Source organism: Nannocystis sp. RBIL2 (genome assembly GCF_026626745.1).
GTDB lineage: Bacteria > Myxococcota_A > Polyangia > Nannocystales > Nannocystaceae > Nannocystis.
This window is the reverse complement of sequence record NZ_JAPNJW010000001.1, coordinates 4686725-4744395: the sequence shown is the minus strand read 5'-3', so window position 1 is coordinate 4744395 and position 57671 is coordinate 4686725. Positions and strand designations below refer to the sequence as shown.

General features: G+C 71.7%; 41 protein-coding genes (2 of these 41 running past the window's edge). 27 read left to right on the top strand and 14 right to left on the bottom strand.

The window, feature by feature from the left end:
* Positions 1-607 carry the 5' end (the start) of an endopeptidase La gene (gene lon / locus OV090_RS18645; RefSeq protein WP_267705125.1) on the bottom strand. Its footprint begins 1778 nt before the window's first position, so the window shows 607 of its 2385 coding nt (coding positions 1-607); the start codon lies at positions 605-607; its stop codon lies off the left edge, out of view.
* Between the two features lie 84 nt (positions 608-691).
* Complete coding sequence (locus tag OV090_RS18640) at positions 692-1324, bottom strand: TetR/AcrR family transcriptional regulator (protein WP_267705123.1); 633 nt, start codon at positions 1322-1324, stop codon at positions 692-694.
* A gap of 221 nt (positions 1325-1545) precedes the next feature.
* On the opposite strand from OV090_RS18640, the gene OV090_RS18635 reads away from it, so the two are divergent.
* From OV090_RS18635 to priA, 3 genes are all read left to right on the top strand, one after another.
* Positions 1546-1878 carry a hypothetical protein gene (locus OV090_RS18635; RefSeq protein WP_267705122.1) on the top strand — a complete coding sequence of 111 codons (333 nt, stop codon included), beginning with the start codon at positions 1546-1548 and terminating at the stop codon, positions 1876-1878.
* Between the two features lie 61 nt (positions 1879-1939).
* On the top strand, positions 1940-2542 hold the full coding sequence (locus OV090_RS50745; RefSeq protein ID WP_267705120.1) for a hypothetical protein: 603 nt from the start codon (positions 1940-1942) through the stop codon (positions 2540-2542).
* The gene (priA, locus tag OV090_RS18625) at positions 2539-5094 is read left to right on the top strand and encodes a primosomal protein N' (RefSeq protein WP_267705118.1); all 2556 of its coding nucleotides are present in this window, start codon (positions 2539-2541) and stop codon (positions 5092-5094) included. Before OV090_RS50745 ends, priA begins: the two co-directional genes overlap by 4 nt.
* 241 nt (positions 5095-5335) lie before the next feature.
* On the opposite strand, the gene OV090_RS18620 is transcribed toward priA, so the two are convergent.
* Positions 5336-6025 carry a dienelactone hydrolase family protein gene (locus OV090_RS18620; protein ID WP_267705116.1) on the bottom strand — a complete coding sequence of 230 codons (690 nt, stop codon included), beginning with the start codon at positions 6023-6025 and terminating at the stop codon, positions 5336-5338.
* Between the two features lie 97 nt (positions 6026-6122).
* On the bottom strand, positions 6123-6593 hold the full coding sequence (locus OV090_RS18615) for a DUF2147 domain-containing protein (RefSeq protein WP_267705114.1): 471 nt from the start codon (positions 6591-6593) through the stop codon (positions 6123-6125).
* Positions 6594-9458: 2865 nt separating this feature from the next.
* Here OV090_RS18615 and OV090_RS18610 point away from each other — a divergent pair.
* Together OV090_RS18610 and fmt are read left to right on the top strand one after the other, a co-directional pair.
* Positions 9459-10619 (top strand): hypothetical protein, encoded by a 1161-nt coding sequence (locus OV090_RS18610; protein WP_267705112.1) that lies wholly within the window; start codon positions 9459-9461, stop codon positions 10617-10619.
* Positions 10616-11587 (top strand): methionyl-tRNA formyltransferase, encoded by a 972-nt coding sequence (gene fmt, locus OV090_RS18605; RefSeq protein ID WP_267705110.1) that lies wholly within the window; start codon positions 10616-10618, stop codon positions 11585-11587. Before OV090_RS18610 ends, fmt begins: the two co-directional genes overlap by 4 nt.
* 246 nt (positions 11588-11833) lie before the next feature.
* Here the strand turns inward: fmt and OV090_RS18600 are convergent, their stop codons facing one another.
* Complete coding sequence (locus tag OV090_RS18600) at positions 11834-13732, bottom strand: hypothetical protein (RefSeq protein WP_267705109.1); 1899 nt, start codon at positions 13730-13732, stop codon at positions 11834-11836.
* A gap of 139 nt (positions 13733-13871) precedes the next feature.
* Between OV090_RS18600 and OV090_RS18595 the strand changes: the two genes are divergently transcribed.
* Together OV090_RS18595 and ppx are read left to right on the top strand one after the other, a co-directional pair.
* Positions 13872-14327, top strand: coding sequence for an amphi-Trp domain-containing protein (locus OV090_RS18595; protein ID WP_267705108.1), 456 nt, complete (start codon positions 13872-13874; stop codon positions 14325-14327).
* 282 nt (positions 14328-14609) lie between these two features.
* Positions 14610-16127 carry an exopolyphosphatase gene (gene ppx / locus OV090_RS18590; protein ID WP_267705107.1) on the top strand — a complete coding sequence of 506 codons (1518 nt, stop codon included), beginning with the start codon at positions 14610-14612 and terminating at the stop codon, positions 16125-16127.
* A gap of 59 nt (positions 16128-16186) precedes the next feature.
* On the opposite strand, the gene glpK is transcribed toward ppx, so the two are convergent.
* Complete coding sequence (gene glpK, locus OV090_RS18585; protein ID WP_267705106.1) at positions 16187-17671, bottom strand: glycerol kinase GlpK; 1485 nt, start codon at positions 17669-17671, stop codon at positions 16187-16189.
* 367 nt (positions 17672-18038) lie between these two features.
* On the opposite strand from glpK, the gene OV090_RS18580 reads away from it, so the two are divergent.
* The 15 genes from OV090_RS18580 to OV090_RS18510 all read left to right on the top strand — a co-directional run bounded on the left by OV090_RS18580 (position 18039) and on the right by OV090_RS18510 (position 35458).
* A complete protein-coding gene (locus OV090_RS18580; protein WP_267705105.1) occupies positions 18039-18494 on the top strand; it encodes a helix-turn-helix transcriptional regulator in 456 nt (151 codons plus the stop codon).
* 100 nt (positions 18495-18594) lie between these two features.
* On the top strand, positions 18595-19641 hold the full coding sequence (pilM, locus tag OV090_RS18575; protein ID WP_267705104.1) for a type IV pilus assembly protein PilM: 1047 nt from the start codon (positions 18595-18597) through the stop codon (positions 19639-19641).
* The gene (locus OV090_RS18570) at positions 19638-20192 is read left to right on the top strand and encodes a hypothetical protein (RefSeq protein WP_267705103.1); all 555 of its coding nucleotides are present in this window, start codon (positions 19638-19640) and stop codon (positions 20190-20192) included. The genes pilM and OV090_RS18570 overlap by 4 nt, the downstream gene beginning before the upstream one ends.
* A gap of 9 nt (positions 20193-20201) precedes the next feature.
* Positions 20202-20819, top strand: coding sequence for a type 4a pilus biogenesis protein PilO (gene pilO / locus OV090_RS18565; protein WP_267705102.1), 618 nt, complete (start codon positions 20202-20204; stop codon positions 20817-20819).
* 17 nt (positions 20820-20836) lie between these two features.
* Complete coding sequence (locus tag OV090_RS18560) at positions 20837-21403, top strand: shikimate kinase (RefSeq protein WP_267705101.1); 567 nt, start codon at positions 20837-20839, stop codon at positions 21401-21403.
* Positions 21404-21459: 56 nt separating this feature from the next.
* On the top strand, positions 21460-22578 hold the full coding sequence (locus tag OV090_RS18555; RefSeq protein WP_267705100.1) for a 3-dehydroquinate synthase family protein: 1119 nt from the start codon (positions 21460-21462) through the stop codon (positions 22576-22578).
* Between the two features lie 121 nt (positions 22579-22699).
* Positions 22700-23050, top strand: a complete 351-nt coding sequence (locus tag OV090_RS18550) for a roadblock/LC7 domain-containing protein (RefSeq protein ID WP_267705099.1) — start codon at positions 22700-22702, stop codon at positions 23048-23050.
* A 7-nt stretch (positions 23051-23057) separates the two neighbouring features.
* Positions 23058-23513, top strand: a complete 456-nt coding sequence (gene aroQ, locus OV090_RS18545; RefSeq protein WP_267705098.1) for a type II 3-dehydroquinate dehydratase — start codon at positions 23058-23060, stop codon at positions 23511-23513.
* A gap of 39 nt (positions 23514-23552) precedes the next feature.
* Positions 23553-24062, top strand: coding sequence for an acetyl-CoA carboxylase biotin carboxyl carrier protein (gene accB, locus OV090_RS18540; RefSeq protein WP_267705097.1), 510 nt, complete (start codon positions 23553-23555; stop codon positions 24060-24062).
* Positions 24062-25495, top strand: a complete 1434-nt coding sequence (accC, locus tag OV090_RS18535) for an acetyl-CoA carboxylase biotin carboxylase subunit (RefSeq protein WP_267705096.1) — start codon at positions 24062-24064, stop codon at positions 25493-25495. The genes accB and accC overlap by 1 nt, the downstream gene beginning before the upstream one ends.
* A gap of 29 nt (positions 25496-25524) precedes the next feature.
* Positions 25525-30207 carry a tetratricopeptide repeat protein gene (locus tag OV090_RS18530; protein WP_267705095.1) on the top strand — a complete coding sequence of 1561 codons (4683 nt, stop codon included), beginning with the start codon at positions 25525-25527 and terminating at the stop codon, positions 30205-30207.
* A 137-nt stretch (positions 30208-30344) separates the two neighbouring features.
* Positions 30345-31703, top strand: a complete 1359-nt coding sequence (tig, locus tag OV090_RS18525) for a trigger factor (RefSeq protein ID WP_267705094.1) — start codon at positions 30345-30347, stop codon at positions 31701-31703.
* Between the two features lie 192 nt (positions 31704-31895).
* Positions 31896-32540: an ATP-dependent Clp endopeptidase proteolytic subunit ClpP gene (gene clpP / locus OV090_RS18520; RefSeq protein WP_267705093.1), complete on the top strand. Its 645-nt coding sequence runs from the start codon at positions 31896-31898 to the stop codon at positions 32538-32540.
* Complete coding sequence (gene clpX, locus OV090_RS18515) at positions 32537-33799, top strand: ATP-dependent Clp protease ATP-binding subunit ClpX (protein WP_267705092.1); 1263 nt, start codon at positions 32537-32539, stop codon at positions 33797-33799. The genes clpP and clpX overlap by 4 nt, the downstream gene beginning before the upstream one ends.
* A 183-nt stretch (positions 33800-33982) precedes the next feature.
* Complete coding sequence (locus OV090_RS18510) at positions 33983-35458, top strand: two-component regulator propeller domain-containing protein (protein WP_267705091.1); 1476 nt, start codon at positions 33983-33985, stop codon at positions 35456-35458.
* Between the two features lie 180 nt (positions 35459-35638).
* On the opposite strand, the gene OV090_RS18505 is transcribed toward OV090_RS18510, so the two are convergent.
* The gene (locus OV090_RS18505) at positions 35639-38851 is read right to left on the bottom strand and encodes an MXAN_5808 family serine peptidase (RefSeq protein WP_267705090.1); all 3213 of its coding nucleotides are present in this window, start codon (positions 38849-38851) and stop codon (positions 35639-35641) included.
* 206 nt (positions 38852-39057) lie between these two features.
* Between OV090_RS18505 and OV090_RS18500 the strand changes: the two genes are divergently transcribed.
* The 3 genes from OV090_RS18500 (at position 39058) to OV090_RS18490 (ending at position 41896) form a co-directional block, all read left to right on the top strand.
* Entirely contained in the window at positions 39058-40194 is a 1137-nt protein-coding gene (locus OV090_RS18500; RefSeq protein WP_267705088.1) for an RNA polymerase factor sigma-32, read from the top strand.
* Positions 40191-41051: a 16S rRNA (cytidine(1402)-2'-O)-methyltransferase gene (gene rsmI / locus OV090_RS18495; RefSeq protein WP_267705086.1), complete on the top strand. Its 861-nt coding sequence runs from the start codon at positions 40191-40193 to the stop codon at positions 41049-41051. The genes OV090_RS18500 and rsmI overlap by 4 nt, the downstream gene beginning before the upstream one ends.
* 377 nt (positions 41052-41428) lie before the next feature.
* Positions 41429-41896: a hypothetical protein gene (locus OV090_RS18490; RefSeq protein ID WP_267705084.1), complete on the top strand. Its 468-nt coding sequence runs from the start codon at positions 41429-41431 to the stop codon at positions 41894-41896.
* Between the two features lie 88 nt (positions 41897-41984).
* On the opposite strand, the gene OV090_RS18485 is transcribed toward OV090_RS18490, so the two are convergent.
* The 4 genes from OV090_RS18485 to OV090_RS18470 form a co-directional block, all read right to left on the bottom strand.
* Positions 41985-43376, bottom strand: coding sequence for a hypothetical protein (locus OV090_RS18485; RefSeq protein ID WP_267705082.1), 1392 nt, complete (start codon positions 43374-43376; stop codon positions 41985-41987).
* 408 nt (positions 43377-43784) lie between these two features.
* Positions 43785-45224, bottom strand: a complete 1440-nt coding sequence (locus tag OV090_RS18480) for a sigma-54 dependent transcriptional regulator (RefSeq protein WP_267707128.1) — start codon at positions 45222-45224, stop codon at positions 43785-43787.
* Positions 45125-47452: a GAF domain-containing sensor histidine kinase gene (locus OV090_RS50740; RefSeq protein ID WP_267705080.1), complete on the bottom strand. Its 2328-nt coding sequence runs from the start codon at positions 47450-47452 to the stop codon at positions 45125-45127. The genes OV090_RS18480 and OV090_RS50740 overlap by 100 nt, the downstream gene beginning before the upstream one ends.
* A gap of 292 nt (positions 47453-47744) precedes the next feature.
* Entirely contained in the window at positions 47745-48521 is a 777-nt protein-coding gene (locus OV090_RS18470; protein ID WP_267705078.1) for an ADP-ribosylglycohydrolase family protein, read from the bottom strand.
* A 279-nt stretch (positions 48522-48800) separates the two neighbouring features.
* Between OV090_RS18470 and OV090_RS18465 the strand changes: the two genes are divergently transcribed.
* The gene (locus tag OV090_RS18465; RefSeq protein ID WP_267705076.1) at positions 48801-49985 is read left to right on the top strand and encodes a hypothetical protein; all 1185 of its coding nucleotides are present in this window, start codon (positions 48801-48803) and stop codon (positions 49983-49985) included.
* A gap of 9 nt (positions 49986-49994) precedes the next feature.
* Here the strand turns inward: OV090_RS18465 and OV090_RS18460 are convergent, their stop codons facing one another.
* Positions 49995-50948: an FHA domain-containing protein gene (locus tag OV090_RS18460; protein WP_267705074.1), complete on the bottom strand. Its 954-nt coding sequence runs from the start codon at positions 50946-50948 to the stop codon at positions 49995-49997.
* Positions 50949-50985: 37 nt separating this feature from the next.
* Complete coding sequence (locus tag OV090_RS18455; RefSeq protein ID WP_267705072.1) at positions 50986-55125, bottom strand: serine/threonine-protein kinase; 4140 nt, start codon at positions 55123-55125, stop codon at positions 50986-50988.
* A gap of 211 nt (positions 55126-55336) precedes the next feature.
* Between OV090_RS18455 and OV090_RS18450 the strand changes: the two genes are divergently transcribed.
* Entirely contained in the window at positions 55337-55486 is a 150-nt protein-coding gene (locus OV090_RS18450) for a hypothetical protein (RefSeq protein WP_267705070.1), read from the top strand.
* A 102-nt stretch (positions 55487-55588) separates the two neighbouring features.
* Here OV090_RS18450 and OV090_RS18445 read toward each other — a convergent pair whose 3' ends face one another.
* A protein-coding gene (locus OV090_RS18445) for an SUMF1/EgtB/PvdO family nonheme iron enzyme (RefSeq protein ID WP_267705068.1) crosses the window boundary here: on the bottom strand, positions 55589-57671 show its 3' portion. 1085 nt of this gene lie beyond the right edge of the window; only the last 2083 of its 3168 coding nucleotides appear in the window; its start codon lies off the right edge, out of view; its stop codon occupies positions 55589-55591.

Sequence of the window (57671 nt, the reverse complement as noted above, 5' to 3'; positions counted from 1 at the left end):
CGAGCAGGCGCGAGACCAGGCGCAGGCGCTCGCTCACGTCACGAGTGAGCAGGACCTGGACCTCCTTGTCGGTGTCGAGGCTCAGCGCCGCGGCGACGCGGTCGGCCAGCAAGCCGGAGTCGTCGCCGCGACCGAGCAGCTCGATCCACTGACCGAAGCTCGAAGACATGTCGGGCGCGATCTCCTGCAGCTTCTCGCGCATGCGCGAGCCGAGAGCGCCGGCGAGCAGCTTCGCCTCGGTGGGATCGGAATTCTCGTCGGCAAGCTGCTCGACCTCGGCGGTCCAGTAGGGCTTGCCGTGGAGGATCGTCTTCAGCGAGAAGCGACCGAGGCCCTCGAGTACGACCTGATAGTTACGCTCGCCCGTGCGCCGGATCTGGCGGACGCGGGCGTACGTGCCGACCGGCTGGAGGTCGGCGAGCTCGGGATCGACCATCCGCGCGTCGCGCTGCACGGCGATGCCGACGATCGCATCCTGCCCGACGGCCTCGATCATGGCGATCGAACGGGCGCGACCGACCGGGACGGTGATGACTGTGCCAGGGAAGAGGACGCCGTTGCGCAAGGGCAGCAGCGGGATCACAGACGGATACTCTGGGTGGCTCATCTCGGTTCCTTTCGCTCCCCGCGGCTAAGCCTGCAGGGGTACGTGATGACGGTTGAACCGAACTTAAAACCGTTCAACTCGCCGTCAACTGCGGGGCCGGGGATCGGCGCGGCAGAGCCCGTGGACGAGGAGTTGATGCAGAGCCGTGACCTCACGCTCGAGCTCGTCAGGTGCACGACCGAAGAGCAGCGGCGGCACGAACGCGACGAAGGCCTGCAGCAGCGCCGCCGCGGTGGCGGACGCATCCTTGATCGCGAACTCGCCAGCGTCTGCACCTGCTTGCAGCAGCTCGGCGATGATCTCGCGTTCGCGCCGGTGGTAGATCTCCTGCGCCTCGCGGATGGCCGGGCAAGCGTGACAGTGAACGAGTTCGGCGGCGTGCGCGCCGCGCTCGGCGAGGGCGAGGAAGGCACGCGTTCGCGCCACGAGCGCCGCTTGCAGACGGTGGGCGTAGAGCTTCTTGGGCGCGTTCGCGGCGCCGCGCATGGCGGCGAGCACCGCCTCGTGGCGGCGATGCGAGAGCTCGACCCAGATGGCGTCCTTGGCTTCGAACTCGAGATAGACCGAGCCGACGCTGACTCGAGCCTCACGGGCGATCTCGGCGACGGTGGTCTTGGCGTGACCGTAGTGGTGGAGCAGTCGCTCGGCGGCGTCGAGGATCTGCGCGCGCCTCGGGTTGCCGAGGTCTCCCGCGGGGTACGTCCCGGACTGAGCCATGACGAAACCACTACATCATTCATCGTTTGAAAACACAAACGTGCGCGCGGTCAGTTCCGCCCGGTGATCCGATCGAGGTCAAGCGGACGCATACGCCGGCGTTGCAGCGGCGGCTCGTGAATAGCACCCTGCACCCCCGGGTCTGAAGGCCCCCGAAATCGCACGAGGAACCCTCCATGTCGCTTCGCCCATGTCTGTCCCTGCTCGCCGGTATGTTAATTGTGTCCGCCCCCGCCACCACCTTCGCCGACTCGGCCGGCTCGATCGGCAACGTCGACTCCGTGACTGTCTACGAGAGCAGCAGCGATGACTACGCGATGGCCAACGGCGTGTTGTCGGTGCGCGAGAAGTCCGGAACCAAGCGCGACTACAAGTGGGGCGGGTCGCTGTGCCCGGGCCGTAACGTGAGCGCCGACTCGATCTCGATGCTGTTCGACGCGCTCCGCTCGCAGACTCAGGTGGAGATCGTGCCGTCCTACAAGGTCGGCAACGGCGCCACCCGCTGTCTCACCGGCTTCAAGCTGTCCTTCGACCGCCCCGAGGCGGGCGGCTGATCCGCTGAAACTTGCGCAGGTTCTTGGCGCGCGGACCCGGGCGCGCTAAAAGCCTCGCTCCGTGGACCTCGACGCCACCACCCCGCCGAGCCGCGCTCGCGTCGCGCTCGCCTGGCGGGTCGGTGTGCGGCCGAGGTCTTCGCGTCTCGTGCCGGCGCTGCTGTGCCTGGCGCTCGCAGCCGCGATCCCGCAACGACTCGATGCGTCGCTGACGGCGGCGCTGCGGGCGGCATGGTCAGGCGAGAGTATGCATGTCCTTTGGGACATGTGCTTTGCGACCTGGCCGATGGTCGTCGCCGGAGCGGTCCTGCTGGTGACTCTGGCGACGGCGGCGAGTGGTTCGTTCGGCTGGGTCGAGGGCGAGCGCTCGCGACTCGGCCGGGTCGGCGCGGTGCGACCAGGCGTCGGATCGGCGGTGGTCGCCGTGGTGGTGCTGATCGTGCTGGCGCTGGCGGTGCGCGGGGTGATCGCGGGGGCGGCGCGCGGGGTCGCCGCCGGGGAGGCGAGCCTCGTCACGCTGTGGGCGGAGTGGCTCCGGCGCGCGTTGTTGGCGGCGGGCTGCGTGACGCTGGTGGCCGCGGTGCTCGAGCTGGTGCTGATGCGCGGGGCGCTGCGGCGGGCGCTGTACCAGACGCGGCGCGAGGCGAAGGAGAGTTCGCGGTGAGCGAGCGGCTGGTGTCGGTGGCGCTGCCGGTGGCGCTCGACCGCGGCTTCACGTACGCGGTGCCGGCGTCGTGGCCGAGCGCGCCGGAGCCGGGGGCGCGCGTGCTGGTGCCGTTCGCCAACCGCGGGCTGGTGGGAGTGGTGCGCGCGGCCCCGCCTGAGCGGCTGAACGGAGCGCGGATCAAGCTGCTCGAGGAGGTGCTCGACCCACCGGGCGCGCCGTCGTTGACGCCGGAGCTGGCGCGGCTGTGCGAGTGGGTGGCGGACTACTATGTGGCGCCGGTCGGCGAGGTCTACCGGCTGGCGCTGCCGGGCCTGCTGACGGGGCATGATGTCCGAAGGGTCATGTTGTCCGAGGCCGGCGCGCAGGCGCTGACGGCCGCGCGCGAGGTGGTGCTGCAGCCGGTCGACGACGCGGGGCTGCCGACGGCGGCGGAGCAGCGGGTGCTGGCGGCGCTGGCGTCAGCGCCCGGGGGCGAGCTCGCGGTCGAGCGGCTGATCGACCTGCGCCCGCGCATCCCCGGGGTGCTGCGGCTGATCGGCGACCTCGCGGCCAAGGAGCTGTGCACGATCTCCTGGGACGAGGCCGGCGGCGAGGGGGCGCGCGTCGAGGCCCACTACCGCCGCACCGACTACCTCCGCGGAGCGGCCACCGCCGAGGAGACGCTGCGCGAGCACATCGGCCGCAGCAAGCAGCGGCGGGCGCTGCTCGACCTGCTCGAAGGGGCAGGTTCGTGGGTGCCGGCGGGCGAGCTGCGCGGGCCGTTCCCGGGCTACAAGAAGCTGCTCGAGCCATTGATCGCGGCCGGGCTGGTGGGGGTGGAGGAGCGGCTGCGGGCGCTCGATCCGTTCGCGGCGGAGACGATCGAGCCGTCGCTGCCGCAGGCGCCGACCGCTGACCAGGCGGCGGCGCTGGCGACGTTGCGCGGCGACCTCGCCGCGGGCAAGTTCGCGGCGTCGCTGCTGCACGGGGTGACGGGCAGCGGCAAGACGGAGGTGTACCTGCAGCTGATCGCGGACGCGCGGGCGCGCGGGGGCGGGGCGATCGTGCTGGTGCCGGAGATCGCACTGACCCCGCAGCTGTCGGATCGCTTCCGGGCGCGCTTCGGCGAGACGGTGGCGGTGCTGCACAGCGGGCTGACGCCGCGCCAGCGGCTCGACGCGTGGCAGCAGATCCGCATGGGCGCGCGGCCGATCGTGATCGGGGCCCGCTCGGCAGTGTTCGCGCCGGTGCCCGACCTCAAGGTGATCGTCGTCGACGAGGAGCACGACGGGTCGTTCAAGCAGGAGGAAGGGGTCCGTTACAGCGCGCGCGACGTTGCGCTGGTGCGGGCGCGCGACGCGTCGGCGGTGGCGCTGCTCGGCAGCGCGACGCCGGCGCTCGAGACGTACGAGTCGGCGCGCTCGGGGAAGCTCCGCTGGCTGCGGATGACGACGCGACCGACGACACGGCCGCTGCCCGACGTGGAGCTCGTCTCGCTGGCGATGCACCGACCCGACCCAGAGACGCTGCTGACGGGACGCCTGCGCACTGCGCTGGTGGAGACGGTCGCGGCGGGCGAGCAGGCGATCGTGTTCCTCAATCGCCGCGGCTTCGCGACCACGCTGCTGTGCGACCGCTGCGGGGCGCTGCATCACTGCCCCGACTGCAGCGCGCCGGCGATGACGTACCACCTCGGGCGCAACCGCTTGATGTGTCACTGGTGCGGGTACATCGAGGCGCCGCCGGAGCGCTGCGTGGAGTGCGGCGAGGGCGAGCTGCTCCACGGCAACGCGGGGACGGAGCGGATCGAGCTGGCGCTGGCGAAGGACGTGCCGGGGGCGCGAGTGCTGCGGCTCGATCGCGACACGAGCCGCGGCAAGGGGTTGCTGGAGACGCTGGCGCAGTTTCGCCGGCGCGAGGCCGACATCCTGGTAGGGACGCAGATGTTGTCGAAGGGGCACGACTTCCCGGGCGTGACGCTGGTGGGGATCCTCCAGGGCGATCACGGGCTCGGGCTGCCCGACATCCGCGCGTCGGAGCGGACGTTCCAGCTGCTGACGCAGGTCGCGGGCCGAGCTGGCCGCGGGGACAGGCCGGGACGCGTGCTGATCCAGGCCTATGGGATCAAGAACCCGGCGATCGCGTTCGCGGCCGAGCACGACTTCGAGGCGTTCGCGGCGTGGGAGCTCGACAAGCGTCGGGAGCTCCACAACCCGCCGTTCGGTCACCTGGCGCTGGTGCGGATCTCGGGGCCGGATCAGGTCGCGGTGCAGCGGCGCGCGGAGGAGCTGGCGGTGGTCATCCGCGCGGCCGCGGAAGAGGTGCGGCGCAAGCACGCGGAGGAGCCCGGGAGCGCCGAGGCGCCGCCGCCGTTGCAGCTGCTGGGGCCGAAGGCGTCGCTCATCGAGCGGGTGAACCGCCGCGTGCGCTGGCAGATGCTGATCCGCGCGAGCAGCCGACCTCCGCTGCGCTGGTTGCTGCGACAGCTGCGGCCCCGCCTCGGCGAGGCCGGGAGCGGCGAGTTCAAGACGATGGCGAACGTGGACGTCGACCCGCAGTCGCTGATCTGAGGGCCGAGAAGGCGGATGTCCTTTCAGGCAGGTTGATGCAGGACGTCCTGCCGGAGGGACCCAGGTTCTTCGTCCGGCGAGCCCCGGCCCGCAGAGGTCGCAGTGTTTCGGTCAGGTCGTGCAGGAGGGTCGCGCCTGACTCACTTGGGCGTGGAGAGGTCGACGCGCGCGCGACCGGTCCCCGCACGGGCCCGGCGCGGCTGCACGGGTCGCGCCGGGCTGTCCTCGGGGACCTGGCCGATCAGACAGCTGGCTGCGGGCCGCCGAGGTGGCGGTGGAAGAAGTCGAGCGAGCGACGCCACGACTCGGCGGCGGCGACCGGATCGTAGACTTCGGGGCGGGCGTCGTTGAAGAAAGCGTGCTGGGCGCTGTAGCGGTAGAGCTCGTATTCGGTGGTGCCGGCGCGCAGCTTGTCCTCGAGGGCGCGGACGGCGTCGGGGGTGCACCAGTCGTCGAACTCGGCGAAGTGGGCCTGCAGCGGGGCGAGCAGCTTGCTGGCGTCGGCGCCGGCGCCCGGGATGCCGTAGTAGCAGACGCCGGCGGCGAAGCCGGGGACGTTGCAGATCGAGGCGAGGGTGAGGGCGCCACCGAGGCAGAAGCCGACGATGCCGACCCTGGTCGAAGCGTCCTGTCCCTTGAGATAGGTGAGGGCGCCGGCGATGTCGCTCAGCGCCTCGCCGAAGTCGAGGCCGGTCATGAGGTGCTTGGCCTCGTCGGCGACGGCGGTGGCGCGACCGCGGTAGAGGTCGGGGATCAGGACGCGATAGCCGGCGTCGGCGAGGCGCTGGCCGACGCGGCGGATCTGGTCGTTGATGCCCCACCACTCTTGAATGAGGACGACGCCGGGAGCGCCGTCGGCGGCGGAGAACAGCACGCCGGGGGCGTCCTGTCCGTCGGGGCGGGTGAAGCTGATCGCTCGGCCGTGTTCCATGGCGACCATGGTAGGGGCCGCGCGCGTCGCGACAAAGGCCGCCACTGGCGGCCTCAGGCGCGGGATGCGACCGGCGGTGCGTACCCCGCGAAGGAAGTCACTGACGGATCCAGGTCTGGGTGCGGAAGAACGGGCCGAGGTAGCCGCGGACCTTGAGCTTGCGACCGCCATCCTCGAGCCAGATCTTGCAGCGGTAGGTCTTGTTCTTCTGCGGGTCGAAGATCTTGCCGCCGCTCCACTCGCCGTCGTCGGCCGTCAGACCCCACATGACCACCATGCCCTCGATGGGCTTGTTGTGATCGTCGCCCTCGCACTGATCGCACAGCGCGCCGGGCTTGAGGAGGAGGCGGTCGACGCGGCCGTAGATCTTGCCGTCGACCTCGTAGATCTTGACGACGGACTTCGTCTCACCCGTCTCGTCGTCGATCGTCTTCCAGCTCCCGATGGGTGAATCGCTGGCGGAGAAGAAGGCGTAGGCGGTCGCCGAGGCGGACATGACCGCGGCCAACAGCGCGGCGAACACGAATTTCACGGGGCGCAGGGACGTGCGAGCGGACTTGAGGTGCATGGTGAGATCCTGGCTGATTTGGTCGGTTGCGGGAAGGTGACAGGGGGAGACGCTCGCCGGGCGCGCCGCTTCAGGCACCCTGGAAGAAATTGTCGCCCCGGATCGCCGGGCTTCGGGGTGCGTCGCCGCGCATTGGGACTGGAGTACACTCCCGTCGCCGTGGGTCCGGAGATCCTCATGACGGGCGACCGTGCCCACCGGGGCGAGCTGGTCCCTCGCGTGCAAGACCTGGGCTACACGGTGGTCCCGGTCCGCGAGCGCGAGCTGGTCCTGCGCGCGGCGCAAAACCCCAGCCCGGCAGCGGTCATCGTCTGCCTCGGCTCGGCCGACGCGAGCGGGTTGGTGCAGGCGCTGCGCGAGCGGCCAGAGACGATGGGCATCCCGGTGCTGCTCTACGGGCGTCTTCAAGGCGAGACGCGCGACCTGGCCGCGGTGCTCGAGCTCGGGGCCGACCGCTTCCTCGAGGCGCCCGTCGACGAGGCAGAGCTCAAGGCGGCGCTGGCCGAGCTCGCTGGGCCGCCGGCAGGCGCAGCGCGCCCCGAGATCCGCGAAGCTTCGCCGGCTCCCCGTCCCGTTCGCACGGACCCGGTCCTCAGTCGTCTGCATCACACGCTCGAGGTGCTGGCCGCCCGACTCGAGACCCGCGAAGAGTCGGTCGACGGCCACCGCGACGGGATCGATCTCGAGGCGATGGGCCTGGACGCCGTTCCCGATGTCGACCCGGAGCACGACAGCGGCGAACTCGAGCTGCTGCGCGAGCCGACCCAGCGGCTGCCCTCGACTGGCGAATCGCGGGTCGGTCGTCGGGCGACCCGAAGCGAGCTCACGTTTTCGCGCGACGGGGAGATCTCGCCGGAGTCGGGCCCGCAGGCCCCTGCAGAGGCCCACAGCGAGCATACGGCGTCGGTCGCGACCGCTGCTCGCGAGGACGTTCGCAAGGCCCGCGCGACCCGTTGGGGGGAGTCGCGGTCGGAGCCGCGCGAGGTCGCGGAGGGTGATCTGTCTCAAAAGACTTGGTCGAAGCGACAGGCTCTGACAGTGGATGAGGCGCCGACCGAAGACCCGGCGGAGGCAGGTCGGCACGGCGTGACGAGCGAGCTGTCTCGAGAGACAGGTGGCGGGCGTGGCTCGTGGCGGTCGCAGGGCGGCGGGCGCCGCGGTGAGCTGGCGCGAGAGACAGGTTCGTCGCGTGACCTGCGGGCAAGTGAGGACGAGCTCGACGCCGGCGCAGGACGCGTCGAGGAGACGATCGAGCTGACGCGCGAGGCGGGGCCGCGGGCGGGCAGGAATGTCGCTGGCGGTGCGCCGCGGGACGCGGATGCACCTTCGGCGCGTCGAGGCGAAGGTGAGCTGACGCAAGGGACAGGTGGGCGTCGCTTGCGGAGCGCGGAGCTGGCGCGAGGGCCAGGCGGGCAGCGAGGTTCTTGGAGCTCGCGGGCCGAAGAGCTGGCTCAAGGGACAGGTGGTCGGAGCTCGCGGAGCGTGGAGCCGGAGGAGCGAGCGCAAGAGGCAGGCGGTCGACGGGATTCGCGGAGCGCGGGGCGAGATCTGGCGCAAGGGACAGGCGGGCGGAGCGCGGAGCCCGAGGAGCTGGCTCAAGGTTCAGGAGGGCGACGCGGGTCTTGGAGCGCGGAGCCGGGAGATCTGGCGCCAGGGACAGGTGAGCGGCGCCGCTCGTGGAGCACGAAGCCGGAGGGGCTGGCGCGGTCCGAGGAGCCGGAGGGGTTGTCGCAAGGGACAGGTGCCGGACGCAGCGAGCAGACGGAGGAGCTGGTGCGCGAGCGGCCGCGATTGCAGGCTCCGCAACCTGCGGGAGTCGCCGCGATGGAGCCGGTCGGAGCGGTGAAGCCTGGGCAGGGCGAGGCGCGTGGCGGCGCGTGGCGGCGAGACGAGCGCTCGAATACAGGGTCTTTTGAGGAATCTGCGCTGCCGGAGGAGCCGTGGCGGGAGAATCGTCGGTCGGGACGTTTCGTAGTCGACGGCGAGGGGACGACCGAGTCGCCTGCAAGACGAGCGCAGGCAGATCGATCGAGCTCGAGGTCCGAGCCCGGACGAACGGGGCGCGAGGAGGCGGCGAGAGGTCGTCGCTCGGGCCGGTTCTTGGTCGACGAGGAAGCGGCGACGGAAATGTCCCGGAGCGAGCTCGCAAGCTCGCGGTTCGACCTCGGACGACGAGGGCGCGAGGAGGACGTGAGCGGAGGTCGCCGCGCGGGGCGGTTCGCGGTCGATGGGGAAGGTGCTGCGGATGCGCCGCGGACGCCTGAGCGCCGGAGTCCGGCGCAGCGCTTCGATGAACCTGCTCAGGAAATCGAGCGTGGGGGCCGCGCGGGTGGGCAGGACGTCGGCCTGTCTCGGGGGACAGGTGTGGTGGGCGATGGCCACGCGGCGAGCGGAGCCGGAGGGTCTCGAGAGGAGACTGGGCGAGGGGCCCGGTTCGCGGCGGGCGAGGGGCCGGCTCGAGAGACGGATTCGAGAAGGGGACGGTTCGCGGAGGGCGAGGGGCTGGCTCGAGAGACGGATTCGAGAAGGGGACGGTTCGCGGAGGGCGAGGGGCCGGCTCGAGAGACGGATTCGAGACGGGGGTTGGCGGAGGGCGAGGGGCTGGCTCGAGAGACGGATTTGAGACGGGCCCGGCTCGCGGAGGGCGAGGGGCTGGCTCGAGAGACAGGTGCGGGGCGCTTCGCGGAGCCTGCGCGCCAGGTGGAGCGGGCTGGAGAGGATGACGAACCAGGAGGGGGCGGGGCGGAGGAGTCGACGCTCGTGCTGCCTGCCCGCCACTGGTCGCGCCGCTCGTCGGACCGGGCTGCATCCGTGAAGGTGGAGCTGTCGCAAGAGACATGGCCCCAACGACATGTTCGTGAGGACATGAATGAGGTGGCCGCGCGGTCGGGGAGGCCCGGCGGGCGCGAGGCCACCGAGGAGATGTCTCTCCCGGCAGCGCGGGCCCCGGTCGCGGGGCCGCCGCGCGTCGAGGAGCAGCCGTGGCTGTCCCCAGAGACAGGCAGCGTCGAGAGTGAGGCGCCGCTGGCGGGGGCCCAGGCGCGCGGCGAGTCGGACGCGCCGGCGCTGCTGGCCGAGCTGCGCCGCGAGCGGTTCACGGGCGGTCTGCGGGTGGCGGCCAGCGGCGCGCCGGAGCGACGTCTGTGGTGGTCGGAGGGACAGGTGATCGGAGGCGCGAGCGCGGCCGCCGGCGAGTCGGTGCTGGGCCGCCTGGCTGCGCGCGGACTGCTGAGCCCGACGCATCTCGAGCTGGCGGCGCGCTGGGGCACCGGCGACCCGCGACGCGACGTCGAACGCCTGGCCCAGTCGGGATTAATTAAACCGCAGGAGATGCGGGAGGCGCTGCGCGAGCCGGTGCGGCGGATCGTCGAGCGGATCGCCGAGAGCGGGAGCGTGGCGTGGGGCCTGTGGCCGGGTGACGCACCGGCGGTGGCGGTCGAGCTCGGCGTGCCGCTGGCGGCGATGATCGCCGGCGGGGTCCAGCGCGGTTCGACGCTGTCGCAGCTGCGCGTGGCCGTGAACGACGACCGCAAGCCGCGCCTGGCGTTCGCCGGGCCGGAGGCGCTGGCGGCCGAGCTGCGCTGGCCGGCGGTGGCGGCCGTCACCGAGCGCTTCGACGGCCAGACCCGCGTCGGCGAGTTGATCGCGGCGGCGGTGGCCGACGAGGCGGTGATCCGCGCGGTGGTGTACGTGCTCGAGCTGCTGGGGCACCTGGCGCCGGAGATCGACGACCCGGCGGCGACCTTGACGGCGCTCGACCGTCAGCGGGTGCGCGAGCGCCTGCGACTGGCGCGCGAGAGCGACTACTTCGCGCTGCTCGGCCTGCCGCGCGAGGCGTCGCGGGCCGAGGTGCTGCGCGCTCATGCAGATCTGACTGCGACGTTCTGCGAGAGCCTCGAGCCCGACAGTCGGGTCGAGTTGGCAGAGGAGATCGAGGAGCTGCTGGCGGCCCTCGACGAGGCGCGCGACGTGCTCTCCGACGACGCGCTGCACAGCGCCTATCTGGCGCAGATCGGGGCGACGTGAGCGGATCTTCGCGGCTTCGTGCGGTGTTCATGGGCTCGCCCGACTTTGCGGTGCCGAGCCTCGAGGCGGTGGCTCGTACGTGCGAGCTGGTGTTGGCGGTGACGCAGCCGGACAAGCCGGCGGGGCGCGGGCGCAAGCTGATGCCGCCGGCGGTGAAGGATGCGGCGCAGCGCCTGGGGGTGCCGGTCAGTCAGCCGGTCAAGGTGCGCGATGGGACGCTGGCGGCGCAGCTGCAGGCGCTGGCGCCCGACGTGATCGTGGTGACTGCGTACGGGCGGATCTTGCCGCGCGCGATCCTCGAGGTGCCGCGTCACGGCTGCATCAACGTGCACGCGTCGCTGTTGCCCCGCTGGCGCGGCGCGGCGCCGATCCAGCGCGCGGTGCTGGCGGGCGACCGCGAGACCGGGGTGGCCATCATGCAGATGGAAGAGGGGCTCGACACCGGGCCGGTGTTCCGCGCGGCGCGGACGCCGATCGAGCCGGAGGAGACGAGCGGCGAGCTGTTCGTCCGTCTGGCGACCCTCGGCGGCGATCTGCTGGCGGCGTTCCTCGGCGAGTTCCCGGACGTGCCGCCGCCGACGCCGCAAGATCCGTCGCTGGCGACGCTGGCGCCGATCCTGCGCAAGGAAGAAGGGGTGGTCGATTGGACATGGTCTTCGGGACATGTCATCAACCACGTGCGCGGGATGGATCCGTGGCCGGCCGCGGTCACGGGGCGCGAGGGGACGCCGGTCAAGCTGTACCGCGCGGGGCCGTCACCGCTGCTCAGGCCCGAGGGCGCGACCGCGGGCGAGGTCCTGGCGGTCGACCGCGCCGGGTTGCACGTGGCGTGCGGCGAAGGGGTGGTGCGGATCGCCGAGGTCCAGGCCGCCGGCGCCAAACGCATGCCGGCCCAGGCCTACGCCGCCGGCAAAGCATTTAAAAAGGGGGAAGGGTTCTCGACGCCTCCGCGCTCCGAGACGGAGTGAAGGCGCGGGATGTCCCGCGGGACATGCGGCGGCGCGCGGACGGCCGCCGCGATGCGAGCGCGGCGCGTGTGAGGTGCGCCGGCGGAGAAGCCGGGAATCGCCGCCTCGCTCGCGAACAGACGCGCCTCGTCCACGCTCGCGAGACCCCACGACGGGCGGCGCGGTGAGGCGGGCCATGCGGTTCGGCAGGGATGTCTTTAAGAGCATGCGCGAAGGGACATGTCCTTCGCGCCATGCTCTTTCTGCTCACTCGCCCGCGGGGACCGTGCGGGCGGTGGTCAGGGTCCAGTTGGTCTTCTCGATCGGGAAGCGGGTGCGGAACAGGACCGTCTTGCTGTCGGCGGTGAACATCGGCGTGTGGTCCTGGAGCTCGTTGCGGGTCAACGTGCGCACCGGGCCGCCGGCGAGCGGGACGACGTGGACCTCGCTGTCGCTGGTGAAGGCGACCAGGCGGCCGTCGGGCGAGACGACTGGGTCGTAGGTCTCGAACTCGCTGAGGATCGGGGTGAAGGTCCAGCTGCGGGTGTCGATGGGGATGAGCCGCGGCTCCACGCCGTCGCGCACCTCGGCCGGGATCGGGGTCTTGTCGGCCTCGCCGAGGGCGTCGGCGAACAGCTTGGCCGCGGGCGCGGGGGCGTCGACGCGGAACAGGCGATCGCCTCGCTCGGAGCTGTACGCCTGCACGAGCAGGCGCGCCCCTTGCGGCCCGTCCGGGACCTGGACAGCGCCCGCCAGCACCGTGGCGGCCTCGAAGTTCTGGGCGTCGATGCGCAGCGCGGTGTCGGGGTGGTTCACGTCGTAGAAGAAGAGCGCGGGCTGATAGACGCCGGTGCTGTCGGCGACGGTGTCCTGGCCGGTGCCGGCGAGGATCTGTTCGTCGAGCCACACGGGCTGCGCGAGCGAGAGCTTGCTGGTGTGCACCAGATCGATCGCTACCTGATCGCCGGGCTTGACGAGCGAGATGGCGCTCTCGCCGTCGCCGTCGCGGACGCGCGCGACCCGGCCGCTGACGTGCACCTGGCCCGGGAGGGCGTTGCGCGGGAGCGGGACGTTGATCTCGCCGAGTTCGGAGAAGTTGCAGCCGCCGCTCTCGAGCTTGAACAGCCGCGAGCGCCCGCCCTCGTGGATCACGAGGATATCGCCCTGCGGTGAGGTGTAGACCAGCGGGGAGCGGCCGCTCTCCTCGAGCGAGCCGCCGAGCAGGCCGGTGCAGGGGACGCGACCGTCGACCGGGTCGGCGCCAGCGGGGATGTAGAAGAATTGGGAGACGCCGGCGAGCTCGAGGTCGGCGTTGAAGCCGGTGCTGCTCGAGAAGTTGGCCTTGCGCGTCATCAAGAGGATGCCGCCGTCGGCGAGCGCGAGCGGGTGGGCGCTCTCCTGCACGTCGCCGACGAGGGTCGGCTTGGGGTTGCCCTGCTCCTTGTCGACGAGCAGGACGCGGGCCTTGTCGGCGATCTTGGCGACGGTGGCCTCGGCGGCCTTGATGGCGTCGATCGCGTCGATGCCCTCCTGCACCTTGGTGCGCAAGACGATGACGTCGGGGCCGTTCTTGGGGTCGTCGCGCAGGGTGCTGGCGAGCGGCTCCTGGGCGAACAGGGCGCTCAGGAGGTCGAGCTCGGGGCCGTTCATGAACTTCGACGGCTCGGCGTTGACGGTGAGCTTGTGCGGGAAGGCGTAGTCACCGGCGCTGACGACGGCGAAGCGGTGGTGCTTTTCGAAGGTCGGGACGCCGCCCTCGATATCGAGGCCGCTGAAGTCGAGCGAGGCCGGATCTTCGAAGGCGACGAAGGCGAAGCCAGCCCAGTCGGCCAGCTTGAGCACGGCCGCCGGCCCGTCCTCCTTGGCCTCGGGGAGCTTCTCGTGCAGCTCGTCGACCATGGTCTTGAGCCGGCCCTCCTGAGCGACAAAGCCCCACTTCTCGAGGTACGGCTTGAAGCGCCAGTTGGCGGTTGGGACGACGAGGACCCGCTCGGCCTGCTCGTCGTTGCCGATCGGCTTGGGGCGCTGGTTCCACCACACGAGCCCGCCGGCGGTGGCGAGCAGGGCGGCGAGCGCGACGAACTTGCCGCGGTGACTGCGGCGCAAGACGTCGAGGTCGCTCGCAGAACGGTCGGGAGAGGCGGAGCGGTCGGGGGAGCCAGCCATGAGCGCGAGCTTCGCACAAGACGCCGGGCGAAACATGCCGGTTTCGGCCGCCCCGCTCGGCCGGCCAGCCGGCGCCTTGCTGCGACAAATCGACCGTGGCAAGGTGACCTCCCCGGCCAATCGTGGGAGGAGCCCGGAGATGAAGAGCTCACGCCAGGAATTGCAGATCGACGGCGCGGTCGAGGTGCCTTACGTCATCGCCTACCTCGAGCAACTGGTGACGGCGCTCAAGTCGGGGTCGGTCCGCGTCCATCGCGGGGCGGAGCAGGTGGTCCTCGGACCGCGCGGGGTGGTCGGCTTCTCGCTGGCGGCGTCCGACAAGGGGAAGCGGCAGAAGCTGACGCTCGAGCTGTCGTGGCGGAAGTTCGCCGCCCCCGACGCCGACCTCGACCTGGTCATCGGGCCAGCCGCCGAGCTGCCGCCGACGCCCGAGGTGCCTGACAGCGCGGCCGGGTTGTCGACGCCCGCCTCCACGTCCGAGCTGCCGCCGACGCCCGACGGCGCGGCCGATTCCGCCGCCAACGCGACGGCCGAGTCGGACAGCGAGAGCCCGGTGCCCACGCCGGGCGAAGTCGTGCTCGGTGAGGCCGACTGAGCGGCCTCTGCAGTCTCCTGCGATTGCTCGTCTTCACAAGTCGGCGCGGCCATCGCCAGTCCGTCACCCCGTCGTTCAGGAGGTCGTCCTGCTCGCCGCTCTGCAGGATGATCTGGCCGAGAGCCGACTCAGTGGCCCGCCGAACGTGAAGCTCGCCGCCGCGCCGATCGCACGTGCGTGTCGCCGACGCGATGGCCGTGGCAGTCACGTCAGGTGCGGACCCTCGCCGCCGCTCGTCGCGCTTGCGCGCCGGCATGCGCGGCCGTATGGTCGCCCACCGCGATGAACGAGCCGACACCGCCGGTCACCGATTCCGACAGCGTCGCCGCGGTCGACCTGGGCTCGAACAGCTTTCACATGGTGGTCGGCCGGGTCGTCGACGACACCCACTTCCACATCGTCGACCGCCTGCGCGAGCGCGTGGCCCTGGCCGCCGGGCTCGACGAGCACCACGAGCTGACCGACAAGGTGCAGGAGCGCGCGCTCGCCTGCCTCGAGCGCTTCGGTCAGCGGCTGCGCGAGTTCCCCGAGGGTCGCGTGCGCGCGGTGGGCACCAGCGCGATGCGCCAGGCCGGCAACGCCAAGGCGTTCCTCGCCCAGGCCCAGGCGGCGCTCGGCCACCCGATCGACATCATCGCCGGCAGCGAAGAGGCGCGCCTGATCTACCTCGGGGTGTCGCACACGCTCTCCGACGACCGCGGCCGTCGCCTGGTGATCGACATCGGCGGCGGCAGCACGGAGCTGATCGTCGGCGAGCGCTTCGAGCCGGTCCGCATGGACAGCCTCGGCATGGGCTGCGTCGGCTACAGCCTGCGCTTCTTCGTCGACGGCAAGATCCGCGCGGAGGACTTCCGCAAGGCCGAGATCGCCGCCCGCCTCAAGCTCGAGCCGTTCGAGCGCCGCTACCTCGAGACGAGCTGGGAGAACTGCGTCGGCTCGTCAGGCACGATCACGGCGGTCGACGCGATCCTGCGCGCCAACGGCTGGAGCGACCGCGGGATCACGGCGGCCGGGCTGCGCCAGCTGAAGAAGGCGCTGGTCGCCGCCGGCAACATCAACAAGGTGCCGGGGCTGTCGGGGGTGCAGGCCGACCGCGCGCCGGTGCTGCCGGGCGGGGTGGCGATCTTGCTGGCGCTGTTCGAGGGCCTGCAGATCGAGCACATGGCGATCTCGACGGGGTCGATGCGCGAGGGGCTGCTGTACGACCTGCTGGGACGGATCCGCCACGAAGACGTGCGCGACCAGACGATCCGCCAGCTGTGCCAGCGCTACAACGTGGACTCGGCCCAGGCCGGCCGCGTCGAGCGCCTGGCGCTGCACTGCTTCCACCAGGTGCGCGAGGCCTGGGGCCTCGACGCGGAGGTCGGACAACAACTGGTCGGCTGGGCCGCGCGCCTGCACGAGATCGGGCTGTCCGTCGCGTTCTCCGGCTACCACAAGCACAGCGCGTATCTGGTCGCCAACTCCGACATGCCGGGCTTCTCGCGCGCCGACCAGGAGCTGCTGGCGGCGATGCTGCTCGGCCAGCGCAAGCGCCTCACGCGCGAGGTGTTCGCCGGCCTGCCGAACAGCGAGGCGGAGCTCGCCAAGTCGCTGACGATCTGCCTGCGCGTCGCGCTCCGCCTGGCCCGCAGCCGCAGCCCCACGCCGCTGCCGCCGTTCACCGCGTCGGCCCGCCGCGGCGCGCTCGAGCTCGGGTTCCTCCCCGACTGGATCGAGGCCCACCCGCTGACCTTCGCCGACCTGGTCGAAGAGGCCGAGAAGCTGCGCGAGATCGGCTTCGAGCTCCGCGTTCGCTGACGCGTCGCCGGTCCGCCGCGAAGGACGAACCGGCGCGTCTGGCTTTCAGGGCATGTCCTTCAGGCCAGGGCGACTGCGCGCTCCCAGTTGCTGCGCAGGGTCGCCAGGGCGGTGGTCGGTCGGCTCGGGGTGAAGGCGCGGTCCTGCTGCCAGGCGGCCGCGAGGGCGGTGGTGTCGGACCAGACGCCGACGCCGAGGCCGGCGAGGAAGACGGCGCCGAGCGCGGTGGCCTCGAGCATGGTGGGGCGGGCGATCGGGACGCCGAGGAGGTCGGCCTGCAGCTGCATGAGGAGGTCGTTGGCCGCGGCCCCGCCGTCGACCTTGAGCGCCTTGAGCGGCGCACCGATGTCGGCGCTCATGGCGCGGAGCAGGTCGGCGATCTGCAAGGCGATGCCCTCGAGCGCGGCGCGAGCGATGTGCGCGCGGGTGGTGCCGCGGGTGATCCCGCTGATCAGGCCGCGCGCGTGCGGCCGCCAGTAGGGCGCGCCGAGGCCCGCGTGCGCAGGCACGAGGACGACGCCGCCGCTGTCCGGGACGCTGGCGGCGAGGGCCTCGATCTCGCTGGCCTTGACGACGAAGCCGAGGCCGTCGCGCAGCCACTGCACGACCGCGCCGGCCATGAAGGCGCTGCCCTCGAGGCAGTAGGTGGTGCGCTCGCCGATCTGCCAGCCGACCGTGGTGAGGAGGCCGTGGCGCGAGGCGACCGGGGTGTCGCCGGTGTTGAGCACGGCGAAGGCGCCGGTGCCGTAGGTGCACTTGGCCTCGCCGGGGCCGAAGCAGGCCTGGCCGAACAGCGCCGACTGCTGGTCACCGGCGATGCCGTGGATCGGGATGCCGTCCGGCAGGCCGGGCACGCCGCGGGTCTCACCGAAGCGAGCGGTGCACGGGAGGACGCGCGGCAAGATCGCCGACGGCACCCGCAACAGGGTGCACAGCTCCTCGTCCCAGCCGCCGCCCTTGAGCGGCCAGAGCAGCGTGCGCGAGGCGTTGCTCGGCTCCGACACGTGCGCCGCGCCGGCGGTCAGCCGCCACACGAGGTAGGTGTCGATGGTGCCGGCCTGTAGCTCGCCCGCCTCGGCGCGCGCGCGGGCGCCGGGCACGTGGTCGAGGACCCACGCCAGCTTGGTCGCCGAGAAGTAGGGGTCGAGCAGCAGACCGGTGCGCGCGCGGATGAGGTCCTCGTGGCCGGCGGCGCGGAGCGACTCGCAGGTGTCGGCGGTGCGCCGGTCCTGCCACACGAGCGCGCGGTGCAGCGGTCGTCCGTCGCGCCGGCCCCACAGCAGGCTGGTCTCGCGCTGGTTGGTGATGCCGACGGCGGCGATCCGCGCCGGCGCCACGCCGCTCGTCTGGAGCACCTCGGCGACGGCCGCGAGGACCGACGCGTACAGCTCTTCAGGGTCGTGCTCGACCCATCCCGGCTGCGGAAAGTGCTGTGGGAACTCCCGAGTCGCGCGCGCCAGCACGCGGAGCTGCGGGTCGACGAGCAAGCAGGTGCTGCCGGTGGTCCCCTGGTCGATGGCGAGGATCAAGTCTGCGGTGGTCACGGCGCCGGGAGCGTATCACCTGCGCGCATCGCGGCGCTGGGACCGGCGGCCTCGGCATTGGCCGGCGCGACCCAGGGAGATCTGCCCGGACCCCTCGCGTGCGTGGACGCGCGCGCGGCAACCCCGCGAGTGGGCAAAATCGCACATGCATCGCGGACCGCAACCTGTGGCCCCTCAGCACCCTTCAGAGGCGTTTTTACCTAGCCCGGAGGGGCGGTGCCGGGCATCGCTCGGATCGCTACAAAGACCTATCAAATCCCTATCACTAACATTCACTTACGTATCACTGAGACGGTTCCGCCACGTTGACGAACCCCTTGCCGGGGCTGACAATGTGTAGGAAAGCGTAGCCCGACCGGCCAGCCCCATGACCGCGACCCCGAAGCAGGAGCTTCCAGCTCCGCCGCCGCAGCAAGCCGCTCCCGCGGACACAGCCGAGCTGTACACCCGCACCGACGCGGCGCCGCGCGAGCGCGAGGCAGACGAAGGCGACGAGGTCGGCGAGCCCGCGGCCGCGAACACCTCCGAGGTCGAGGCGCCGGCGCCGAAGCGAGCCCGCAAAGCTGCCACCACCGAGTCCGGGGCCACCAACGCGAAGGCGAAGGGCGGCGTGCAGCCCAACAACGTCCGCAAGCTGCGCCAGGCCGCCATGATGAGCAAGGCCGAGCTCGCGCGACGTGCCGGCGTCAGCCCGCTAACCATCGACCGCGTGGAGTCGGGATGTCCATGCCGCATGGATACCAAGCGCAAGATCCTCGAGGCGCTCGGGCTCAGCCCCTCGGCGCGCGAGCAAGTGTTCGGCCCCGACATCGACCAGGGCTGAGCCGCGTTCGCGGCCGCTTCTCGCCGCGCTCGTCCCATCACTCCCCGCCGCCCCGCGAGCCCGCGTCGCGGCCCGCCGCACGCGAGGCGGCGCTAAACGCATGACCAGGCGCTGCTTCGGCCTCGACCTCGGCACCTCCGCGGTCCGCCTCGTGCAACTGCGACAGGCCCGCTCGGGTCTGCGGGTCGCTCGCTTCGGCGTCGAGCCGCTGGCCCCAGGTTGCATCGAGGACGGCCAGGTCGTCGACCACGACGCGACGGTCGCCGCGGTCCGGCGCGTGCTCGCGCGCGTGCGACCGCTGGGCCGCGACGTCGCCCTCGCGGTCGCGGGGAACGGCGTCATCATCAAGCGCTTCGCCGTGCCGCAGCTCAGGCCCGAGGCGCTGGTCGCCCAGATCGCGTGGGAGGCCGACCAGATCGTCGCGCCGCAGCAGCGCGGCGAGGTGCTGGTCGACCACACGATCTTGCGCGAGAACCCGGCCACGGGCGAGATCGAGGTGCTGCTCGTGGCGGCCAAGCACGACATCGTCCGCCAGCGCCTGCGCGTCGCCCAGGACTGCGGGCTGCGGCCGGTGGTCGTCGACGCCGCCGCGTTCGCGCTGCACAACTGCGTCGAGGCGGCCCACGGCCTGGTCGGCGGCGAGACTGCGGCGGTGCTGGCGGTCGGCGCGTCGACGTCGACGATCACGATCGTCGCCGACGGGGTGCCGGCGTACGGGCGCGACTTCGGCGCCGGCGGGCGCGACTACGACGCGGCGATCCAACAAGCCACGGGCGCGAGCGCGAGCGAGGCCGAGGCGCTCAAGCGACGCGCGGCCGCCGAGCCCGAGGTCGCGGCCCGCCTCGCCGAGGTGCTCCTCCCGGTGTCGCAGGCGATCGCCGGCGAGGTCCAGCGCTCGCTCGCGTTCTTCCTCGACTCGACGGTCGCCGAGCCGCTGTCGCGCATCTACCTGGCCGGCGGCGCCGCGGCCACGCCGACGCTCGCGCCGGCGCTGGGCGAACGCCTCGGCGCGGCGGTGCAGCGCGTCGAGCCGTTCGCCCGCCTGGCCGTCGACGCCGGCGTCGACGCGGCCGCGCTCGCGGCCGAAGGCGCGGCCGCGGCGCTGGCCTTCGGGCTGGCGCAGCGGCGGGAGGACGACTCGCCGTGATCCGCATCAACCTCCTGCCGAAGGCCCAGCGGCGGCGACGCCTGCGGCTGCGCAGCGGCGCGGTGCTCGGCGGCGCGATGCTGCTCGGCTGGGCCGCGGTGCTCGCCACCGGCTACGCGTGGATCGCCAGCCACGGCGCGCGTGCGGCCGAGCTGCGCGAGCGGGCGGCCGAGGTGACCGCGGTGACCCGGCGGCTCGAGAAGAAGCGCGACAACCCGGCGCTGGCCGAGCGCCAGCGGGTGCTGCGGATCCGCCAGGAAGCGCTGGCACGGCTGCAGGAGGCCCGCGGCGCCCCGGCGGCGGCGCTGTCCGAGTTCGCGGCGCTGTTCGAGCCCGCCGGCGCGGCGCTGCGGCCGCTCGAAGCCCACGCCGTTCACCTCGGCGTCTGGCGGGTCGAGGGCCTCGCCCGCCACGTCGCCGCGCTCACCGAGTTCGTCGCCCGCGTCCGCCGCGAGGCGAAGTTCCACCTGTCCTATGGGCCAGAATACGCCCGCACCGCCGACGGCGGCCTGCGCTTCCGCCTCGACCTCGAGGCCGCGCCGAACGAGTGAGACGTCCCCGTGCTGTCGCCCGAGAGCCTCACGCGCCTGTCGGTCCTGCAGACGCTCCTTGTCTGGGTGCTCGGCGCCAGCGTCACCGCGATCGTCGGCTACGTGCTCTTCTATGGGCCGGCGCGGGCCGACCTGCTCGCCGCCAGCAACGAGCTCGCGGCCGCCGAGGCGCGGCAGCGCCAGGTCGCGCAGGAGCTGGACGAGCAGCACAGCTTCGCCGCGGCGCTGGCCGCCGACGAGGAGGCGCTGGCGGTGGCGCTGGCGGCGACCCCCGGCGCCGCCGGCGACCGGGCCGACCTGCTGTTCATCGTGCCCGAGCTGGCGCGCGCGTCCGGCCTCGAGATCAATCGTTGGCAGCCGCTGCCCGACGAGCCCGCGGGCGAGTGGGGCGTGCGCTCGCCGGTGCGGGTCGACGCCCGCGGCAGCTGGGACGCGCTGCTCGGCTTCGTCGCCGAGCTCGCTGCCTTGCCCGAGACCGTCGTCGTCGACGACCTCGTGCTGCGCTGGTCCGACGCCGCCGAGGTGTTGGAGATCTCCTTTCGCGCCGGCGCGCTGCGGGTCCGCGCCGAGCTCGCCGAGCCGCCTGCGCGACCGACGGCGCCGGCCCAGGCCCCCGCGACACGCTGATGAGCTCTCTCACCGCCATGACTTCACGCCGTGCAGACGATCCGCAACGACCGCTCTTCCTCACCGGGATGATGGGCGCCGGCAAGTCGACCGTCGGTCCGATCGTCGCCGCGCTGTGGGGCGCGCCGTTCATCGACCTCGACCGTCGCATCGAGCGGATCTTCGGCGCGGCGATCCCCGCGCTGTTCGCCGGCGGCGAGTCGCACTTCCGCTGCTGCGAAAAGGCCGCCTTGCAGCTCCTGGTCGCCGAGCCCGGCTTTCGCTCGCGCACCGTCGTGGTCGCCGCGGGTGGCGGGCTCGTCGTCGACCCGGCCAACCGCGCGGCGATGCGCGAAGCCGGCGTCGTGTTCTTCCTCGACGTCCCGGCGGCCGAGTTGGCGCGCCGACTGAGCGCCACCGCGATCGGCGGGCGCCCGCTGCTCGGGTCGGACGAGGGCGCGGTCGCGGCGCGCGTCCGCGAACTCCTTGACAAGCGGAGGTCGGCGTATGAGGAAGCGGACGGAGTTGTCGACGGCAGCGGACCGCCGCAAGATGTGGCGCACCGGTTGCTGACGGCGCTGTCCACCAGCCTCCGCATCCCCTGAGGTCGTGCATGCAAGACAGCGGGTCATCCAGCCAACGCAAGCGCCCTCGGCCCCTGGTGCTCGACGTCCACGTCCCGGCCGAGAGTCGCAATTATCCGGTGTTGATCGGTCGCGGCATGTTGTCGCGGATCGGCACGGAGCTGCGGCAGCGGCTCGGCGGCGCAAATTCGGTCGCGCTCATCACCGACGCCAACGTGGCCCGGCTGCACGGCGCCGCCGCGCGCTCGGCCCTCGAGGCGCACGGCTTCCAGGTCGTGCCGATCGTCGTTCCTGCCGGCGAGGTGCACAAGAACATGCCGTCGCTGCTCGGCGTGCTCGAGCAGATGATCTCTGGCGGTCTCAGTCGACGGGACGCCGTGGTGGCGCTCGGCGGCGGCGTCGTCGGCGACCTCTCGGGTCTGGCCGCGGCGCTCTTCATGCGCGGGATCCCGATCGTCCAGGTGCCGACCTCCTTGCTCGCGCAGGTCGACGCCTCGGTCGGGGGCAAGGTCGCGGTCGACCTCCCTGGCGCCAAGAACATGGTCGGGGTGTTCCACTTCCCGTTGTTCGTCGCCATCGACCCCGAGGTCCTGAGCTCGCTGCCCGACCGCGAGCTCGCGCAGGGCCTGGCCGAGATGCTCAAGCACGCCCTGCTGTTCTCGGGCGACCACCTCGAGCAGCTGCTCGCCCGGGCGGACGGGATCTACGCCCGCGACGTCGACGTCATCACCCCGTTGGTGGCGACCTCGGTCGGCCTCAAGGCGGCCTGTATCGGTCGCGACCCGTGGGAGCAGGGCGAGGCGGGCAAGGGGCGGGTGCTGCTCAACCTCGGCCACACGATGGCGCACGCGATCGAGGCGGCCTCGAACTACGAGGTGCCGCATGGTGATGCGGTCGCGCTCGGGTTGCGGGCGGCCGCGCGGGTCTCGGAGCTCAAGGGCGTCGCCGAGCCGGGGCTCGAGCCGATGGTCACGCAGGCGCTGGCTCGCTTGCGCTTGCCGCAAGATCTCGACGCGTGGTTGTCCGGGGATCGCGGCGCCGCCGTCGAGCGCGCCCTGGCCGTCGACAAGAAGCGCGTCGGCGGCACCGTGAGTTACGTGGCGTTGGCGCGGGTCGGCGAGCCGTTGGTGTTGCCGCTGACGCCGCGCGAGATCCTGGGGCTCCTGCGGCAGCGGGCGCAATTGCCCGCGGAGTGAGCGCAGGGCCGGGACAGGCTGGGAAAAGTCGAGTGTGAAGGCCGTTTTGCGGCCGAGTTGAGGCTTGCCAGAACCGATTTGCTCTGCCAACCTGGCGGCCCGCGCGAGGACTGCGCCAACCATGAAAGACACCCTCAAATCCATCGTCGACAAGATCCCGGGCGCCAAGGGCGCCATTCTGATGGGCTTTGATGGCATCGCCGTCGAGCAGTACGACGGCGGCAGCGGGGCTGACATCGAGGGCATCGCGACCGAGTTCTCGTTCCGGTTCGTCGAGCTGCTCAAGGCCACGAAGGCGCTCGACCTCGGCGCGCTCACCGACATCACGATCAAGGCCGAGCGCGGCACCCTGCTGGTGCGCTGCCTGTCCGAGGAGTTCTTCACGATCGTGCTGCTGGAGGACTCGGGGAGCTTCGGCAAGGGGCGCTGGGTGCTGAAGAGCGCGGCGCCGGATCTGCTCGCCAGTCTGTAGGCTGCGAATGTCGGCGGCGCCGCGGGTGCTCGTGATTCACGGGCCCAACCTCAACCTGCTGGGCCAGCGCGAACCGGGCATCTACGGCGCGCAAACACTGGCCCAGCTCGACGCCTCGCTGCAGACGCTGGCGGGTGAACTCGGAGCCGAGGTGACCTGCCGGCAGAGCAATCACGAGGGCGTGATCCTCGACTGGATCCACGCCGCGTACGGCACCGCCGACGGCATCATCATCAACCCGGGCGCCTACACACACACGAGCGTGGCCATCCAGGACGCGCTGCGTGGAGTGCCCGTGCCGGCGGTCGAGGTCCACCTCAGCAACCTCTACCGCCGCGAGAGCTTGCGCCAGGTATCCATGTCTGGCGTAGCATGTGTCGGCGTCATCATGGGCCTCGGCACTGCCTCGTATCACCTCGCTCTGCGCTACCTCGTAGCCGAGCACACGGCCCGCCCGTCGTGAGCGACGCGCCCGGGACCCTTCGACCCTGACGGAGAGTGCATGTCGTCCGAACCTCGGGATTCGTCTCCACGGCCTGATTCGCTGCCGGACCTGCGGTACGTCCGCGAGCTGGCCAAGGTGCTGCGCCAGAACGACCTCGACGAGATCGAGATCGAGAGCGGGGAGCATCGCGTGCTGCTCCGCCGCAACACCGGCCTCGAGGCCGCGCCGGTGGCGGCGCGCCCGGTCGTCTACGAGGCGCCTGCGGCTGTGCCCGCTGCGGTTGCGGCGGCTGCGGCGCCGGCTGCGCCCGCAACCGCGCCTGCCGCTGGTACCTTCATCACATCGCCGTTCGTCGGCACCTTCTACCGCTCGGCGGGCCCGGACACCCCCTCGTTCGTCGAGGTCGGCACCACGGTGCAGCGCAATCAGACCCTCTGCATCGTCGAAGCGATGAAGTTGTTCAACGAGCTCGAGGCCGAGTTCCCGTGCGTGATCGAGGAGATCCTGCTCGAAAACGCCAAGCCGGTCGAATACGGGGCCAAGCTGTTCCGGGTCCGCAAGCTCTGATGCCGACGAAGACGCCTCATCCGACCGCGCCGCGGCCCACACAGCCGCCGCCCCTGAGGGAGATCCGCAAGGTCCTGATCGCCAACCGGGGCGAGATCGCCCTGCGCGTGATCCGGGCCTGTCGCGAGCTGGGGCTGCGCACCGTCGCCGTCTACTCGACGGTCGACGAGCACGCGCTCCACGTCCGCTTCGCCGACGAGGCGGTCTGCATCGGGCCCGGCCCGTCGTCGCAGAGCTACCTCAACATCAAGAACATCATCGCCGCCGCCGAGCTGACCGGCGCCGACGCAGTGCACCCCGGCTACGGCTTCCTGTCGGAGCGGGCCGAGTTCGCCGAGATCGTCCAGAAGTGCAAGCTGACGTTCATCGGGCCCGACCCCGCGCACATGCGCGTCATGGGCGACAAGGTCACCGCGCGACAGACGATGGAGCGGTCGGGTGTCCCGGTGTTGCCGGGCACGGGCGTGCTGACCAGCGCCGCGCACGCGGTGGCCGAGGCCGAGCGGATCGGCCTGCCGGTCATCCTCAAGGCCTCGGCCGGCGGCGGCGGGCGCGGCATGAAGATCGTCCGCGACATCAAGCTGCTGCCGCAGACCCTGCAGACCGCCCAGGTCGAGGCGCTCAAGGCGTTCGGCAACGGCGACATGTACATCGAGCGCTACGTGCAGAGCCCGCGCCACGTCGAGGTCCAGGTCGTGGCCGACCAGCACGGCAACGCCAATCACTTGCTGGAGCGCGAGTGTTCGGTCCAGCGGCGCCACCAGAAGGTGCTGGAGGAGGCGCCCTGCTCGGTCCTCAGCGAGAGCTTGCGGCGGGAGATGTGCGCCGCCGCGGTCGCGGCCGCCAAGGCGATCGGCTACCACTCGCTCGGCACCATCGAGTTCTTGCTCGACGGCGACCGGTTCTACTTCATGGAGATGAATACGCGCGTCCAGGTCGAGCACTGCGTGACCGAGATGATCACCGGCGTCGACCTCGTGCAGGAGCAGATCCGGCTGGCCACGGGCGAGCCGCTGGGGCACCTGATGCGCGAGTTCCGGCCGCGCGGCCACGCGATCGAGTGCCGGATCAACGCCGAGGACCCGATCAAGTTCATCCCTCAGCCGGGGACGATCTCGGCGCTGCACTTCCCGGGCGGCTACGGCGTCCGGGTCGACAGCCACATGTACCAGGGCATCACGGTTCCGCCCTTCTACGACTCGATGCTGGCCAAGCTCATCGTTCACGCCCCGGACCGCCAGCAGGCGATCCGGCGGATGCAGCGCGCGCTCGGCGAATGCGTCATCGAGGGCATCCAGACCAATATCCCGCTCCATCGGTGGCTTCTCAAGCAACCGGCGTTCATTAGTGGTAAATACGATACCCACTTCCTCGAGGCGTCGCTCGACCCCGAGGCCGTGCGCGCCGAGGCCGACGCCGAAGTGCAAGGCTAAGGAGAAGGAAGACAGGAAGAAGGACACGGGTGGCGTTCAACCGCGACAAGGCACTGGCAGCGGCTGCGAAGTTTGCGGCGAAGGGTCAGCACGACCGGGCGGCGAAGGAGTACGCGACGGTCGTCGAAGCTGACCCTTTAGACATCCGTTCCTGGCTCCTCTACGCCGACGCGCTGCGGCAGATGGGCGACACCGCGGGCGCGACCGAGCGGTTCGTGTTCGTCGGCAAGCACTACACCGAGGCCGGTGAGCACCAGAAGGCGCTCGCGGTCTATCGGCAGGTGCTGCAGATCGACTCGGGCCGGCTCGACGTGCAGGCCAAGGTCGCGGGGCTCTACAAGGATCTCAACCGGATCCAGGACGCCATCGCCACCTACGAGTTCGTCGCCCAGGCCTACTTCCAGAGCGGGCAGATCGCGGAGGGCCTCGAGGGCTTCCGCATGGTGGCCGAGCTCGACCCGGGCGCGGTCGGCAAGCGGCTGCGGCTGGCCGAGCTGTACTCGCGCGAGGGCATGGTGCCGCAGGCGGTCGAGCACTTCCGGCTCGCGGCCGACAAGCTGTTCTCCGACCGCCGGATCGACGACTACATCCGCGTCGCCGAGCGGCTCATCTACCACAAGGAAGACGACCTGCCGGTCCTGCGCTCGCTGGCGCGGATCTACCTGTCGCAGAACGAGAACCGGCGCGCGCTGGTGAAGCTCAACGCGCTGCTGCGCTCGGCCCCGGCCGACCCGGAGGGCCTGGAGCTGCTGGCCGACACGTTCGTCGCGCTGGGCAAGCAGGACAAGTCGGTCAGCGTGCTGCAAGAGCTGGCCAAGGAGCAGCGCAAGGGCGGGCGCAAGGCCAAGGTGCTGGCCGCCCGCGTGCTCCGCAAGGCGATCGCCCTCGGGCCCGAGAACGCCGAGGAGCTCAAGAAGACCCTCGCCGACATCGAGACCGAGATCGCGGCGCTGCCGATCGATCCGAAGGACAGGGAAGAGGAGGGGCTCGACATCGACGTCGTCGAGGAGGAGGCCGCGGCGGCGCAAACCGCCACCGACCTCGAGCTCGACGTGGAAGTCGAGGACGTGCCTTCGCGCCCTTTCGCAGGAGTGGGCGCGAACCTGGCGCCCAGCGCGGCGGAGGAGCCTGAGGACAACGTCGGCGACGTCGACAAGCTGCTGCTCGAGGTCCGGGTCTACATCAAATACAAGATGTTCGAGCACGCGCTCGGGCACCTCGACTCGATCTTCGTCCGCGACGCCAGCAACACCCAGGCGCTCGAGCTGCAGGCGTCGATCCTCGAGTCGCTGGGGCGCAACCCCGAGGCCGCCGACACCTACGTCCGTCTGGCCCAGCTGGTCGCCGGTCGCGATCTGAAGATCGCCCGCGACCAACTCGAGCGCGCGCTGCGGCTCGCGCCCAACCACACCAAGGCCGAGATGGTCCTGACAGCGCTCGAGGCCAGCGGCAGCCAGCCCGACGAGGCGGCGCCGTTGGTCCGCGGCACCAAGCACGAGCGCTTGGCCGGTGACGCCGAGGCGCCGCCGCCCCAGGCCGGCCAGAGCGGCGCCGGCATGAACTCGCCGGGCGACTCGGCGCGCAGCGGCCTGATTCCGGCAGCCGCGGCGCCTGGCGAGTCTGGTTCCGGCGAGCAGGCCGACCTCACGCCGACGCCCGCCCCGGCGCCGCTGCCCGAGGAGCCGAAGGCGGCCGCGGCCGCGCCGGCCGAGGATGCCGAGGCGTCCCGCGACCACAGCGGCCTCAAGAACCTGGCGCTCGGCCTCGCGGCTCCGACCGCGCGCGACGAGGGCGACAGCAGCGTCAAGACGCCGCTGCCGACCAAGTTCTCGGAGAAGACGCCGCTGCCGCGATCCTTCGGCGAGAAGACGCCGCTGCCGGCCTTCAAGCCGCCGGCCAAGGCGGAGGACAAGACGCCTGTCCCGACGGACCTGTCCGCAGAGACAGCCGCGGACGCGAAGAGCGAGGCGACGAAGCCCGAGGCCGCGGCGAGCGAGGCCGTGACGAGCGAGGCCGCGAAGCCCGAGGTCGCGCCGAGCGAAGCGGCGAAGGCCGAGCCCGAGGCGGCGAAGGCCGAGCCCGAGGCCACGAAGGCCGAGCCGGCGAGCGAGCCGGTCGAGGCCGGTCGCAAGCCGCCGCGCCGTCCGCCCGCGAAGCCGCCGACCGAGAAGTCGGCCGCCAAGCCGGCGCCGCGCGCCGAAGAGGTCGAGGAGCTCGAGGCCGAGGAGGTCGAGGAGCTCGAGGTCGACGAGATCGTCGAGGCCGCCCCGGAGCCGGCGCCGCGCAAGCCGGCGCCCGCCAAGAAGGGCCCGCCGACGCCCGCCCGTCCGCCCCAGCCGCCGCGCAGCGAGAGCGTGGTGACGAGGCGTCCGGAGCCGCCGCCGCGCAGCGAGAGCGTGGTGACGAAGCGTCCGGAGCCGCCGCCGCGCAGCGAGAGCGTGGTGACGAAGCGGCCGGAGCCGCCGCCGCGCAGCGAGAGCGTGGTGACGAAGCGGCCGGAGCCGCCGCGCAGCGAGAGCGTGGTGACGGCGAAGCCCGAGGCTGCGCCCGTCGAGGCGAAGCCCGAGGCTGTCTCTACGGACAGCTCGGCGAAGACCGAGGTGACCCCGGCGGACAGCTCGGCGACGACCGAGGTGACCCCGGAGGCGACCGCGCCCGAGGCGGCGACGAAGCCCGAGGCGGAGGCGAAAACCGAGGCCGCGTCGACGGACAGCGCAGCGGCGAAGTCCGAGGCTGTCCCGACGGACAGCTCGGATGCCGAGGCCAAGCCGGAGGCCGTGTCTGCGGACGCGCAAGCGGCGGCGAAGACCGAGGCTGTCCCGACGGACAGCGCGGGAGCTGCCGCGAAGTCCGAGATCGCGGCGAAGCCCGATGCTGTCCCCGCGGACAGCTCGGAGACCGCGACGAAGTCTGAAGCTGTCCTTGCGGACAGCTCCAAGCAGGCCGAAGCCGAGGCCCCGACGGCCGAAGCCGCCCAGCCCGAAGCTGCCCCCGCGGGCACATCGGCCGAGGCCTCGTCGTCGGAGCCGACCGGGGTCGAGGAGACGAGCGTGGAGGCCAAGGAGTCGACGCCCGAGACCTCGGCCGCGAAGGCCGAGGTGCCGAAGGCGGAGATCGTCCGGCCGGCCGCCGTCAAGTCCGATGCCGCGGCGAAGCTCCGGGCCATGCGCCTGGGCTCCTCGAAGCCGGCCAAGCCGGTCACGCGCCTCGGCGAGACGAGCGCGCCGAAGGCGGCGGCGACCCCCGCCGCCAAGCCCGCGACGCCCGAGGCGAAGCCGGCAGCTGTCCGTCCGGACAGCCAGGCGAGCGAGGCGAAGTCGGAAGCTGTCCGTCCGGACAGCCAGCCCGCGACCGAGGCTGCGCCGACCAGCGAGACCAAGCCCGAGGCCGTGTCTGCGGAGAGCCAGCCCGCGACGACCGAGGTGAAACCCGAGGCTGTCTCTGCGGAGAGCCAGCCGGCGACGAGCGAGGCTGTCTCTTCGGACAGCCAGGCGAAGCCGGAGGCTGTCTCTGCGGAGAGCCAGCCGGCGACGAGCGAGCCTGTCTCCGCGGACAGCCAGCCGGCGACGGCCGAGGCTGTCTCTGCGGACAGCCAGCCGGCGACGGCCGAGGCGAAGCCCGTCTCCGCGGACAGTCAGCCCGCGACGAGCGAGGCGAAGCCGGAGGCCGTCTCCGCGGAAAGCCAGCCCGCGACGAGCGAGACTGTCTCCGCGGACAGCCAGCCGGCGACCACCGAGGCGAAGCCGGAAGCTGTCCCCACGGACAGCCAGGCCTCCGCCTCCGAGGCCCCGGCGAGCGAGAGGCCGGAAGCTGCGCTTTCGGACGCCGAGGCCAAACCCGCCGTCGAAGCGCAGCCCGAGGCCGCCGCGCAGCTCGAGGCGGTCGAGCCTGTCCCCGCGGACAGCAAGGCGTCCGATCTGCTGAGCGCCGAGCTGGAGGAGCTCGAGGCGGTCGAGGAGATCTCCGCCGAGGAGCCCGCCGCGCCGGCGGACTACCCGGACATCACCGACGAGGTCGAGGAGCTGCGGTTCTTCATCAGCAGCCGCTTCGAGGACGACGCCCAGTTCACCTACCTCGAGCTGCAGCGGCGCTTCCCGGGTCACCCGGCGCTCGCCGAATTCGCCGACCGCTTCGCCACCGGCGCCAAGCTCGAGTCGGCCGCCGCGCCGGTGATGATCGAGGACACCCCGCCGCCGGTCGCCGCCGCGCCGCCCGCGGCCGTCAGCCCCGGCAGCACCGTCCTGCGCCTCGACGACGAGGAGGACGAGGACGACTTCCTGTCCTCGATCTTCGACGAGCCGTCGCCCGTCAGCCGCAAGAAGTCGTCGCAGCAGCGGGCCGTCGCCACCCTCACCGAGCAGGCCGACGCCCAGACCTACTTCGACCTCGGGATGGCCTATCACGAGATGGGCCTCATCGACGACGCGCTGACCCAGTTCGGGCTGGCCGCCGCCGACAGCACCTGGCAGTCGCGGGCCAAGGTCATGATCGCCGACCTCCGGATCCTCCGCGGCGAGCCCTCGGTCGCCGTCGCCGCCCTGCGCGACGCGGTCGCCAGCGCCAACGACGAGGACGAGCGCGACGCGGCCCAGTACCGCCTGGCCGAGGTCTACATGACCCTCGGCGACACCGCGGCCGCCGCCGAAGCGCTGCGCGACGTGAGCCCCGGCTATCGCGACCGCGACGAGCTGCTGGCCGAGCACGAGGGCTGACACAGCCCTGTGCGGCTTGTCACGCCCCCGCGCGGCCGATCAGGGCCGCCGCGGGCCGGCGTGCGAGCGGCTGTGATGGCCCAGGCTTGTGATCGTGGCGGCCCTCTGGTACTGGACCGTCCCCGCTTTCGCTCGCTATGGAAAGTCAAATCGAGAGGATCAGTGCGGTCGAGTGCCGCGTGCGTGTGCAAATCCCGTGGGCGGAGATCTCGCCCCGGTTCGCCACCAAGCTGCGCGACCTGCAGGGCAAGGCTCGCCTGCCCGGCTTCCGTCCGGGCAAGGTGCCGCCGCACATGCTCGAGCGAATGTTCGGCAAGGGCGTGCGTGAGGAGCTCGCGCGCGAGCTCGTCGACGAGACCTTCCAGGCCGCCGTCACGCAGCACAGCAAGGTGCCGCTGACGCAGCCGGTGCTCGAGGAAGGCACGCTCAACAAGGACGAGGCGTTCAAGTACGCCGCGCGGTTCGAAGTCCCGCCGGAGATCACCCCGCAGGACTACACCGGCATCGCCGTCCGTCGCCGCCCCGCCGCCGCCGACGAGGCCAAGCTCGCCGCCGAGCTCAAGGCCAAGCAGGAGGAGCTCACCGAGCTGCGCCCGCTCGCCGAGGGCAACGAGCGCACCGCGACCCAGCCGGGCGACGTGTGGACCGTCGACCTCGACGGCGCCATCGGCCCGCAGAAGATCGCGCGCAAGGACCTCCGCGTCGACATCGGCGAGACCGAGAACGAGTACATCCCGGGCCTCGCCGCCGCGCTGGCGAACATCACCCTCGACCAGGTCGGCAAGACCCAGACCGTGCGCTTCAGCCCGACGCAGGAGCGCCTGAAGCAGGAGCTGCGCGGTCACGAGGCCGTGCTGACGATCGGCTTCCGCGACGTCCGCGAGAAGCACGTCCCCGTGCTCGACGACGACTTCGCCCGCGACACCGGCGAGGCCGACAGCCTCGACGCGCTCAAGGCCAAGATCGGCGAGCGCCTGCTCGAGGAGGACAAGAACGAGGCCGAGCGCGACGCCCGCAAGCGCCTCGTCGAGGTCCTGCTCCAGCGCAACACCTTCGAGGTCGCGCCGTCGCTGGTCGCCCGCGAGGTCGCCGCCCAGGTCGACCTGTTCAAGCGCCAGGTCCAGCAGCAGGGCCTCACGCTCCAGCGGCTCGGCGTCACCGAGCAGCAGCTCAGCTCGCAGTACCGGCCCCAGGCGTTGTTCAACGTCAAGGCGTTCTTGCTCCTCGACGCGATCGGCAAGGCCGAAAACATCGTCGTCGCCGAGGAAGAGGTCGAGGCCGAGCTGAAGGAGATGGCGGCCGAGCGCAACCAAAACATCGATCGCCTGCGCGCGACGATGGAGAAGAACAACCAGCTGCTGCTCCTGCGCGCTCAGCTCCGCGAGGAAAAGATCCTCGACTTCCTGATGAGCAAGGCCGAGGTCACCGAGGCGCCCGATCCGACGCCGGAGGCGCCCGCCGCGTCGGAGTCTAGCGGCGAGACCGCCGCGACCTGACGAGCGAGTCGCAGCGCGCGCCGGTGCCGAGCGCGCCGAACATTGAGCAGGAGCCACCCAAGGGTGGCTCCTGCCGCTTTCTCGATCGCCGGTGAGAAAGTGGTGATGCGGCCGCGCGTTCTGGGGCCTTGCATCGCCGCGACGAGGCGGTCACGATAGCCGAGACACCTAGAAGGAGCGCGGAGCCGCCGCATGAATCACCACGCAGACTTGGGCCCGGTCGCAAACATTCCCTTCGTCATCGAGCAGACGCACCGCGGCGAGCGCTCGTGGGACATCTACAGCCGGCTCCTCAAGGACCGGATCATCTTCCTGGGGACCGGGGTCAACGATCAGGTCGCCAACGTCATCATCGCCCAGCTCCTCTTCCTCGAGTCCGAGGATCCGGAGAAGGACATCACGATGTACATCAACTCCCCGGGCGGCGTCGTGACGGCGGGCCTGGGCATCTACGACACCATGCAGCACGTGCGCTGCGACGTCGCCACCTACTGTATCGGTCAGGCGGCCTCGATGGGCGCGGTGCTGGTGGCCGGCGGCGCCCCGGGCAAGCGCTTCGCGCTGCCCAACGCGCGCATCATGATCCACCAGCCGTCGGGCGGCGTGCAGGGGCAGGCCACCGACATCGAGATCCAGGCGCTGGAGATCCGGCGCCTCAAGGCCATCTTGAACGCCATCCTCGCCGAGCACAGCGGGAAGACGGTCGACGACATCCTGCGTGACACCGAGCGCGACAAGTTCATGGACCCGCAGACGGCCAAGAGCTACGGGCTCATCGACGAGGTGCTGAGCCGGCCGCGGAAGGAGCGGCCGACGCCGACGGGGGGGAACCCATGAGCTCCAAGCGCGACAACAACGGGAACCTCAGTTGCTCCTTCTGCGGCAAGTCGCAGAAGGAAGTGAAGAAGCTGATCGCCGGACCTTCGGTCTACATCTGCGACGAGTGCATCTCGCTCTGCAACGACATCCTCGCCGAGGAGGTCCAGAAGGAAGAGCGGGCCGACGTCAGCGCGAAGATCCCGAAGCCGAAGGACATCCGCAAGGTCCTCGACGACTACATCATCGGCCAGGAGCTGGCCAAGAAGACCATCAGCGTCGCGGTCTACAACCACTACAAGCGCATCAACGCCAAGAAGCTGCCCGACGAGACCGAGCTGCAGAAGAGCAATATCCTGCTGCTCGGCCCGACCGGCTCGGGCAAGACGCTGATGGCGCAGACGCTGGCGCGCATCCTCGACGTGCCGTTCGCCATCGCCGACGCCACGAGCCTGACCGAGGCCGGCTACGTCGGTGAGGACGTCGAGAACATCATCGTCAACCTGCTGCAGAACGCCGACCACGACATCGAGCGCGCGCAGCGGGGCATCGTCTACATCGACGAGATCGACAAGATCGCGCGCAAGGGCGAAAACCCGTCGATCACCCGCGACGTGTCCGGCGAGGGCGTGCAGCAGGCGCTGCTCAAGATCCTCGAGGGCACGATCAGCAGCGTGCCGCCCAAGGGCGGCCGCAAGCACCCGCAGCAGGATTTTCTGCAGGTCGACACGACCAACATCCTGTTCATCTGCGGCGGCGCCTTCGCGGGCCTCGAGGACATCATCGACCATCGCATCAGCGCCAAGACCATGGGCTTCGGCGTGCAGCACGGGCAGAAGAAGGAGCTCCGCCAGTGGGAGCTCCTGCAGCAGGTCCAGAGCGAGGACCTGATGAAGTTCGGCCTCATCCCCGAGTTCATCGGCCGCCTCCCCATCGTCGCCCCGCTGCACGACCTCGACGAGGCCGCGCTGGTCGCCATCCTCACCCAGCCGAAGAACGCGCTGGTCAAGCAGTACGAGCGCCTGCTCGGCATCGACGGCGTCGGCCTCAAGTTCACCGACGGCGCCCTCAAGGCCGTCGCTCAGCGAGCCCGCGCCCAGAAGGCCGGCGCTCGCGGCCTGCGGACCATCCTCGAGCGCGCGATGCTCGACGTGATGTACGAGATCCCCAGCCAGGGCAACATCCGCGAGGTCGTCGTCAACGAGGACTGCATCCTCCAGGGCAAGCAGCCCGTGGTCGTCTACGCGAACGACGGCGAGGCCAAGAAAGAGGCGAGCTGAGCCGCTGCGTCCGGCTCGCCCGAAGGGCCGCCCGGCACCCGCCGGCGCGGCCCTTCTCCGTTTTGGGGGCGCGCGCCCCTCATGTCTCGGGAGACATGCCTCGAAAGACATGTCCGCGACGGCCAAGATGGCCCGAAGGACAGTCGGCGTTGACAGCGCAGTCCGGGCTGGCAAAATCGCCGCGTGCCGACCCCCAGGACGAAGCTGTTTGTTTGTGCCCTCCCGCTGTGGATGACCGCCTGTGACGGCGGCCCGTCGACGCCGACCTCCGAGACGAAGAAGACCGAGCCGCCGGCGAAGGTCGAGGCGAAGGTCGAGGCGAAGACGGAGACCCGGACCGAGACGAAGGTCGAGGAGAAGGCCGAGGCGAAGCCCGACGACAAGGCCGCGGCCGAGCCGGCCAAGCCTGCTGCGGCGCCGCTGACGGTCACCGCGGGCGCGCCCGGGCCGGCGTTCATCGCCGTCGAGAAGAAGGGCATCGTGCGGCTCGACGGCGGCAAGTTCACGCCGGTGAGCGGCGCCGACACGGGCTCGTACAAGCAGCTCAAGGTCGGCGCCGACGGCAAGGTGTACGCCGCCAACTACTCGCAGATCCTGCGACTCGACGCCGAGAGCGCGACGGTGGTGGCGGGCGAGGAGCCGCGGATGCCCAACACCGCGAGCGACTACGCGGTCGCGGCCGACGGCCAGATCTGGGTCGCCGCCTTCAGCGCGATCGACCACTTCGACGGCAAGGCGTGGACCAGCGAGCCGGTGTCGGTGCTGGCCCTCGCCGCCGACGACTTCCCGCAGGCGATCGCCGTCGACCGGGCCGGCAAGCCGTGGCTGGTCACCAGCCAGAAGGTGTTCGCCCGCGAGGGCGACGCCTGGCAGCCGGTCGACCTCAAGCCGGCCAAGGCCCGCAGCCCGTACTACCTGACCCGGGCCGCGCTCGCGCCCGACGGCAGCGTATACGCGATGGGCATGGACAGCGTGTTCCACCTCGTCGACGGCCAGCCGGCCAAGAAGCTCAAGCTCGGCGGCACCAGCTCGTACACCGAGATCTCGGTCAGCGCCGACGGCCACCTCGCGCTGATCGACGTCGACAAGGTCACCGCGAGCGATCCGGCCGGCAAGCTCCGGGCGCTGCGCAGCGGCAAGAACTTTACCAAGGGATCGATCTGGGCCGTGGCCGCCGACGACAGCGGCCGGGTGTGGGTCGGCACCGACGCCGGCCTCGCGGTGATCGGTCCCGACGGCGCCAAGAACGAGTGGCCGAGCGGCGCGGCGCCGGAGATCGCCGGCGAGATCAAGGGCATCCTCGTCGTCGGCAGCGGCCCCGCCGCGCTGCCCGGCGCCGGCGAGGTGCGCAAGGGCGGCCTCAGGGGCGCGATCGTCGACAACGACGGCAAGCCGGTCGCCAACGCCACGCTCGAGGTGTGCCCGAACCCGAGCTTCATCTACACGAAGACGCCGTGCGCTGACCAGGCGGTCCGCTTCACCGGCAAGACCGACGCAGAGGGCGTCTGGACCTTCGTCGAGGTGCCGCTCGGCGAGTACGGCGTGGCCGTGAAGGTCGGCAGCAAATGGCAGACGACCCTCGGCTTCGCCATGAACGGGGCGATGAAGGAGGGCGAGGTGTTCGACATCGGCTCGATCAAGCTCGCCGAGAAGAAGTGATGCGACGAGGACGCCGGCCTGCGGTGCCGGCGTCTGTCTCGAGGGACAGCTCGCCGCGGCGAGAGCTCGGTGCCTCTGTGTGCACCGGCGTCGTGACCCGCGGCGAAATTCGCTCGCCCTCTTCCTGACCTCGACGGTGCTCGAGCTCGTCGACGGTGACGCGCTCGACGCCCCGCCGACTCACTTCGACAGGGTGTCGACGCTGAGCTTGCCGGTCGACTTGTGGAGCTCGTTCGAGCGGGCCTCCTCGAGGCCGCTCGTGCGCAGCACCCACATGTGCTTGGCGGCGCTGACGTCGTCGTCTTCGCGGGCGCGGACCTCGATGAAGTTGTTGCCCGGGGTCAGCGGGATGTCGGCGGAGAACTCGAGCTTGCCGTCCTTGGGGTTGGCGGCGGCCTGGTAGAACACCTTCTCGGCCTTGCCGAACAGGTCGCGCGAGGGGTTGACCACGGTGATGAAGACGTCGCGGACGGCCTCGCTGTCGGTGATGGTGCCGCTGACCTTCATGCGCTGGTCGGCGGTCTGGCTCGGGCTCTGGGCCAGGGAGATCCGCGGCGGGCTGATGGCGAACACGTCGGTGATCTTCGGCTTGCCGCCGCGCTCGCCGAGCTTGGCCTGGGCCTCCTTGACGAAGGCGAAGCGCTTGCCGTCGAGGTCGACGCGCAGCCAGCCGTCGGCCCGGCCGGTGACCTTGAGGCCCGAGCCGGGCTCGGCGCGGGCGACCACCTGGTCGGCGGCGAGCGGGCTCTGGACGAGCTCGCAGGTCTTCTCGCACGCGGCCGTGCCGGTCGCCGGGGCCACCGTGACCGTGCTCTGGGCCAGCGGGAAGTGCAGCTTCTGCGCCAGCGCCACGCCGATCTTGGCGTCGTGGGCCGACAGCTGCAGCTTGACCTCGCCCTCGGTCGGCGCCTTCTTGACCTCGAAGTCGAACTCGACGACGCGGCCGTCGCCGGTCGGCATCGCCTTGAGCTGTTCGCGGCCGGTGTGGAGGAACACCGCCTCGCCGTTCATGTTCTTGAGGTTGACCCAGGCGTCGAGCGCCTGGCCCTCGCCGGTGTTGCGCACGTGGACGCGCAGGCGCACGCGCTCGCCGACCTGCAGCGCGCCGTCGCCGTTGCCGTGGATGTTGGCGCCGGCCTTGGGGTCGTCGAGCAGCTGGTAGGCCAGCGAGAAGTCGGGGCGCGGGATGCCGGCGCTGCTGATGTCGATGAAGCGCTGCGAGTTGGGCGACACCGTCGAGCCGTGGCGGTCGAACAGCTGCAGCTCCATGCGGTCGGTGCGCGACAGCTCGTGCTCGTTGACGTTGACCTTGGCCGTCGCGGTGCGCGTCTGGCCGGGGTCGATGCGGCCGAGCAGCAGCTCGCGCTCGTCGAAGTACGAGTAGTCGGAGTCGGTGAAGGCGCGGACCTGGTAGGCCGGGGCGGTGCCCTCGTTGGTGACGCTGATGGTGACCGTGCCCGTCTCGCCGGCGAGGACGATGTTGTCCTTCTTGTCGGTCTTGACGGCCATGCGCAGCACGGCGCCCTTGCCGGCCTCCGGCGCGGTGCCGGGGCTCCAGTCGATGCCGCGCTTGGCGAACGCCTCGGTCAGCCGCTTCTCCTCGAGCGCCGTCTCCTTGGCGACGAAGTCGCCGATCTTGGCCAGGATCGCGTCGCGCGACGGCGACGGCGCCCACACCACGAGGTCGCGGGCCATGCGGATCTCCGGGTCCTCGAGCAGCGCGTCCACCGTCAGGTTGCCGGCCTTGTCGGTCTTGGCCGCGCGGACCTTGTCGCGCTCCTTCTGCTTGGCGGCCTCGGACTTGTCGTCGTTGCCGTCGTCGTCGGGGACGAAGGCGTTGCTGAGGAAGTAGAGCGGGCCGGCGGTGATCTTCTGCGACGGGTCGGCCTTGGTCGAGGTGAGGTGCGAGGCCAGCGACTCCTCGCGCACCAGGTCGAAGCGCTTGCGGCCGTGGTAGGCGACGAAGTCCTTGGTGACGACGACCGGGAGGGTCTCCAGGTCGGGGCTGACGCCGACCGACTGGATCGAGACGTCGCCGGGGGTGAGGTACTGGGCGATCGTCAGCTTGAGCGCGAGCTCCTTGTCGGCGACCTTGCGGTCGTGCAGCACCTGCACCGAGCCCTTGCCGAAGGTGCGGCGGCCGAGCAGGACGGCGCGGCCGAGGTTGCGCAGGGCGCCGGCGACGATCTCGGTCGCGCTCGCCGAGCCCTGGTCGATCAGCACCACCACCGGCACGTCGGCGAAGTCGTAGCGCTCGTCGGCGGTGAGGTCCTCGCGCGGGGCGCCCGGGCCGACGGTCGAGACGATCACGCCCGACTTGAGGAACGCGTCGGCGACCTCGACCGCGGCGGTGAGCAGGCCGCCGGGGTTGTCGCGCATGTCGAGGACGATGCCGCGCACGCCGGCCTTTTCGAACTCGGCCAGCTTGGCCCGCAGCTCCTTGCCGGTGGTCTGGGCGAAGTTGCGGTTGATCTGGACCAGGCCGACCTTGACCGGCTGACCCTCGTTGTTGACGCCCGGCAGCACGGTGCCGGTGACGCTGTCGAGGGTGATGACGTCGCGGGTGATGCGGAAGCGCTTGGGCTTGTCGACGCCCTCGCGGCGGACGTGCAGCGCCACCGCGGTGCCGGGCTCGCCGCGCATGTGGTCGACCGCCTCGTTCAGGGTCATCGTCACCGTCGACTCCTCGTCGATCTGGACGATGCGGTCGCCCGACTCGATGCCCGCCTTGCTGGCCGGGTTGCCGTCGATCACGCGGATCACCGTGATCATGCCGTCGCGCATGCCGACCTCGATGCCGAGACCGCCGAAGCTGCCCTTCGTGCTGGTCTTCATGACGTCGAACTCGTCGGGCCGCAGCAGGTTGGTGTGCGGGTCGAGCGTACCGAGCACGCCCTCGACGATCGCGTACTCGGCGTCGCGCCGGTCGTCCTCCGTCAGGGCGGTGTGGCGGGCGATGAAGCGGAACACGTCGCGCACGTGGGTGCCGACGGCCCACAGCGCGTCGACGCTGCCGAGCTCGAACTCCTGCTCGGCGGTGCCGACGCGGACCTTGACCCGCGTGGCCTTCTTGCCGCCGCCGAGCGGCTCGACGAGCACCTGCGGGATCGCCTGCTCGAGGCCCTCGAGGCCGGCGATCGTCATCCGATGCGGGTCGATGCGCTCGGGCTCGACGTAGTACTTGGCGACGTACCACAGGGTCCAGTCGAGGATCCGCAGGTCGGTGGCGTCGTAGGTCTGGGCGGCGGCGCGGGCCGGGGCGCGCGCCTCGCTGCGCTGGGCCAGCGCCTCGCTGTCCTGCACGGCGGTGAGCCCGAGCGCCAGGGCGAAGGAGCCGAAGACGATGGCCGGGGTGGAGGCCCGACCGAGTCGACCACGAAGCGGAGCGATCACGATCGCCAGTGTAGTGGGGGGAAACTGTGATGGCCACCGCGAGGCAGCCGGGCGCGTGTAGGCGGGCCGGCGGCGCGCGGTGGCGGCGCAGCAGCACGGCCGAAACCGCCGGCGGCGCCCCGGGGTCGCCGCCCGGAGGTCGCGCACGGGCGAACCTCCGCCGACCTGTCAAAGATGGCGAGCGGCGGCGTAGACTCCGCCCCGGCATGTCTCAACCGAAGCGCAGCTCGTCCGAGAAGTCCCCGCGCAAGGCGCCGGCGGTCGTCGATGTCGAGGCGCCCGCCGACAAGGCCCTGCCCGTCAAGGCCCCGCCGCCGGTCGCCGCGGAGCCCGAACCGCAGGACGAGGACGAGGACGAGGACGAGGTGTTGTCCGAGACCGAGCCGGCGACCGACGCCGAGCTCGACCTCATCGAGGCGGAGATCGGGGTCCGACCCGCCGAGCCGCAGGCCCAGGCCGCGCCCGTGACGGCGCTGGTCCGCCGCGACCCGATGGGCCAGTACATGGCCGAGGTCCGCCGCCACCCGCTGCTGACGCGCGAAGAGGAGCACGCGCTCGCGGTCCGGTGGGTCGAGGGGAACGACGCCGAGGCGGCCAAGCAGCTCGTGACGTCGAACCTCCGCCTGGTGGTGAAGATCGCCCACGAGTACAAGCGCGCCTACCAGAACCTGCTCGACCTGGTCCAGGAGGGCAACGTCGGCCTGATCCAGGCGGTGAAGAAGTTCGACCCCTACCGCGGGGTCAAGCTCTCGACCTACTCGGGCTGGTGGATCCGCGCCTACATCCTCAAGTTCATCCTCAACAACTGGCGGCTGGTGAAGATCGGCACCACCCAGAACCAGCGCAAGCTGTTCTTCAACCTGCGCAAGCAGGTCGACCGCCTCAAGCAGGCCGGCGTCGACCCCACGCCCGAGCGCATCGCCGCCGCCCTCGACGTCAGCGAAGCCGAGGTCATCGAGATGGACCGCCGGCTGTCGGCCCCCGACATGTCGCTCGACGCCCCGCTCACCGGCGGCGGCGACGAGGACGACGGCCGCACGCGCATGGACATCATCGAGGACAGCAGCGACGACCCGGAGGTCGAGGTCGAGTCGACCGAGTTCAAGGACATCCTGCACGCCAAGCTGCGCCGCTTCGGCGCGACGCTGTCGGGCCGCGAGCTCGAGATCTTCCGCGACCGCATCGTCGCCGACGAGCCGATCACGCTGCAGGAGCTCGGCGACCGCTGGGGCGTCAGCCGCGAGCGCGCGCGCCAGCTCGAGAAGCGCATGGTCCTGCGCCTCCGCGAGTTCTTGCAGGCCGAGCTCGGCGACGCGGTCCAGATCGCGCTGGGTCACGAATGAGCGCCGAGGCGCCGGGCAAGCTGGTGCTGGTCGGCACGCCGCTCGGCAACCGCGGCGACCTCAGCCCGCGCGCCCGCGAGGCGATCGTCGGCGCCGACGTGCTGTTCTGCGAGGACACGCGCAGCCCGCTGCGGCTGCTCGGCGAGGGCGCGACGCTGCCGCCGCGGATCAGCTGCTTCGTCGCCAACGAGGGCGAGCGGGTGGCGCTGCTGCTGGAGAATCTCCAGCGCGGCAAGGTGGTCGCGTACGTGTCGGAGGCGGGGCTGCCGGTGTGGAGCGACCCGGGCCTGCGCCTGGTCCAGGCGGCGGTCGAGGCCGGCTACGCGGTCGACGTGGTGCCGGGGCCGACGGCCGCGGCGGTGGCCCTGTGCCTCAGCGGCCTGCCGGCCGAGGACGTGCGCTTCCTGGGCTTCCTGCCGCGCGGCGGGCCGGAGCGCGCCGAGCGGCTCGAGTCGATCGCCCGCGAGCGCGGGACGGTGCTGCTGTACGAGGCCGGTAACCGCGTCCCGGCGCTGCTGCGCGACCTGGCGGCGGCGCTGCCCGACGCCGAGACGCGGCGCGTGGCGATCGGCCGCGAGCTGACCAAGCAACACCAGGAGGTCCTGCGCGGCTCGTTGGCCGAGCTGGCGCAGACGGTCGACGAGGCGCTGCGCGGCGAGGTGACCGTGGTGCTGGCGGGGACGCAGGAGCAGGTCGCGGGCGATCCGGTGCAGGACGCGACGCGGGCGCTGTGGCAGCTGGTGTGCGACCCGGGATTGAAGCCGCGCGAGAAGGCCAAGCAGATCGCGGCGCTCACCGGGCTCGAGGCGCGGGCGATCTACGAGCAGCTCGGGACGCTCCGCCGCGGCGGCGAGTGAGGCCGTCGGTCTCGACGAGCGCCGCGCGGGCGAGGCGACCCCGCCCATGATCGCGGGTCGCTGCCATGGCCGGTGACCGCGATGCGCACGAGGGCGATGCAGGGGCGCTGCGTCGAGCTCGAATCCGACAAATGCATGGCAGATCGTTTGCGCGCCGGATGACGATCGCGCTGGGCGCGGGATGGTCGCTGTTGCCGCAAGCGCCGCGATGCTCTACCAGGACATCCATGCACCCGACGCGTCCCGTATCGCTGGCTGCGCTGCAACCGGCCCCCAGCGAGGTCGCCCGCGAATCGGCCCCGCCCTGGCCCCCGCCGGCCCTGCGGGTCCGATCCGTTCCGCCGCCGTTTCCGGACCGGCCCGCCCTTAACTTCATCATGGCGTTCGCATTCGCCGGGCTCGCCATGATGACCGACGTTCCAGTGCTCATCGGCCTGCTCGCGGTGGGCAGCGGCGGGATGCTGATCGTGGCGATCCGCTCGCTGGCAGCGGCCTTGCGCGAGCGTCCTGCGCAGCTCTCGGCGCACGCCGAGCACAGCCGGCGCGCACACCTGACGTGGGCGAGGATCGTCGGTGCGGAGATCGTCGGCGAACGGCGCGGCAAGCACGGGGTCCTGGTCAATTACGAGATCGCGGTCCAGCTCGAGGTGTGGCCGGGGACGAACCCGAACGACCCGCACGGCCCGACCGTCCCGGCCCCGGTCTCGCATCACCTCGTCGTGCCGGCGAGCGTAAGCGCGAGCGTGGTGCCGGGCGCCTACCTCGGGGTGCTCCACGATCCCGTCGATCGTCGCGTCGTGGTGCAGAGCCTCGTCACCCGCGACGGCGCCCAGTTCCCACTCTGACGTGGCGGCTCGAGCGGCATCGCCTATTTAAACGAACATGTCCGGGCGGCCAGGGCCGTCCGGACATGTCTGAAGGGGCAGCTTCGGCTCAGAAGGTCAGCAGGAAGCGGAAGTAGCCCATGGCGCCGAACACGTCGCCCACGGCGTAGCGGCGGCCGACCTGGTCGATCACGTCGCGGCGGACCGGGTTGATCTCGTTGGGCTGGTCGACGAGGTTGGTGTCGCCGCCGAGGGCCGCCTTGCCGCGGCTGGCCGCGGTGATCAGGTGGCGGGTGTCGGTGGTCAGCGTGGTGCCGATCATCAGCATCGCGTACTTGTTGAGCTGGGCGTGCAGCGCGATGTTGAGGCCGAAGGTGGCGAAGTCCTGGATGTTGGTGATGCCGTTGAAGCGCTGGCAGCCGGCGCCGCCGGAGCTGCCCGTCACGCCGGAGCCGGACAGGGGGTCGCCGTTCTGCGGGTTGTCCTTGGCGTACTGGACCACGCTGTCGACCGCGCCGCGGTCGCACGCGAGGTTGGCCTGGCCGGGCTGGTAGGTGCCGACCAGCGCCGGGCTGTCGGCGAACAGCTCCCACGCCTCGCTGTAGCCGCGGCCGCCGTACTTGAGCATCGCCAGGCCGCGCAGGTTGAGCGCGACCTTCTGGCCCTTGGCCTTGCGCTCGAACGGCACGATCTCGGTGCCGAACGACACGCCGACGTTGGACTGCGGGTTGATGCGGTCCTGCGTCGGGCCGTAGTTCTTGAACTCGGAGTTGTTGGCGCGGATGGCCTGGTACCACCACGCGGTGAAGAACGGGTCGAGGAAGCGGTAGCGGCGGGACAGGGCCGTCCACACGCCGAGCTCGTGGGTGCCGCGGCCGACGCGGTGGTTGCCCGCGGGGTCGGCGTCGACGGTGTCGCGCGAGAAGGTCATCGGCTTGCCGACGGCGAAGCGACCCTCGAGGCCGATCACCCACTTCGGCATGTGCGACAGCCGGTCCTGGTTCAAGATGCCGATCTTCAGGCCGACGATCAGCTGGTCGAGGCCGTAGCGGTTGGCGCCCTTGAAGATCGTCTCGGTGCCCGCGCCGCCGAACGCGCCGAACGGGCTGGCCGCGTTCATCGCGTTGAAGCCGTCGCGCGGGATGATGCCGTCGCGGATCGTCGTGCTGTTGTCGTGCCGGACGCAGGTGGCCGGGTTGGTGCCGCTGGCCTCGTCGGCGTACACACAGGGCTCGGCCTTCTGGTCGAAGCCGTAGGTCCGCTGGTCGCTGACGACGATCGGCAGGGCCGCGTAGATGGCGAGGTCCTTGTAGAGACCGATCTCCATCGTCGGCGTGACCACGTGCCGCATCTGCCGGTACAGCAGGTCGCGCACCATGGTGCTCTTCGGGTTGTTCGGGTCACTCCACTCGCGGAGGATCGCCGCCTGCTTGAAGTTGAAGTCGTAGCCGACCCCGAAGTGGAAATCGAACTTGTTGTCGCCGTCGAAGGAGCTCGCCACTCGCGTGACCTCGGCAGCGTTCGCCGTGGGGGCAGCGAGAGCGACCGCGCCGAGAAGAGTCAGGACGGGCAGGAGGCGGCACAGTTTCCGCATAGGGAGCACCTCAAGAGGGGTCGCTGCACGCTACCAGCGCGCGGGCGGCAGCGTCAACATTCCTGGGCCGAAGCGGCCGGGCCAGCCACGATCCCGGCCGCGATTGCGGCACCGCAAGCCTCGTGCGCCGCGGTGAAAAACCCGGGAGAAAGGACCCTTTCGCTGCGGCCTCGACCACGTTTCCGGCCGCTCGGCGGCCCGCAAGGCCCCCAATGGCCGCGGACCCCGCGCGGCGGGCCCGGGCGCGGCGTGCGGGCGTGTGGGCGAGATCTGCCGCGAGCCTCGCCTCGCCCGGCCCCGGCTTCGGGGGTCGCCTCAACTCGCCGGCTGCGGCGGCGGACCCTTCGGCCCGCCCTCGTCCGGGCTCTCGCGCAGGCCGAGCTCCTTCATCTTGGACTGCAGGCTGCGCCGGCTGATGCCGAGGGCCCGGGCCGAGCGGGTGACGTTGCCGTCGGTCTTCGCCAGGGCCTCGCGGATCAGCGCCTCCTCGACCAGCCGCGAGCCGGCCTTGACCGCCTCCTTGAGGTCCTGCCCCAGGCTCGACAGCGGCAGCCGGATCTGGCGGTCGCCCGGCTCCGTCAGGCGGGTGCTCGATTCCGCGGCCGCCGGCGCGCTCGCGCCCGCCTCGCCGGCGTAGGCGTCCGGCAGGTCGTCCTCGTCGATCAGCGGCCCGGAGGCGAACAGCACCATCCGCTCCATCAGGTTCTCGAGCTCGCGGATGTTGCCCGGCCACGGGTAGCGCTCGAGCGCCGCCAGAGCCGCCGGGGTCAGGCCCTGCACGCTCTTGCCGAGGCGCTCGTTGCAGCGCTGCACGAAGTGCGAGACGAGGAACGGCAGGTCCTCGAGCCGCTCGCGCAGCGCCGGCAGGTGGATCGGCACCACGTTGAGCCGGTAGTACAGGTCCTCGCGGAACTGGCCGTCACGGATGAGCTCGTCGAGGTTGCGGTTGGTGGCCGCGATCAGCCGCACGTTGACGTGCAGGGTCTTGACGCCGCCGACCCGCTCGAACTCCGACTCCTGGATCGCGCGCAGCAGCTTGACCTGGATCTCCTTGGGGATCTCGCTGACCTCGTCGAGGAAGAGGGTGCCGCCGTCGGCCAGCTCGAAGCGACCGGCGCGCGAGCTGACGGCGCCAGTGAAGGCGCCGCGCTCGTGGCCGAAGAGCTCGCTTTCGACCAGGCCGCCGGGGATCGCGGCGCAGTTGACCTTGATGAACGGCTGGCTGCGCCGCGCCGAGCCGAGGTGCAGCGCGCGCGCCACCAGCTCCTTGCCGGTGCCGCTCTCGCCGGCGATCAGCACGGTCGTCGGGCTGGCCGCGACGGTGCCGACGATCTCCCGGATCGTCTGCATCGACGGCGAGCGGCCGACCATGCCCGCGGCGGCGCACGGGTCGACGATCTCGCCCGGCGGCGGGCTCGGCTGGATGCTCGGCCCGCTGCGCTCGCGCGTCGTGATCGCCTTCTGCACGATCTGGTGGATCTGGTCCTTGTCGAACGGCTTCTCGAGGTAGTCGAAGGCGCCGAGCTTGACCGCCTCGACCGCGCTGTCGATGCTGCCGTGCGCCGTCAACAGGATCACCGGCAGCCCGGGCTCGTGGACCTGCAAGGCCTTGAGCAGGCCCATGCCGTCGAGGTTGGGCATGCGCAGGTCGGTGATCACGACGTCGAAGGTCCCCGGCGGCGCGGCCCGGACGCGCGCGAGCGCGGCGGCGCCGTCGTTCTCGGCGTGGACCTCGAAGCCGAGCTGCTTGAGCAGCGCGCCGAGGACCTTGCGCAGGTTGGGTTCGTCGTCGACGAGGAGGATCCGGTGTTGTACTTGGGACAAGATGAACCTGTCTGAAGGGGCAGATGAGACTCGAGCGGAATTCGGCGGGCCTCAGGCCGGCGCCTCGGCGCGCGGCTGGGCGTACACGGGCAGGACGATCGTGAACTGGGCACCCCCGCCCTCGGGGGCGCTGACCTCGATGAGCCCGCGGTGATTCTCCACGATCCGCTGCTGATGGGCAGCCCCAGGCCGGTGCCCGCGGCCTTGGTGGTGTGGAAGGGGACGAACAGGTTGGCCAGCGCGCCGGGGGCGAACCCGGGCCCGTTGTCGCGGACCGTGAGGGTCACCGCGTCGCCGCTGCCGAGGCCGTGCCGGCGCAGGCCGAGCGACACGAACACCCGCCCCGGGGGGTTCTGGCCGGCCAGCGCGTCGAAGGCGTTGCGCAGGAGGTTGAGCAGGACCTGGCGCAGGGCCTCGGCGTCGCCGCGGACCGGCGGCAGGTTCGCCGCCTGGGTGATGGTGACCCGCCCGCGGGCGTCCTCGTCGAGCAGCCGCATGGTGGTGACCACGACCTCGCCGAGCACGACAGGCCCCATCTGCCCGGTGAAGGGCCGCGAGTAGGTGAGGAATTGGGTGACGACGCGGTTGAGCCGCTCGACCTCCTCGACGATCACGCCGAGGAACTCGCGGGTGGTCGGGTCGGCGTTCTGCAGCCCGGGCTCGACGACCTGGACGGCGCCCTTGATCGCGCCGAGCGGGTTGCGGATCTCGTGGGCCAGGCCCGCGGCCATCTCGCCGAGCGCGGCCAGGCGGTCGCGCTCCTTGCGCTGCTCGAAGACGGTCGAGTTCTCGATCATCACCGCCGCCTGGGCCACGACGCCCTCGAACAGCTCGACCTCCTCGCGCGAGAACGGCTCGAGCAGGCGCTCGTCGTCGACGAAGAGGACGCCGAGCAGGTGCAGCCGCGGCGGGCCGCCGTCGAGCTGCTCGCCCGCGAGGCCGCGGATAGGCAAGGCGAGGCTGGCGCCGACCTCGGCGAAGGTGTCGAGGCACTCGTCGAGCTCGGCCTTGAGCTCGTTGTTGGCCCGCTCGCGCTGGCGCTCGAGCACGTCGCGCAGCAGCGGGCCGCTCTGGCGCATGCGCTCGAGCAAGGGTCGCCGGGTCGCGAGATCGAGGCTCGACGGCGGCGTGGGCGCGCCGGTGTGCCCGCGCAGCCGCAGCGCCGAGCCCTGGCGATCGAGCAGGAACAGCGAGGCCCGGGTGACGCGCTCGGATCCGCGCAAGGTGTTCATGACGACGCGGACCATCTCGTCGGGATCGATGAGGTTGACGAGGCGCCGGCGCAGGCGGTCGAGCAGGGCCCGCAAGATGGTGCGGTCGTGGAACAGCCAGCTCTCGAGCCGGCGATCGAGCTCGTTGCGCAGCGGGTCGATGAGCACGAGCACGGCGAAGGAGGCGAGCAGGGTGTTGAAGACGAGCAGCATCGGCTCGCCGGCGAAGGTCCACGGGACCCACAGCACCAGCGCGGCGTACACGGCGGTGACCGTGATGACGAGCAGCGTCATGCTGGTGATCCGCGCCAGGATCTCCGGCAGGTCGAGCAGACGCTCGCGCGTCAGCGTCTGCGCCATGAAGTACAGGTAGACGGCGGTGGCGATCGGGCCGATGACGGGGATGCCCGGCTGGCCGAGCGCGAGCGCGATGAGGGCGGCGTAGAACAGGTAGCGCAGGCGCGGGCCGGCGGCGGTGCCCTCGGCGGCGCGAGCGGCTCGCCACATCCGCATGACGGCGAAGAACAGGCCGCCGACGACGTAGGTCGTGATGCTGATGTCGACGACGACCCACCACGGCTCGTCGGCGAGCTGCGGGAAGACCAGCGCGATGACCTGCAGCACCAGCAGCACGCCGAGCAGCGGCCCCTGCAGCGGGTTGCGCCCGGGCGCCGGACCGGCCGCGGGGAAGAAGCCCGAGAGGAAGCGGTCGGCCATCAGCGGCAGCAGGAGGCTCAAGGTGTCGGCCACCCACTGCGAGCGCGGCAGGCTCGGCAAGCCGGCGAAGAAGCGCGCGAGGTGAAACAGACACAGGCTGAGGCAGAACGCGAAGAAGCGCGAGAACTGGACCCGCTCGCGGTCGCGCAGGTAGACGCTGATGCCGATCGCAGCGGCCACGGCGGCGGCGAGCAGCGAACTCAGACTGGCGTAGAGGTTCGACCCGGACACGCGGCGCAGATGGTAGCAGCGCGCCCGCGAGGCGAGTCGGGGAACCGACTTGCGCGCTCCGGCCGCAGACGCCGCCGGGGGGCCGCCAGGGCCGCGCGGATCATTGTTCAGGCCGCAGGGGCCGGCCGGGTCGCGGGGACGAGGTCTCGGCCGGGCGGCGGACGAGGCCGGTCGCTCGGCCTCGTCACGCGCGTGAGCATCGCCGGGCGGTCATCGACGGTCGGGTTGAACGATCTTCAGCAGCGACCGGAGGACGAGAGGCCTCGCGTCGGGGTCGCGGCTGTCCCTTCGGTCACGCCGGCACCTGGTAGCGGGCGCAGAAGTCCTGCAGGAGCTGCCACAGCTCCGGCCGCAGCCGCTGCTCGACCCCGGTGACGATGGCCTCGGGGACCTGTTTATAAAAGGCCTGGGCCACCGCGCCGGCCATGCAGGCGAGGGTGTCGGCGTCGCCGCCGAGCGAGATGGCGAGGCGGATCGCCGACTCGACGTCGTCGCTGTCGAGGAAGGCGATGATGGCCTCGGGGACCGAGCCCTGACAGGTGACGTCGAACGCGTAACCGGGGCGGATCGTGGCGACGCGGCGACGGAGGTCGTAGCCGAACCGATCTTCGATCTCGTCGCGGATCTTCCGCTTGTCGGCGCCGCGGCGCGCGAGGAACACTGCGACCGCGAGGGCCTGCGCGCCCTTGATGCCCTCGGGGTGATCATGGGTCGGCAAGGCGGTCGCGCGCGCCTCGGACAGGACGTCGTCGAGGGTGCGCATGGCGAAGCCGACCGGGCTGACTCGCATCGCCGAGCCGTTGCCGAAGCTCTGGTAGGGACCCATGGCGTCGTCCGCGAGCCACTTGCGGAACATGCCGCCGTAGCCGCGATCGGGGTAGCGACGGCCGTACTCGCGGAAGGTGGCGGCGTAGGGCTTGCGGTTGAGCAGGCAGTCGGCGACCGCGAGGGTCATCACGGTGTCGTCGGTGAAGCGGCTGTGCGTCTTGAACAGGGTGAAGTCGGTGCGCTTGATGTTGGCCTGCTCGTGGACCGAGCCGATGATGTCCCCGGCGATCGCGGCGATCATGGGGATGGAGGATACTCGCGTTCGCGGCGCGGAAGAGCCCGCCGGCTGCGGGGTTCGTCGTCGGGGAACCGCTGCGCCCGGCCCCCGGTGGTCGGAGATCTCGGTCGGCCGTCCGGTCGGGGTTGAACATGTCCTTTGGGGCATATGATAACGCGACCTCGCGGGCGCGAGCCGCGAACGCGCGTCGACGGGGGCGCGCGGGGTGGAGCAGGCCGGGCGCGGCGCCGCGGCTCGCTGCGTCCCTCCGCGGCGATCGATCGGCGCTCACGCTTCGCTCGCATGCGTGAGGCTCGTTCGCCCGGCGGCGACATCTGTGAAGCGCTGTTCTGGGTCGACGGCGGTCCCTGCGCCGGCGCGCTGCGACGGCTCGGCGTGACGCCGCTGCGGGGCCGCGCGGGCGCGGCCTTTTTAAAAGTGATTCTGTTCGCGTGGTTGCCGCTCGTCGTGCTCGCGGCGGTGGACGGGGTGCTGGTCGGCGGCGCGAGCTTGCCGCTCCTCCACGATCTGTCGACGCACACCCGGTTCCTCGTCGCCGTGCCCCTGCTGGTGCTGGCGGACTTGCCGATCGGCGCGCGGCTCGATCGCTGCACCGCGCAGTTCACCGCCGCCGACCTCGTGCGCGAGGACGATCAGGCGCTGTTCGCCGGGGTCCTGGTGGCAGCGCGGCGCGCTCGTGATTCGCGGGTCGCGGCGGTGGTCGTGCTCGCGGCGGCTTACCTCATCACCGCGGGCGTCGTGGCGCTCGGCGAGGGCGGAGTGGAGGACTCGTGGCAGGCGCGAGGTGTGACTCGCGGGTTCACTCTGGCGGGCGGGTGGTATGCGCTGGTCTCGTTGCCGCTGTTTCACTTCGTGCTGGTTCGCTGGGTCCACCGCCTGTTCGTGTGGGGACGATTCCTGCGCCGGGTGTCACGCCTCGAGCTGCAGCTCACCGCCACGCACCCCGATCGCGCCGGTGGGCTCGGCTTTCTCGGCGACGGCCTGTTGCCGTTTGCGATCCCCGTGTTCGCGGTGAGCGCGGCGATCGCCAGCGCGATCGCCACGCGCATCCTGTTCGCCGGCGCCACGCTCGAGCAGTACCACTCGAGCTACGTCGCGGCGCTGGTGCTGGCGCTCCTGTGCGTGGTGGGGCCGCTGTTCGTGGTGGCGCCGACGCTCCTGCGCCTGAAGCTGCGCGGGCTGTTGCAGTACGGGGTGTGGGGCAGCCGCTACGCGCAACGGTTCGAGGCGAAGTGGCTCGGTGCGCGGGAGGGCGACGACGAAGCACTCCTCGGCACGCCCGACGTGCAGTCGCTCGCAGATCTGGCTGCATGCCACGCGGTGATCCGAGGGATCCGCCTGGTGCCGTTCGAGCCGCGCGACATCCTGGTGCTCGCGTTGCTCGGCGCGCTCCCGGCCCTGCCCCTGGCCGCGACGACGAGCGCGGTGCGGGAGTTTTTACAAAGAGCGTTGCGGTTGTTCTTGTGAGGCGGCGTATCACCGCGGTGAGCGCGCGGCGCGACGGCGTGGGTCATCGGTGTCGTCGTCGCTTGCGACGATCTCCAGATGTTGCACGCCGATGCGCAGCTGGCTCGTGTTCGGGCGGCGCTCGATGATGCGGGCGGCGTCGCCGATGCCGGCCTCGCCGAACTGACGGCGCGCGCGGAAGATGTTGAGGTGGAGCTGGTTGCGGTCGATGCGGAGCTGCTCGAGCAGGGCGTGCTGGTGGACCCAGCCCTGGTAGGCGGGCGGGAGGTCGCGCTGGCGCAGGCGCGCGCGGGCCAGCAAGAGCAGCGGATAGTGGTGGCTGCGGGCCTGGAGGTCGAACACCCGGTCGGCGTGGGTGGCGACCAACTCGACGTACTCCTCGTCGCGGCTGACCGCGAAGCGGAGGTGCAAGTCGTCGAGCTGCGGGGCGGACGGTGCCGCGTTGGCGGTCGGCGGCAGCGCCTCGGGGAGATGGAGTCGGAAAGTGCTGGGGCCGATCTGGACGGTCTCGTCGTCGGTGATCGGGACGACCTCGCCGGCCTGGTCCATCGACCAGGTCGCGCCGCTGCGGAAGATCATCGCCGCGGGCGCATCGGGGTCCGGGAGCGCGAGGATCCCCCCGAGTGATTCGATCGGCTCGCCGCCGCCGTGTGGCTCGGCGAACGCGACGGGCTCGCCGGCGTCGACGAGGGTGTAGCCGTCGGCGCGGCCGAAGCCGATGACGCTGCCGGCCGCCAGCACGGCCGGGACGCCCGGCTCGAGGCGGCGGCCGTCGACGTGGACGCCGTTGCGACTGTGGAGGTCCTTGATGTCCCAGCAGGCGCCGGTCCAGCGGAGGACGGCGTGTTCGCCGGACACCTCGGGCTCGTCGAGGCGGATCGTGCAGGCCCGCGAGCGGCCGATCAGGTCGCGGCTGCGCAGCAGCCAGCCGGTGCTGCCGTCGGTCTTTCGCAGCCGCGCCATGCCGCGGACGACTATGCCGGGACGCGGGCGGCCTCGTCTATGTGGGACCCGCGAGCAAGCCCGCGAGCGCGAGCTCGCGGAGGAGGCGCTCGCGCGTGCGCTCGGGATCGCTGCTGCGCCGCACCGCCGTCTGCGCGTGCGCGCGTGCGACCGCGGGGCGCTCGGCGATCCACAGGCGAGCGAGCGCGGCGTGCAGCTCGACCAGGTCGTCATTCGGAGCGTCATCGCCGAGCGCGAGGACGGCTGCGAGATCGCGCTCGGCCATGTCCGGGAGACCCTCGGCGGCGGAGAGCAAGCCGCGCACGAGCAGCAGGTGGGCGAGCGCGTCGGCCTCGCTGTGGTTTTGTGGGACGAGGTCGCCGACGCCGGCGAGCTCGCGCAGCGCCGCCTGGCGGGTCTCGCGGTCGTTGCGGTGGACGGGCAGGACCGACCACACCTCGCTGAGGGCCGGGAGCAGGCGGCCGCCGAGGCGGCGCTGCAGGACGGCGGCGGCGAGCGGGCGGGTGCGGATCAGGAGCGCGAGGTCGGGGCGGTGCGCGGGCGCGAGGAGGAGGGCGGCGGCGGCGTCGATCGCCGCGGTCAGGCCGTCGACGTCACCGAGGCGGTCGCGCATGTCGACGAGGATCAGCCGCTCGCGCGCGGTCCGGGCGATGCTGTCCTCGAGGACATCCCGCGCAGCGATCGCGTCGCCCGCGGCGAGGTGGCGAGCGGCCCGGTCCCACGCGTCGGTGTCCATGGACGCGCCGGCCCGGGCGCCGAGAACCGTCACGCGGCGCAGCGTGCCCTCGGCGGGGGTGGGGCGGACGTCGGTCATCGCTCCGATCACCAGCCGCAGCGGTCCGGTGGTGGGCGGGGCTGGCCTGGCCACCCGACGGCCGCCGGCGCTGCACGTGACTTCGCCGCCGCGGAACCACCCGGCGCGCGCGACGTGGCGGCTGACAGACCTGGCCGAAGGGACATCTCGTTGGTACTGGGTGAACGGGAGGTCGCCGCCGACCGAACAACTCAGGTCCCGGTTCAGCGCGCTGGGACCGGCCCCGCCGCACACGCGCGTGCCGACCAACGCGGTGCCGGTCTCGTCCTGCACCTCGACCGACAGGCACGCGCCGCTCTCGAGGCGGTCCGCGTCGAGCTCGACCTCGAGGGCCAGCGCCTCGCCGTCCCACTCGAGCGGCAACCAGGCCGCCGGCGCAGGGCCGACCGCCGTCAGCGCGAGCTCGCCACGCTCGGCGCCGCGGCGCAGGCCGGCCGGGCGCTCGACGTGCCAGCGGCCGAGGTCGGCGAAGTCGACGTCGAGCCGGGCGCCCGGGCGGACGAGCGGCTCCAGGCGGGCGATCTGGGCGGCCGCTTGCGCGGCTTCGGCGTCGCTGCGCGCCGGGTGCTCGGCCAGGCGGACGGCCGCGGCGTGGGCCTCGACGTGGCGGGCGAGGCGGTCCAGCGCCGCGACGCTGCGGGCCAGAGCGGCCGCGCCGAGTCGCGGGTCGTCGGCGAGGTGCGCGTCGATCGCGAGCACCTGCTCGTCGTCGCCGACCGCGGACCACAGCGCGGCGGCGCGGGCGAGCACGCGGCCGCGGACGTCGGGGTCGGCGGTCATGCGGGCGAGGTCGGCGTAAGCCCCGGCGGCCTCGCGGGCGCGACCCATGCCTGCCAGCGCCTCGGCGTGGATGGTGCGCTCGGCGAGCCACGGGTCGTCGACGGGGAAGGTCGCGCCCGGGCCGCGCCCCGGCGGCACTGCTGGCATCGCGGCCTCGCCGTCGCCGAGGACCCACGTGCCCCCCTCGGGTTGCAGGCGGACGACGAGCTCGTCGGCCGGGTCGTCGTCGCTCTGGACCACCAAAAGAGAGCTGAGACCGCCGATCATCCGCGTCTCGCCGCCGTCGCCGCTCAACTGCGCGAGCAGCAAGCCGTGGTCCTCGCCGCGGCGAAAGCCCTGGAGCAGCTCGTCGTCGCCGTCGCCGTCGAGGTCGGCGGCGAGGAGGGTGCGCAGGGAGACGGGAATGTCCGGGTGCGGCAACGGCACGTGGGCGACCGGGCGCAGCGCCTCGCCGTCCCAGCGCAGCAGCTCGAACCCCGCGGGCCCGCCCAGGTGGGGTGGCTCGGGGTACTCGCTGGGCAGGGCGTGCAGGGCGTCGCGGACGACGGCCACGAGGCGCTCGTCGCCGCGGCGCGCCCCTGCGATCCCCACGACGTACCCCGCGGGTCCGCGCCAGCGCAGCCGCAACGCGCCCTCGTCATCCAGGTCGAACACCCGCAGGTCGTAGGTGTTCTGGAAGCTGGCGACCAACTCCTCGCGTCCGTCGCCGTCGAGGTCGCCCGACCACGCCGTCTCCCAGGCTGCGTCCGCGGCGTGGGTGCCGGCGTGCGCGACCGCGGCGGAGAGCGGCTGACCTGGCTCTTCGACCAGGCGGTAGAAGCCGAGGTGCGGCCAGAGGTACTGGAACACGAAGACCGGCGGCCGCCCGGGCCCGGGTCGCAGGGCCGCTCCGTAGGCGACGAGGTGCTCGGCGCGCCACAGGATGACGTCCGGGGCGTCGAGGTCGACGAGGTCGGTCCCGCGGACCACTTTGCGGGTGGTCCCCGCTATGAGGTGGTACTCGCCGAACGGCCGGCGGCCGACCTCCGCGAGCCGGTCGTCGAGCAGCACTGTCTCGCCGCTCGCCGACCCGACCGCGTATGCGGCCCGGCCTCCGGGAGGCAGGGCGTAGGCCGGCGAGAGCAAGTCCTTCGGGTGCGGGTGCCCGGCGGCCAGGGCGGCCAGGAGCGGGCGCCACGGGCTGTCCGCCGGCGTTTCGGCGAGCGCGCCCGGGAGGTCGCGCAGGGCCAGGGCGGCGAACACCGACTGAGCGCGCAGCTCGTCGTCGTCGACCCCGCGGGCGCGCAGCTCGGCGACCACGGGCGCGAGCGCCGGTCCGTCTCCGTTGGCATGGGTCGCCGCGGCGAGCGAGCGCAGCGTCGCGGTGACGTCGTCGGGGTGCGCGGCATCGACGTAGGCCCGCGCGTACGCGGCGATCGCCTCGTCGCCGCGCCCCGCGGCCCGCGCCTCGTCGCCGCGCCGCTGCCACGCCTGGGCCACCGCCCGCGTGCCGCGGTGCGCCGGATCGGCGACGAACGCCGCGAACGCGGCCTCCGGATCTTCCACCTGCCCGATCGCCGTGAGCCGGTCCGCGGCGACTTGCTCGACGCGAGCCCGCAGGATCGAGGCCCGCCACGCCAGCCCGCCGAGCACCAGCGCGGTCACGACGAGGCCGGTGAGCGCGATGATGCCGGCGATCCGCAGGCGCCTCCGCCGGCGCGCGATCGGGTCCTGCTCGAGGGCGTCGAGCAGCGCGTGCATCGTCGGCCAGCGCGCCGTGGGGTCGTCCAAGAGGCCGCGTACGACCACCGCAGCGAGCCAGGCCGGCACGCCCCGCCGCACCAGCACTGCCTGCGGCGCCTCGCGGCCCGGACGCTCGCCGGCCAGCAGCTCGTAGAGCACCACGCAGAAGCTGTAGATGTCGCCGCTGGTGTCGACGACGGCGCCGCGCCGCTGCTCCGGCGCCATGTACCCCGGCGTACCGATCACCGCGCCGACCTGGGTCAGCGGGCCCGGAGACGCCGGCGACGCGAGCTCGTCGTCGTCGCCGGCGAGCGTGCGGGCCAGTCGCGCGAGGCCGAAGTCCATCACGCGCACGCGACCGTCGACGCCGACCATGATGTTGTCGGGCTTGACGTCGCGGTGCACGAGCCCGGCGTCGTGCGCCGCGGCCAGGCCGCGCCCGGCCTGCATCGCGACGGCCAGCAGCTCGGCCCGGTCGCGCTCGCGCTCGCGCTGCCAGGCCCGCAGCGTGTCGCCCGGCACGAACTCCATCGCCAGGAAGATGCGCCCGGCGTGCTCGCCCGCCTCGTGCACCGTGACGACGTTGGGGTGGGCCAGGCGGGCCAGGGCCTGCGCCTCCAGCAGCAGCCGGGCCTGCTGCGTCGCCATGGCCGCGCCGCTGTCGAGCAGCTTGAGGGCGACGCGCCGTCCGAGCACCTCGTCGCGCGCCAGGTAGACGACGCCCATGCCTCCGCGGCCGATCGGCCCGGCGAGCAGGTAGCGGCCGATCCGCACCGGCGCCTCCCCGGACGGGCCGTCCTGCCCCGCATGCGCGCTGACGGTCACGGCCGTGCGCGGCTCGGTGGGCTCACGCGAGCTCATGGCAGCGGGCAGGCGCGCACAGGTTCATCGCGGGGTCGAGGCTATCACGGGCGGCCGCAGCCTCGGCGCGGCGCGCAGTCGATGAAGAAGAGTTCGCGGCGGGCCGAGCGCTTCGCCCGCGCGCGATCGTGGTACGTGGCGCGCCTGGTCGATCACGCACTCGAGAGGCATGTGTTGCGACGGAGACTTCGAGCGGCCCCTCTTCGAGGAGGTGCTCGCGCTGCTCGCCGGATGCGCCCGGATGGCTCGCGCGAGCGGTCCCTTCACAGCCGAGATCGGCGCCTGTTTCGACGGCCTTGGCATCTACGACCCCGACCCTGACAACCCGCCACTCGCCGAGCTGCACGGACCGCTCGGCTGACGAGTGGGGCCTTTGCCAAGAGCCTCGCTCGCATGCCCCCTACCGGAAGTTCCTGGCAGAACCCGTTGTGGATGGGCTCACAAGTCGGTCTCTACGGCAGCATCAAGGGTGTTCTCGCGTCTCCCGCGACTCCACCGGGGCCTGACTCGAGGCTTCCGTGACGCAGCGAAACCCGCCTTCTGGTGACTTGAGATTGCGAGCTTTCATCCACCGGGACGCGACCTGGAACCAAGCTGGGTCGGTGTCGTTCCACGAACCGCCACGGGCGACTGGGAAGTCGAGGCTAACGTTCGTGAGCTTGTGTTTGCGTTGGACCATCACACTGCTCGTCCATTCCCAAACGTTTCCGGACATGTCCTGAAGGCCATCTCGGCTGCTGCCTCGTGACTTCGACCTGACTGGCCACGTGCGGCCCTTGCCACAACCATTGTGGCCCATGACGACGCGCGCACAGCTCGGGGACTCCTCGCCCCAAGGGTACCTCCGCGCCTCGTCGCCGCCGCGCGCGGCCCACTCCCACTCCCACTCGGTGGGTAGCCGCTTGCCAAGATGCCTACAGTGGCTTCTCGCCTGCTCGAGGTCGACGCAGTTGATGGGATGGTCCCGGCGATCGGGTTTCCCCCAGTTGCAGTGGCCGTCCGCGTCGGGTTCGGTGCAGCTGCCCCCGTCGACGCAGCGCGCGAAGGCTGCGACGGTCACTTCGGTGACGTCGATGCACAGGGCCTTGATTTCGTGCTTGTTGCCCGTCGCGCCGTCCGCAAAGCCGCCCGGGTCCGTGCCGGCGATCACAGCCATGCCTGTGGGGCAGCTCATCTCCGACTCGATCGGCTCCGGCGGCTGCACCGGCGCTCGCTCGGGTGTCACCACGCCCAATACCTCGGGCGCTCCGCGGTCGGTGGGCGTGGTGCTGGTCCTGCAGGTTGGGCAGGGCTGCTTTGGCTTGCACTTGCCCTCGACGAGTATCTGCCCCTTGGGACAGATCGGTGGCGTGCGCATTCCGGGTTCCGGAAGCGGGGAAGCGATGACGAGCGGAACTTCGGGCACGGGGCCCTCGGGCTCCGGCTCCGGTGCGGCCCCGGTGGTCGGCGTCGCGTCGCCCTGGGGCTCTGGTCCCAGAGATGGTTCCGGTACGCCAGGCGCGTACGACCACAGTGCTGCTGCGATGATGCTGTTCACAGGGACATGTCCGAAGCGCCAGATGAACGCACGATCCGAGCGGGTGAGCCACATCGCGGCGGCCCCCACGGCGGTGACTGCCGCGAGCGCGACCGCAAGTGACCGCGCTGTTACCACCGTCGCTTCGGGCCAGGTCGTCAGCAGAGCGACGCCGACGCCGACCACCCCGGCGACCGGACCGAGCACGCCGGGGCGCGCCAAGCCTTCCGGCCTGCGCACCGCGGGCGCGAAGCCGAGGGCTCGCAGCATCGCCCGCACCGCGCGTGGGCGGTCCGGCAGGCGCCAGGGCAGTTGCACGTATCGGCCCCCCGTCGGGGTGTCGGCGTCGACGAAGCCGCCGACGAGCCCGCGAATGTGCTGCGCGTCGTGCTCGAGCAGGCGGAAGAGCTCGCCTACGGCCCGGTCCGGCTCCACCCACAGGTCGAGCATCGCGCGTTCGCCCGCGAGACGCAGGCCGGGCAACGTCTCGCGCCAGTGAGGATCGCTCCGCAGCGAGGTGGCCTCGATCTCATCGCATCGCCATCGCCACCATGCGAGCGCGTGCATCAGCAGGCTTTGCTGCGCGAGGCCTTCCGCGTAGCGCTCTCCGCGAGAGAAGCGTGAAAATGCTGCGGCGCGCGTCGACTGGGTCCACTGCAACGAGCTCGCCGGGCCAGGGGCGCGCCCCCGTAACATCGGCAGGTCCCACGGCATGACGTCGAGCCTCAGCGTGTTGCGCAGCGCCAAGGCCTCATCTTCACTCACTCGGCGCATCATGACGGCGCAGGCGATCTCCCACGCGAGCAGGTCGCCCTGCCCCGAGCGCCGGACGGCGCGCAGGCCGGCGAGGTGCGCGACGATGTCCTGCGGCGCGAGGCGAGGCAGACCGAAGCGTTGCAGCAGTTCCGCGAAACCGGCCTTGCTGCCGAGGTCGCCGACAGCGAGAGACTCCCAGTCCGCGAGGTCGGCGAGGCACGCCATCACGCGCGACCGCTGATCGGCGTTGCGGTGGTGCGCGACGAGGACGGCG

Coding starts and splice junctions, on each gene's coding strand:
- accB (WP_267705097.1), top strand. CDS start 23,553: ATGTCGTCCGAACCTCGGGATTCGTCTCCACGGCCTGATTCGCTGCCG.
- clpP (WP_267705093.1), top strand. CDS start 31,896: ATGAATCACCACGCAGACTTGGGCCCGGTCGCAAACATTCCCTTCGTC.
- OV090_RS18600 (WP_267705109.1), bottom strand. CDS start 13,732: ATGGCTGGCTCCCCCGACCGCTCCGCCTCTCCCGACCGTTCTGCGAGC.
- OV090_RS18615 (WP_267705114.1), bottom strand. CDS start 6,593: ATGCACCTCAAGTCCGCTCGCACGTCCCTGCGCCCCGTGAAATTCGTG.
- pilM (WP_267705104.1), top strand. CDS start 18,595: ATGACCAGGCGCTGCTTCGGCCTCGACCTCGGCACCTCCGCGGTCCGC.
- OV090_RS18550 (WP_267705099.1), top strand. CDS start 22,700: ATGAAAGACACCCTCAAATCCATCGTCGACAAGATCCCGGGCGCCAAG.
- ppx (WP_267705107.1), top strand. CDS start 14,610: ATGAACGAGCCGACACCGCCGGTCACCGATTCCGACAGCGTCGCCGCG.
- aroQ (WP_267705098.1), top strand. CDS start 23,058: ATGTCGGCGGCGCCGCGGGTGCTCGTGATTCACGGGCCCAACCTCAAC.
- clpX (WP_267705092.1), top strand. CDS start 32,537: ATGAGCTCCAAGCGCGACAACAACGGGAACCTCAGTTGCTCCTTCTGC.
- OV090_RS18595 (WP_267705108.1), top strand. CDS start 13,872: ATGAAGAGCTCACGCCAGGAATTGCAGATCGACGGCGCGGTCGAGGTG.
- OV090_RS18490 (WP_267705084.1), top strand. CDS start 41,429: ATGGCGTTCGCATTCGCCGGGCTCGCCATGATGACCGACGTTCCAGTG.
- tig (WP_267705094.1), top strand. CDS start 30,345: ATGGAAAGTCAAATCGAGAGGATCAGTGCGGTCGAGTGCCGCGTGCGT.
- OV090_RS18465 (WP_267705076.1), top strand. CDS start 48,801: ATGCGTGAGGCTCGTTCGCCCGGCGGCGACATCTGTGAAGCGCTGTTC.
- OV090_RS18470 (WP_267705078.1), bottom strand. CDS start 48,521: ATGATCGCCGCGATCGCCGGGGACATCATCGGCTCGGTCCACGAGCAG.
- OV090_RS18455 (WP_267705072.1), bottom strand. CDS start 55,125: ATGAGCTCGCGTGAGCCCACCGAGCCGCGCACGGCCGTGACCGTCAGC.
- OV090_RS18620 (WP_267705116.1), bottom strand. CDS start 6,025: ATGGAACACGGCCGAGCGATCAGCTTCACCCGCCCCGACGGACAGGAC.
- OV090_RS18580 (WP_267705105.1), top strand. CDS start 18,039: ATGACCGCGACCCCGAAGCAGGAGCTTCCAGCTCCGCCGCCGCAGCAA.
- OV090_RS18610 (WP_267705112.1), top strand. CDS start 9,459: ATGAATGAGGTGGCCGCGCGGTCGGGGAGGCCCGGCGGGCGCGAGGCC.
- OV090_RS18460 (WP_267705074.1), bottom strand. CDS start 50,948: ATGGCGCGGCTGCGAAAGACCGACGGCAGCACCGGCTGGCTGCTGCGC.
- OV090_RS18500 (WP_267705088.1), top strand. CDS start 39,058: ATGTCTCAACCGAAGCGCAGCTCGTCCGAGAAGTCCCCGCGCAAGGCG.
- rsmI (WP_267705086.1), top strand. CDS start 40,191: ATGAGCGCCGAGGCGCCGGGCAAGCTGGTGCTGGTCGGCACGCCGCTC.
- OV090_RS18560 (WP_267705101.1), top strand. CDS start 20,837: ATGACTTCACGCCGTGCAGACGATCCGCAACGACCGCTCTTCCTCACC.
- OV090_RS18640 (WP_267705123.1), bottom strand. CDS start 1,324: ATGGCTCAGTCCGGGACGTACCCCGCGGGAGACCTCGGCAACCCGAGG.
- accC (WP_267705096.1), top strand. CDS start 24,062: ATGCCGACGAAGACGCCTCATCCGACCGCGCCGCGGCCCACACAGCCG.